Source organism: Collinsella sp. CLA-AA-H167, from assembly GCF_040095305.1.
Classification (GTDB): domain Bacteria; phylum Actinomycetota; class Coriobacteriia; order Coriobacteriales; family Coriobacteriaceae; genus Collinsella.
Genome location: NZ_JBBNGA010000003.1, coordinates 1 through 57671, shown reverse-complemented (window position 1 = coordinate 57671; position 57671 = coordinate 1). Strand labels below are relative to the sequence as shown.

At 60.1% G+C, this 57671-nt stretch carries 51 protein-coding genes and 6 tRNA genes (1 of these 57 running past the window's edge); 54 read left to right on the top strand and 3 right to left on the bottom strand.

The features are described from left to right. From cbiM to AAAT03_RS03225, 4 genes are all read left to right on the top strand, one after another. Positions 1 to 1077, top strand: partial view of a cobalt transporter CbiM gene (gene cbiM, locus AAAT03_RS03240; RefSeq protein WP_349102578.1) — the 3' portion only. It extends 6 nt beyond the left edge of the window; 1077 of the gene's 1083 nt are visible here — the last part of the coding sequence; its start codon lies beyond the left edge, outside the window; its stop codon occupies positions 1075 to 1077. Next, entirely contained in the window at positions 1055 to 1891 is an 837-nt protein-coding gene (locus AAAT03_RS03235; protein WP_349102577.1) for an energy-coupling factor transporter transmembrane component T, read from the top strand. The genes cbiM and AAAT03_RS03235 overlap by 23 nt, the downstream gene beginning before the upstream one ends. A 46-nt stretch (positions 1892 to 1937) precedes the next feature. Next, entirely contained in the window at positions 1938 to 2705 is a 768-nt protein-coding gene (locus AAAT03_RS03230) for an ABC transporter ATP-binding protein (RefSeq protein ID WP_349102576.1), read from the top strand. Positions 2706 to 2783: 78 nt separating this feature from the next. Continuing rightward, positions 2784 to 3632, top strand: a complete 849-nt coding sequence (locus AAAT03_RS03225; protein ID WP_349102575.1) for a hypothetical protein — start codon at positions 2784 to 2786, stop codon at positions 3630 to 3632. A gap of 202 nt (positions 3633 to 3834) precedes the next feature. On the opposite strand, the gene pyk is transcribed toward AAAT03_RS03225, so the two are convergent. Further along, positions 3835 to 5295 carry a pyruvate kinase gene (pyk, locus tag AAAT03_RS03220; protein WP_117637393.1) on the bottom strand — a complete coding sequence of 487 codons (1461 nt, stop codon included), beginning with the start codon at positions 5293 to 5295 and terminating at the stop codon, positions 3835 to 3837. A 442-nt stretch (positions 5296 to 5737) separates the two neighbouring features. Between pyk and AAAT03_RS03215 the strand changes: the two genes are divergently transcribed. From AAAT03_RS03215 to proC, 26 genes are all read left to right on the top strand, one after another. Beyond that, complete coding sequence (locus AAAT03_RS03215) at positions 5738 to 8419, top strand: cation-translocating P-type ATPase (RefSeq protein ID WP_117773233.1); 2682 nt, start codon at positions 5738 to 5740, stop codon at positions 8417 to 8419. A 347-nt stretch (positions 8420 to 8766) separates the two neighbouring features. Continuing rightward, the gene (gene rsgA, locus AAAT03_RS03210; RefSeq protein WP_117817014.1) at positions 8767 to 9846 is read left to right on the top strand and encodes a ribosome small subunit-dependent GTPase A; all 1080 of its coding nucleotides are present in this window, start codon (positions 8767 to 8769) and stop codon (positions 9844 to 9846) included. Between the two features lie 252 nt (positions 9847 to 10098). Then, the gene (cpaB, locus tag AAAT03_RS03205) at positions 10099 to 10758 is read left to right on the top strand and encodes a Flp pilus assembly protein CpaB (protein WP_231500753.1); all 660 of its coding nucleotides are present in this window, start codon (positions 10099 to 10101) and stop codon (positions 10756 to 10758) included. Next, positions 10758 to 12407: a P-loop NTPase gene (locus AAAT03_RS03200; protein WP_117839816.1), complete on the top strand. Its 1650-nt coding sequence runs from the start codon at positions 10758 to 10760 to the stop codon at positions 12405 to 12407. The genes cpaB and AAAT03_RS03200 overlap by 1 nt, the downstream gene beginning before the upstream one ends. Then, positions 12404 to 13732, top strand: coding sequence for a CpaF family protein (locus tag AAAT03_RS03195; protein WP_117839815.1), 1329 nt, complete (start codon positions 12404 to 12406; stop codon positions 13730 to 13732). Before AAAT03_RS03200 ends, AAAT03_RS03195 begins: the two co-directional genes overlap by 4 nt. Next, a complete protein-coding gene (locus AAAT03_RS03190) occupies positions 13705 to 14631 on the top strand; it encodes a type II secretion system F family protein (RefSeq protein ID WP_117563706.1) in 927 nt (308 codons plus the stop codon). The genes AAAT03_RS03195 and AAAT03_RS03190 overlap by 28 nt, the downstream gene beginning before the upstream one ends. Beyond that, positions 14628 to 15269 carry a type II secretion system F family protein gene (locus AAAT03_RS03185; RefSeq protein WP_117759583.1) on the top strand — a complete coding sequence of 214 codons (642 nt, stop codon included), beginning with the start codon at positions 14628 to 14630 and terminating at the stop codon, positions 15267 to 15269. The genes AAAT03_RS03190 and AAAT03_RS03185 overlap by 4 nt, the downstream gene beginning before the upstream one ends. Positions 15270 to 15279: 10 nt before the next feature. Further along, positions 15280 to 15513, top strand: a complete 234-nt coding sequence (locus AAAT03_RS03180) for a hypothetical protein (RefSeq protein ID WP_117583818.1) — start codon at positions 15280 to 15282, stop codon at positions 15511 to 15513. After that, entirely contained in the window at positions 15477 to 16040 is a 564-nt protein-coding gene (locus tag AAAT03_RS03175; protein WP_271743111.1) for a hypothetical protein, read from the top strand. Before AAAT03_RS03180 ends, AAAT03_RS03175 begins: the two co-directional genes overlap by 37 nt. A 1-nt stretch (position 16041) precedes the next feature. Then, positions 16042 to 16260, top strand: coding sequence for a hypothetical protein (locus tag AAAT03_RS03170; protein WP_117563704.1), 219 nt, complete (start codon positions 16042 to 16044; stop codon positions 16258 to 16260). Further along, positions 16196 to 16732, top strand: coding sequence for a TadE family protein (locus AAAT03_RS03165; protein WP_117839813.1), 537 nt, complete (start codon positions 16196 to 16198; stop codon positions 16730 to 16732). The genes AAAT03_RS03170 and AAAT03_RS03165 overlap by 65 nt, the downstream gene beginning before the upstream one ends. Positions 16733 to 16796: 64 nt before the next feature. Then, entirely contained in the window at positions 16797 to 18857 is a 2061-nt protein-coding gene (locus tag AAAT03_RS03160) for a hypothetical protein (protein ID WP_349102574.1), read from the top strand. Further along, positions 18857 to 19333, top strand: a complete 477-nt coding sequence (locus AAAT03_RS03155; RefSeq protein ID WP_117773223.1) for a hypothetical protein — start codon at positions 18857 to 18859, stop codon at positions 19331 to 19333. Before AAAT03_RS03160 ends, AAAT03_RS03155 begins: the two co-directional genes overlap by 1 nt. Then, positions 19330 to 19689, top strand: coding sequence for a DUF192 domain-containing protein (locus tag AAAT03_RS03150; RefSeq protein ID WP_231500755.1), 360 nt, complete (start codon positions 19330 to 19332; stop codon positions 19687 to 19689). The genes AAAT03_RS03155 and AAAT03_RS03150 overlap by 4 nt, the downstream gene beginning before the upstream one ends. A 58-nt stretch (positions 19690 to 19747) precedes the next feature. Further along, positions 19748 to 20038, top strand: coding sequence for a hypothetical protein (locus AAAT03_RS03145; RefSeq protein ID WP_117773219.1), 291 nt, complete (start codon positions 19748 to 19750; stop codon positions 20036 to 20038). Beyond that, complete coding sequence (locus tag AAAT03_RS03140; RefSeq protein WP_349102573.1) at positions 20013 to 20297, top strand: hypothetical protein; 285 nt, start codon at positions 20013 to 20015, stop codon at positions 20295 to 20297. Before AAAT03_RS03145 ends, AAAT03_RS03140 begins: the two co-directional genes overlap by 26 nt. Positions 20298 to 20420: 123 nt before the next feature. Continuing rightward, positions 20421 to 20493, top strand: a tRNA-Phe gene (locus tag AAAT03_RS03135). 482 nt (positions 20494 to 20975) lie between these two features. After that, complete coding sequence (locus tag AAAT03_RS03130; RefSeq protein WP_055309641.1) at positions 20976 to 22037, top strand: cellulase family glycosylhydrolase; 1062 nt, start codon at positions 20976 to 20978, stop codon at positions 22035 to 22037. Positions 22038 to 22043: 6 nt separating this feature from the next. Continuing rightward, positions 22044 to 22922, top strand: a complete 879-nt coding sequence (gene rsmI / locus AAAT03_RS03125) for a 16S rRNA (cytidine(1402)-2'-O)-methyltransferase (RefSeq protein ID WP_117773215.1) — start codon at positions 22044 to 22046, stop codon at positions 22920 to 22922. Positions 22923 to 22991: 69 nt separating this feature from the next. Next, positions 22992 to 24593: a methionine--tRNA ligase gene (gene metG, locus AAAT03_RS03120; RefSeq protein ID WP_089572678.1), complete on the top strand. Its 1602-nt coding sequence runs from the start codon at positions 22992 to 22994 to the stop codon at positions 24591 to 24593. Between the two features lie 110 nt (positions 24594 to 24703). Next, positions 24704 to 25564, top strand: coding sequence for a 16S rRNA (adenine(1518)-N(6)/adenine(1519)-N(6))-dimethyltransferase RsmA (rsmA, locus tag AAAT03_RS03115; protein WP_117628985.1), 861 nt, complete (start codon positions 24704 to 24706; stop codon positions 25562 to 25564). Beyond that, complete coding sequence (locus AAAT03_RS03110) at positions 25554 to 26471, top strand: TatD family hydrolase (protein ID WP_117773213.1); 918 nt, start codon at positions 25554 to 25556, stop codon at positions 26469 to 26471. The genes rsmA and AAAT03_RS03110 overlap by 11 nt, the downstream gene beginning before the upstream one ends. Positions 26472 to 26514: 43 nt before the next feature. After that, positions 26515 to 26601 (top strand) — tRNA-Leu (locus AAAT03_RS03105). Between the two features lie 288 nt (positions 26602 to 26889). Then, positions 26890 to 27828: an SPFH domain-containing protein gene (locus tag AAAT03_RS03100; protein WP_349102572.1), complete on the top strand. Its 939-nt coding sequence runs from the start codon at positions 26890 to 26892 to the stop codon at positions 27826 to 27828. Between the two features lie 6 nt (positions 27829 to 27834). Further along, complete coding sequence (rlmH, locus tag AAAT03_RS03095) at positions 27835 to 28305, top strand: 23S rRNA (pseudouridine(1915)-N(3))-methyltransferase RlmH (protein WP_349102571.1); 471 nt, start codon at positions 27835 to 27837, stop codon at positions 28303 to 28305. A 73-nt stretch (positions 28306 to 28378) separates the two neighbouring features. Then, positions 28379 to 29149, top strand: coding sequence for a pyrroline-5-carboxylate reductase (gene proC, locus AAAT03_RS03090; protein WP_349102570.1), 771 nt, complete (start codon positions 28379 to 28381; stop codon positions 29147 to 29149). A 157-nt stretch (positions 29150 to 29306) separates the two neighbouring features. Here proC and AAAT03_RS03085 read toward each other — a convergent pair whose 3' ends face one another. Beyond that, complete coding sequence (locus AAAT03_RS03085; protein ID WP_006235069.1) at positions 29307 to 29480, bottom strand: DUF6724 family protein; 174 nt, start codon at positions 29478 to 29480, stop codon at positions 29307 to 29309. A 111-nt stretch (positions 29481 to 29591) separates the two neighbouring features. On the opposite strand from AAAT03_RS03085, the gene serS reads away from it, so the two are divergent. The 7 genes from serS (at position 29592) to AAAT03_RS03050 (ending at position 35276) form a co-directional block, all read left to right on the top strand. Next, positions 29592 to 30875 (top strand): serine--tRNA ligase, encoded by a 1284-nt coding sequence (gene serS, locus AAAT03_RS03080; protein WP_117637377.1) that lies wholly within the window; start codon positions 29592 to 29594, stop codon positions 30873 to 30875. A 171-nt stretch (positions 30876 to 31046) separates the two neighbouring features. Next, a complete protein-coding gene (locus AAAT03_RS03075) occupies positions 31047 to 31424 on the top strand; it encodes a hypothetical protein (RefSeq protein ID WP_117583806.1) in 378 nt (125 codons plus the stop codon). Between the two features lie 77 nt (positions 31425 to 31501). Further along, positions 31502 to 31578, top strand: a tRNA-Arg gene (locus tag AAAT03_RS03070). Positions 31579 to 31932: 354 nt separating this feature from the next. Next, a tRNA-Arg gene (locus AAAT03_RS03065) sits at positions 31933 to 32009 on the top strand. Positions 32010 to 32197: 188 nt separating this feature from the next. Continuing rightward, positions 32198 to 32274 (top strand) — tRNA-Arg (locus AAAT03_RS03060). Between the two features lie 375 nt (positions 32275 to 32649). After that, positions 32650 to 35091, top strand: a complete 2442-nt coding sequence (locus tag AAAT03_RS03055) for a hypothetical protein (protein ID WP_349102569.1) — start codon at positions 32650 to 32652, stop codon at positions 35089 to 35091. Between the two features lie 94 nt (positions 35092 to 35185). Next, positions 35186 to 35276 (top strand) — tRNA-Ser (locus AAAT03_RS03050). Positions 35277 to 35407: 131 nt separating this feature from the next. Here the strand turns inward: AAAT03_RS03050 and AAAT03_RS03045 are convergent. After that, on the bottom strand, positions 35408 to 36748 hold the full coding sequence (locus tag AAAT03_RS03045; protein WP_349102568.1) for a D-alanyl-D-alanine carboxypeptidase family protein: 1341 nt from the start codon (positions 36746 to 36748) through the stop codon (positions 35408 to 35410). A 197-nt stretch (positions 36749 to 36945) separates the two neighbouring features. Here AAAT03_RS03045 and AAAT03_RS03040 point away from each other — a divergent pair, with 197 nt between their 5' ends. From AAAT03_RS03040 to hisS, 17 genes are all read left to right on the top strand, one after another. Continuing rightward, complete coding sequence (locus tag AAAT03_RS03040) at positions 36946 to 37641, top strand: response regulator transcription factor (RefSeq protein ID WP_117778822.1); 696 nt, start codon at positions 36946 to 36948, stop codon at positions 37639 to 37641. 25 nt (positions 37642 to 37666) lie between these two features. Further along, positions 37667 to 38905 carry an ATP-binding protein gene (locus AAAT03_RS03035; RefSeq protein WP_349102567.1) on the top strand — a complete coding sequence of 413 codons (1239 nt, stop codon included), beginning with the start codon at positions 37667 to 37669 and terminating at the stop codon, positions 38903 to 38905. Positions 38906 to 39008: 103 nt separating this feature from the next. Further along, positions 39009 to 39884, top strand: a complete 876-nt coding sequence (gene pstB / locus AAAT03_RS03030; RefSeq protein WP_349102566.1) for a phosphate ABC transporter ATP-binding protein PstB — start codon at positions 39009 to 39011, stop codon at positions 39882 to 39884. A gap of 64 nt (positions 39885 to 39948) precedes the next feature. Continuing rightward, positions 39949 to 40677, top strand: coding sequence for a response regulator transcription factor (locus tag AAAT03_RS03025; RefSeq protein ID WP_118288829.1), 729 nt, complete (start codon positions 39949 to 39951; stop codon positions 40675 to 40677). A 3-nt stretch (positions 40678 to 40680) separates the two neighbouring features. Continuing rightward, complete coding sequence (locus AAAT03_RS03020; protein WP_349102565.1) at positions 40681 to 42105, top strand: ATP-binding protein; 1425 nt, start codon at positions 40681 to 40683, stop codon at positions 42103 to 42105. Positions 42106 to 42300: 195 nt separating this feature from the next. Beyond that, positions 42301 to 42957, top strand: a complete 657-nt coding sequence (locus AAAT03_RS03015; RefSeq protein WP_349102564.1) for a Wzz/FepE/Etk N-terminal domain-containing protein — start codon at positions 42301 to 42303, stop codon at positions 42955 to 42957. A gap of 2 nt (positions 42958 to 42959) precedes the next feature. Then, the gene (locus AAAT03_RS03010; RefSeq protein ID WP_055250501.1) at positions 42960 to 43697 is read left to right on the top strand and encodes a CpsD/CapB family tyrosine-protein kinase; all 738 of its coding nucleotides are present in this window, start codon (positions 42960 to 42962) and stop codon (positions 43695 to 43697) included. A 17-nt stretch (positions 43698 to 43714) separates the two neighbouring features. Further along, positions 43715 to 44365, top strand: coding sequence for a CpsB/CapC family capsule biosynthesis tyrosine phosphatase (locus AAAT03_RS03005; protein ID WP_055250497.1), 651 nt, complete (start codon positions 43715 to 43717; stop codon positions 44363 to 44365). Between the two features lie 39 nt (positions 44366 to 44404). Further along, positions 44405 to 44905, top strand: coding sequence for a GNAT family N-acetyltransferase (locus AAAT03_RS03000; RefSeq protein ID WP_118335014.1), 501 nt, complete (start codon positions 44405 to 44407; stop codon positions 44903 to 44905). 202 nt (positions 44906 to 45107) lie between these two features. Next, positions 45108 to 47132: a molecular chaperone HtpG gene (htpG, locus tag AAAT03_RS02995; protein ID WP_349102563.1), complete on the top strand. Its 2025-nt coding sequence runs from the start codon at positions 45108 to 45110 to the stop codon at positions 47130 to 47132. Between the two features lie 516 nt (positions 47133 to 47648). Next, positions 47649 to 50423 (top strand): YhgE/Pip domain-containing protein, encoded by a 2775-nt coding sequence (locus AAAT03_RS02990; RefSeq protein WP_233543363.1) that lies wholly within the window; start codon positions 47649 to 47651, stop codon positions 50421 to 50423. Further along, complete coding sequence (locus AAAT03_RS02985; protein ID WP_349102562.1) at positions 50424 to 52613, top strand: YhgE/Pip domain-containing protein; 2190 nt, start codon at positions 50424 to 50426, stop codon at positions 52611 to 52613. Between the two features lie 339 nt (positions 52614 to 52952). Further along, on the top strand, positions 52953 to 53936 hold the full coding sequence (locus tag AAAT03_RS02980) for a DMT family transporter (protein ID WP_349102561.1): 984 nt from the start codon (positions 52953 to 52955) through the stop codon (positions 53934 to 53936). Positions 53937 to 54053: 117 nt separating this feature from the next. Next, positions 54054 to 55352 carry a M20 family metallopeptidase gene (locus AAAT03_RS02975; protein ID WP_349102560.1) on the top strand — a complete coding sequence of 433 codons (1299 nt, stop codon included), beginning with the start codon at positions 54054 to 54056 and terminating at the stop codon, positions 55350 to 55352. A 3-nt stretch (positions 55353 to 55355) separates the two neighbouring features. Next, positions 55356 to 55538: a hypothetical protein gene (locus tag AAAT03_RS02970; protein WP_349102559.1), complete on the top strand. Its 183-nt coding sequence runs from the start codon at positions 55356 to 55358 to the stop codon at positions 55536 to 55538. Positions 55539 to 55548: 10 nt separating this feature from the next. Then, entirely contained in the window at positions 55549 to 55764 is a 216-nt protein-coding gene (locus AAAT03_RS02965; RefSeq protein ID WP_349102558.1) for a hypothetical protein, read from the top strand. Between the two features lie 304 nt (positions 55765 to 56068). Then, the gene (hisS, locus tag AAAT03_RS02960) at positions 56069 to 57382 is read left to right on the top strand and encodes a histidine--tRNA ligase (protein ID WP_349102557.1); all 1314 of its coding nucleotides are present in this window, start codon (positions 56069 to 56071) and stop codon (positions 57380 to 57382) included. Positions 57383 to 57671: the final 289 nt, after the last annotated feature.

Here is a 57671-nt window from a genome sequence, read left to right as displayed (position 1 = left end):
ATTCCCGATAATTATCTGTCCCCGCAGACCGATGCCGTTATGGCGGTGGCGATGGTGCCCGTATGGGTTCACTGCATCAAGAAAGTGCGCGCCACGCTCGATCGCGAGCATATGGCCTTTCTGGGTATTTGCGCTGCGTTCTCCTTTTTGCTCATGATGTTTAACGTTCCGCTGCCCGGCGGCACCACAGGCCACGCCGTCGGCGGCGCACTCATCGCGCTGCTGCTGGGCCCCGAGGCCGCGGCTATCGCTGTCTCGGTCGCGCTGGCGCTGCAGGCGCTGCTGTTTGGCGACGGCGGCGTTCTGTCCTTTGGCGCCAACTGCTTTAACATGGCCTTTGTGCTGCCGTTTACCGCTGCTATCGTGTTCCGTGCGCTCAACAGCCGTCTGCACGACAAGAGCTGGGGCACCTCGGTTTCTGCCATCGTGAGCGGTTGGGTCGGCCTGTGCCTGGCGGCCCTGTGCGCGGCAATCGAGTTTGGTATTCAGCCGATGCTCTTCACCAACGCTTCGGGCGCCCCTCTGTACTGCCCCTTCCCGCTGTCCGTGGCTATTCCGGCCATGTTGATCCCGCATATGCTGGTTGCCGGCGTGATCGAGGGCGTGGCGACGGCCGCCATCTACGGCTTCATTAAGAAGACGGCGCCGAGCATTATCGTCGGCCCCGAAGCCGCCGATGGCCAGCTTGCCGCCGATGGTACCGCCAAGAAGACTTCCCTGATTCCCACGCTCATTCTGGTCGCCGTGCTTGTCGTGGCTACGCCGCTCGGCTTGCTCGCCACCGGTGACGCCTGGGGTGAGTGGGACGCCGAGGGCGCCGCGACCGCCGTTCAGGAGGCTGGCGACGACAGCCTGCAGGCTTCGGTCGGCCTCGACACCCCGACCTTTGCCGACGCCCTGCCCACGGGCGATTATCTGCAGGCCTATTCCGAGGAGCAGGGCCTTGGCTTTGCCGGCCAGGCTGCGATGTATATTCTTTCGGGCGTGATTGGCGTGGCGGTGCTCACCATCGCATTCCGTCTGGTCTCGCTGACGGTCAAGGAAAGCGGTGCTCATGGCAATAGCCGAGCTGCCTAGCTGGCTTGCGACCGAGGAGCGATACGAGCCCGCGGGGGCTCGGCATCGTGTGATGCAAAAGAACGTCCTGCACCTGGCGAGCCTGCTTGAGCGGGTTCGCCTGGGTGGAGGCGCGAACGAGGGCGGGTCGATGGTCGACCGCGCCCTTTCTTGCGTTTCGGCTCCGGTGCGCCTGTTAGGGATGTTCGTTTGCGTCCTGTCCGTGTGTCTGGCGCAAAGCCCGCTGTACCTGATGTTGATGGCGGCGATCGCGTTGGTGCTGGTCGCGGTGCGCCCCGTACGTGGGCTGCGCGCTACCTTTGTGCCGGCGTTGGCTGCCGCGGGGTTTGCCGTGGTTCTGGCGCTGCCTGCCCTGCTGCTGGGTGCTTCTGCCACGGGCGCCATGCTCAAGATTGCACTCAAGACGTTCATTAACGTGTCGCTGGTGCTAGGTGTTTCGTGGACGCTCACCTGGAGCCGCATGTCGGCGGCGCTCAAAATGTTGCACCTGCCCGACGAGGTCATCTTTACTTTCGATATGGCGCTCAAGCATATCGAGGTGCTGGGACGCACGGCGCACGATCTGTGCGAATCGGTCATGCTGCGCAGCGTCGGTTCCGCGCCTGCGGGTTTTTCGCGCACCGACTCGCTGGCGGGTATCATGGGCATGACGTTTATCAAGGCGATGGAATGCAGCCGCGCGATGGATGAGGCTATGCTTTGCCGCGGCTTTGCCGGCGTGTATCCGGCGCCTGCACGCGCCGGGTTTGGCTGGCGCGATGCGGTCTATGCGGCCGGCGTGGTTCTGCTCGCCGTGTTGTGCGCGGTGCTGTAGGCGCTGCTGGTTCCGGCTGGGGATGCAAATAGGGAAGGGCGACGTTTTGACGATCGATATGAATAGTGCGGCGGGCACGAACGGTGCGGGCGCCGAGGCCACGCCGCTCATCGAGCTGCGCGACGTGGTGTTCTCCTATGCGGGGCATACGGTGGTCGACGGCGTTTCGCTGCAGGTCGATCGTGGTGAACTCGTTGCCCTGCTCGGTCCCAACGGCTGCGGTAAGACGACGATCATGCGCCTTATTAACGGCCTTGAACTTGCCGACGCAGGAGCATACCTGTTTGACCGGCACGTAATCGATGCGGCATATCTCAAGGATTCCGCGGCCGCTCAGCGTTTTCATCAGCGCGTGGGCTTTGTGTTCCAGAATGCCGACGCGCAGCTCTTTTGCGCTACGGTGGGCGAGGAAGTTGCTTTTGGTCCCGCGCAGATGGGGTTGCCGGCAGACGAGCTCGAGCGCCGCGTCCGCGATGCCATGGAGCTGTTCCAGGTTGCCGACCTTGCCGACGCCTCTCCCTATCAGCTCTCGGGCGGGCAAAAGAAGCGCGTGGCGCTGGCTGCGGTTGTGTCGATGAACCCCGATATCCTAGTGCTCGATGAGCCCACCAACGGGCTCGATGAGGACTCGTGCGACATCGTAGTCAACTTTTTGCTGGCCTACGTTGCTGCCGGTAAGACGGTTTTGATGAGTACGCACCATCAAGATTTGGTGCGCCGCCTGGAGGCCCGTGCCATCTATATCGATCGATATCACCATGTGGTCGAGGCGCCCGTGCCGTCGTATGGAACCGAAAGCGGTGCTGCGGAATAGTTGCTGCGTAGGGTATGTATGGCCGCCTGTGCGACTCTGCCGTGATGGTATAGTTAACCAGGTTTTATGGGGGTGGCTATGCCAAGTTGGAACATTCATATCGCTCAAACGGAGCGCTTGCTGGCACGTGCTAGCGTGCTTGCCGATAGCGTGCGCGACCGCAATGCCTTTTTGTTTGGCTGCGTGGTTCCGGATATCTTCGTGGGCTATATGGTCCCTGGCATCGCCGATCCCATTCCGTATCGCATTACGCACTTTGCAAAGCCCGAGCCTATCTCTAAGCCGCGCGAGCACGAGTTCTGGGATACCTATGTGGCGCCGCTGCTTAAAGGCGCACCCGCGGGCGAACCTGCTGAGGCTACCTCGATTGTCGAGGAGCGCGAGCGACTGAACCGCGTGCACTATCCTCAGCGCTACAGGGATGCCGAGCCGGTTGTCGGTCCCGGCGCCTGTGAGTTCTCGCTTGCGTCCGAAGATGTGGCGCAGTCGCTGCTCGATTTAACGCTGGGCGTCTGGTCGCATCTGGTGGCCGACACGGTATGGAACACGCGTGTGAACCAGTATCTGGAAGCACACGGCGGCAAGCCGTGCGAGGAATTCCGCATTAAAAAGCAGGGCGATTTTGACTGGTTTGGCAAGACGCTGGGCATCGTTTCCATTCCGCGTGCGACCGATCGCCTCTATACCGCTGCGACGCGTTTTGGGCAGTATCCCATCCATAAAGAATATGTGCTCAAGACTATCGGCGTCATGCACGAGATTGTACGCGAAAACCCCGGCGAGCCCGATCATCCGCCGTATCGCCTGCTAACCGAGGAGTTTTTCGATGCAACGTTTACCGAGGTCATCGAGCTGACCGAGGCGGGATTTGCGGCTCGCGTTGCTGCTTCTGACGTTCCCGCAGTCCCCCTGATCGCTAGCTGCTAGCCGGCCGGCTTAACGGTGAACAGTTCATTCCAATTGACCAACGGCTCCCGTCGCAGGGCGTCTTCGGTGGTGCGCTCGGCATCGGAGAGGCTTGCGACTGAACACAAATCGATGATGCGGCATACGAAGAAGGTCTAAAAAGGGCCCGGAAGGCAAAGCCTTCCGGGCCCTTTTGCAATGCAAGCGTGCTTGCAAGTGCGATTTAGCGCACCTGAGCGACGTAAGCGACGTTGGTCGAGGAGACCTTGTCCTCGAGCTGAACACTCATGCGGGGATCGCCGGCGGTAGCGACGGTCAGATCGCCGGCCTCGACGTAGCCGAGCTCCTTAGCGGTCTCGATCGCCTTGACGATCGTGCCGTTGACGGTGCCCTGGGTAATCTCGGCCTGGTGCGGGATAACGCCCCAGTACATGATCATCTGCTGGACGGCCCACTCGTGGCGGGAGAACGCGCAGATCGGCATGTTGGGACGGAAGTGCGAGATCAGGCGTGCGGTACGACCGGTGGTCGTCGGCACGGTGATGCACTTGGCGCCAACGGTGGTGGCCATGTTCACAGCGGACATACCCACAACGTTGTTGACGACGCGGGTGCCGTGAGCGTCGGCCGGAACCTCGAGCGGAGCGTGGGCCGGGAGGTACTTCTCGGTCTCGAGAGCAATGCTGGCCTGCATCTTAACGGCCTCGACCGGGTACTTACCGGCAGCGGACTCGCCAGAGAGCATAACGGCGTCGGTGCCGTCGTAGATGGCGTTAGCAACGTCGGCAACCTCGGCGCGCGTCGGGCGCGGGTTCTGCTGCATGGAGTCGAGCATCTGCGTAGCGGTGATAACGGGCTTGTAGGCCGCGTTGCACTTGGCGATGATCTCCTTCTGGATGTGCGGAACGAGCTCGGGCTTGATCTCGATACCCAGGTCGCCACGGGCGACCATGATGCCGTCGGAAGCCTCGAGGATCTCGTCGAAGTTCTCGACGCCCAGGGCGCACTCGATCTTCGGGAAGATCGTCACGTGCTCGCCACCGTTCTCGCGGCAAAGCTTGCGGATGCCGCGGACGGACTCGCCGTCACGGATGAAGGAAGCGGCGATGTAGTCGATGTTCTCGGTCAGGCCAAAGAGGATGTCCTGACGATCGCGCTCGGTGATGGCGGGCAGCGAGATGTTGACGTTGGGCATGTTGACGCCCTTGCGCTCGCCGATCAGGCCGTCGTTCTTAACGACGCAGGTCATGTCCTGGCCGCTGACGGACTCGACCTCGAGGGCAACCAGGCCGTCATCGATCAGGATGAGGGAGCCCTTCTCGACCTCGGAAGGCAGAGCCAGGTAGTCGAGGGAGATGTGCTCAGCGGTGCCGTGGAAATCCTCGGACGTGGGCTGAGCGGTGACGACGATCTTATCGCCGGTCTTGACGGCAACCTTCTTGCCGTCGACCAGAAGGCCGGTGCGGACCTCGGGGCCCTTGGTGTCGAGCAGGATGCCGACAGGCAGACCGAGCTCCTTGGAAATACGGCGGACGCGCTCGATGCGACCGTGGTGCTCGTCGTAGGAGCCGTGCGAGAAGTTAAAACGGGCGACGTTCATGCCCGCCTTGATCATCTCGCGGATGGTCTCGTCGCTATCGCAGGCGGGACCCATGGTGCATACAATCTTAGTGCGCTTGTACATTCAGACCTCCATCTGACATCGTCTTGCGCTGATAGATAAACCATAAGAAATAAAACCGAGATGATTATAACGAAATGCCGACCGAATACCCCAAAAAATCGACCGTATGCCGAAATGGAAGTTCATTTTTTGCGGGAAAAACGGTATATGAAAAATCTTTACCAACCACTCCAACCGCTGCTATCTGGGAGATATGTCAGTTTGGCGATGTGCCGAAGAAAAAACGTTTTACCAATGTTGAGCATCACACGGTCTGCACCGTTGCGTGCGGACCATATTTCCAAACCGATTGTTTTGGCTAGACGCGTCGCTTTGGGGTACCATAGCTCCACTATCAACTGCCGCTCAGCACGGCAGCCTTGATGAGCCCTTGCCCTTCTCCTGGGAATTATGATCGGGCATCAATCTGCTGAGTGGCCCGAATCCCAGGAGGGGACTCTATATGCAAAAGGAATACCTGTCCGCCGCGGCGGAGGTGCTCAGCGACCAAGGTGTCGATGAGAACCTCGGCCTGAGCAACGACGAGGCGTCTTCGCGCCTCGCCAAGACAGGCCCTAACAAGCTCGAGGAAGCCGAGAAGACACCGCTGTGGAAGCGTTTCTTTGAGCAGATGGCCGACCCCATGGTCATCATGCTGATCGTTGCCGCCGTCATCAGTGCGCTCACGGGCATGGTCAAGGGCGAGCCCGACTTTGCCGATGTTGCCATCATCATGTTCGTCGTTATCGTCAACTCGGTGCTGGGCGTGGTCCAGGAAGCCAAGAGCGAGGAGGCTCTCGAGGCCCTGCAGGAGATGAGTGCGGCGCAGTCCAAGGTGCTGCGCGACGGCAAGCTCGTGCACCTGCCGAGCGCCGAGCTCGTGCCCGGCGACGTGATCATGCTCGAGGCGGGCGACTCCGTCCCGGCCGACTGCCGCGTGCTCGAGAGCGCCACGATGAAGATCGAAGAGGCCGCGCTCACCGGCGAGTCCGTGCCCGTAGAGAAGCACGCCAACGTGATCGAGCTCGCTGCGGGCACCGATGACGTGCCGCTCGGCGACCGTAAGAACATGTGCTATATGGGCTCCACCGTCGTGTACGGCCGTGGTCGCGCCGTCGTGGTCGGCACCGGCATGAACACCGAGATGGGCAAGATCGCCGGCGCCCTGGCCGAGGCCAAGGAAGAGCTCACGCCGTTGCAAGTGAAGCTCGCCGAGCTCAGCCGCATCCTTACCATTATGGTTATCGTCATCTGCGTCGTCATCTTTGGCGTTGATATCATCCGCCACGGCGTGGGCAACGTTCTTACCGACCCGACCGCCCTGCTCGATACCTTTATGGTCGCCGTCTCGCTCGCCGTCGCTGCCATCCCCGAGGGCCTGGTCGCCGTCGTGACCATCGTGCTATCGCTTGGCGTGACCAAGATGGCTAAGCGCCAGGCAATCATCCGCAAGCTCTCTGCCGTCGAGACTCTCGGCTGCACGCAGACCATCTGCTCCGACAAGACCGGTACCCTTACCCAAAACAAGATGACCGTCGTCAAGCACGAGCTCGCTGCGCCCAAGGAGAAGTTCCTGGCCGGCATGGCGCTGTGCTCCGATGCTCAGTGGGACGAGGAGCTGGGCGAGGCCGTGGGCGAGCCGACTGAGTGCGCGCTCGTCAACGACGCCGGCAAGGCGGGCCTCACTGGCCTGACTGCCGAGCATCCGCGCGTGGGCGAGGCCCCGTTTGACTCGGGCCGCAAGATGATGTCCGTGGTCGTCGAGACCCTGGATGGCGAGTACGAGCAGTACACCAAGGGTGCGCCCGACGTGGTGATCGGCCTGTGCACCCATATCTACGAGGGCGATAAGGTCGTCCCCCTGACCGAGGAGCGCCGCGCCGAGCTCGTGGCGGCCAACAAGGCCATGGCCGACGAGGCCCTGCGCGTACTGGCGCTGGCAAGCCGCACCTACACCGAGGTTCCCGACGACTGCAGCCCCGCTGCGCTCGAGCATGACCTGGTCTTCTGTGGCCTGTCCGGCATGATCGACCCGGTCCGTCCCGAGGTGGCCGACGCTATCCACGAGGCGCACGACGCCGGTATCCGCACCGTCATGATCACGGGCGACCACATCGACACCGCCGTGGCCATCGCCAAGCAGCTGGGCATCGTCGCCGATCGCAGCCAGGCCATCACCGGTGCCGACCTCGATCGCATGAGCGACGAGGAACTCGACGCGCACATCGAGGACTACGGCGTGTACGCCCGCGTCCAGCCCGAGCACAAGACACGCATCGTCGAGGCTTGGAAGTCGCGCGACCAGATCGTGGCCATGACGGGCGATGGCGTCAACGACGCCCCGTCCATCAAGCGCGCCGACATTGGCGTTGGTATGGGCATCACCGGTACCGACGTCACCAAGAACGTCGCCGACATGGTACTTGCCGATGACAACTTCGCTACCATCATCGGCGCCTGCGAAGAGGGTCGTCGCATCTACGACAACATCCGCAAGGTCATCCAGTTCCTGCTTTCGGCCAACCTTGCCGAGGTGTTCTCGGTGTTTATCGCCACGCTCATCGGCTTTACCATCTTCCAGCCGGTGCAGCTGCTGTGGGTGAACCTGGTCACCGACTGCTTCCCCGCGCTTGCGCTGGGCATGGAGGATGCCGAGGGCGACATCATGAAGCGCAAGCCGCGCAACGCCAAGGACGGTGTCTTTGCCGGACATATGGGTCTGGACTGCGTGGTCCAGGGCCTAATCATCACCGCGCTGGTGCTGGCGAGCTTCTTTGTGGGCGTGTACTTTGACATGGGCTACATCCACATCGCCGATATGATCGCCGGCAATGCCGACGAGGAAGGCGTGATGATGGCGTTCATCACGCTCAACATGGTCGAGATTTTCCACTGCTTCAATATGCGCAGCCGTCGTGCGTCGCTGTTCACCATGAAGAAGCAGAACAAGTGGCTGTGGGCTTCCGCCGCGCTGGCACTGGTGCTGACGGTGATCGTGACCGTGCAGCCGACGCTTGCCGAGATGTTCTTTGGCCCCGTGACGCTTGAACTCAAGGGCGTTGTCGCTGCCCTGGGCCTGGCCTTCCTGATCATCCCGCTGATGGAGATCTACAAGGCGATCATGCGCGCGGTCGAGAAGGAGTAGGTCGAAAGGCCATCCTTCCCACCGGCCCGACCGCCTGCGGGGTTTCTTCCTCGCTGGTCCTCGCGCTTCGCGCTGCGGGATCGCTCGGAAGAAACCCCTCCCGGCGGGCGGGCCTTCGGATAACCTCGCGGGACCATTGGCTGAGGGAAAGTATGTGAGTCGGTCGAGCGTTTGCTCGACCGACTCTTTTTTTGTGGGTAAAATACCTGCTCAGTTGTGTGGTTTTGTGCTGGGAGGCATCTGTGGGCAAGGCTAAGGCTAAGGCGAAGAAAAAGACGACGGGGGCGCGGGCTAAGCGCGATCGTCGTCGGAAGCTCGCGACCGAGGCTCCCGCACCTGCTGAGGAGCTGCTGGCAAGCGTGCCGGGGCTCGACGCGCTGCAGGATGTTCCGGCGTTTGATGACCTGCCGGTCGATGAAGCCCAGCAGGCTGCCTTTGATGATTTCTGCGCACATGCCGAGGAGCCCGAGCAGATGCAGCTTGGCGCCGTGGTGCGCTTGGATCGCGGGTTTCCACTGGTGGCGACTGCCGATGACACGTTTCGTGCCGAGCATGCTGTGGGGTTTGCCAAGTCACGCGGCGAGGACGAGGTCCTGCTGCCTGCCGTGGGCGATCGTGTGGCGGTGCGCCGCGCTCCCGGGCACGATATGGGCGTGATTGAGTGCGTGCTGCCGCGCCGTACGAGCTTTGAGCGTTGGCGCGGCCGTGCCCGCGGGGAGCGTCAGGTGCTCTGCTCCAACGTGGATAGCGTGCTAATCGTGCAGGCGCTCGGTGCCGGCGAGGTGCTGCTCGACCGCGTGGCGCGCTCGCTGGTGTTGGCGCTCGACTGCGATGCCGAACCGGTGGTGGTACTCACCAAAGCTGACCGCTGCGATGCCGAGGAACTCGAGCGCGATCTGGACCGCGTGCGCCGCCTGGTGGGTCCGGACGTGCGCGTGATCGTGACGTCCTCTGCCGAGGGCCGCGGCCTGGACGAGGTCCGTGCCTGCGTGCCCGCCGGGAGCTGCGCCATGATTCTGGGCGAGTCGGGTGCCGGCAAGTCGACGCTGCTCAATGCGCTGCTGGGCCACGATACGTTGGCGACCGGCGGTGTGCGCGAACGCGACGATCAGGGCCGTCACACTACCGTCGCGCGCGTGATGGTGGCACTGCCGGGCGACGCCGGCGTGATCGCCGATGCCCCGGGCCTGCGTAGCCTGCCGCTCGTGGGTCACGAGCGGGGTCTGGCGCGCGCTTTCCCCGAGATTGTCGAGGCATCGCGCGCGTGCCGGTTTGGCGATTGCACGCATGTCCATGAGCCGGGCTGCGCCGTTCGCGAGGCCGAGGACGCCGGGCAGATCGATAGCCTGCGTCTGGAAACGTTCCAAAACCTGGCGTCATCCATGCGCGTGAGTGCTCAAATGCTCGATCCCGATGTCCATCTGTAATTGATTTTTCCTATGACAGCCGTCTCCCAACTGTTCGGGAGACGGCTTTTTTGCTGTGGAAAAGCCTCGAAACATGCAGTTTGCTGACGTGCTGACCAAAACCTTGCCACGAGCTTGACGGGCTGGTCAGCTTTTGGTCAGCGATTGGTTTGACATCGAAAACCAAGATTGCGATTGCGCCGCTTTGCACTCTGACCGCCCAGACAATGGTGGTACGGGCATTCGCCCGGCACTGCCATGAGAGGAGCGGCCGTGAACAAGAGCAAGCGCATCGCCATCAGTCTGGTCGCGGGCGTGCTCGCTGCTCTGCTCTGCATGGTTTACGGCTCGTCGATCCGCTCGCAAGCCGAACAGGTCCAGGCTGAGACCTTGGCCAAGTACGGTGGCGATCGCGTCGAAGTTTGCGTCGCGGCGCGCGATATCGATGTGGGCGAGACCCTCGATGAGACCAATGTCATAACCCAGGAATGGCTGACGAGCCTGCTGCCGCGTGACGCAGCGACCGAGCTGCGCCAGGTGCGCGGCGACGTGACGACTTCGCGTATTCCCAAAAACGCCGTGATCTGCAATGTCTACACCAAGGCCGAGAGCCGCAAGCTCGAGGTGCCTAAGGGCAAGGTCGCCGTTTCGGTGGCGGTCGATGCCGAGCACTCGGTCGGCGGTGCTACGGGCGTGGGCAGCTACGTGGATGTGTATGTGCAAAAAGACGGCGTGACCGATCGGCTGTGCGGCGCGTACGTGATCGATACCAGTGAGGATTCCGGTGCCACGCGCGAGGGCAAGATCGAATGGGTGACGCTGGCGGCTGACCCCGAAGACGTCAAGGAACTGCTGGGAGCCTCGGGCAAGGGAACGGTCAGCTTGACGATTCCCGCCACGGCGCGCGGCAAAAAGAGCGGAGGCGACGAGTGATGAAGGCGATCTGGCTTGCGTGCTGCGCGTGCGGCGATTACGGGCTGTTGCAGCGGGAAGTCGAGGGCCGTGATGCGGGTGCACAGGTGCTTCGCGTGGGTGACCTGGACGGGCTGGTTTCCATGGCGCGGGCGTTTCCGTCGCGCCGCGGGGCTGCCATCATCGCGGCGTCTCTGTTTGATACCGAAGATGTGCGCAAGACTGTTGCGCGCCTGACGGCCGAAGGCCGCGTGAGTCGCGTGGTCGTGTTGATAGAAGCGCTCGATCCGTCGGATATCGAGGGGCTGTTTCGCGCGGGGGCGACCGAGGTCATCGCTGCACACAGTATATGCGGCAACGGGCGCGCGGGCGAGGGAGCGGTTGATTCCGATCGGCGCATGACGATTGAGCCCGATGCTTTTGTTGATAGGGAACCCGGGGCGCCTCGCGCTACAAGAGGCCCGCGTGTTGATGATTATGGAAAAGCGGAAGCCGAGCATGGTCGGCGCCCCCGGAACCCCCTTGTATACGATGACGCTGGAGGGCCGGCGCAGCATGCTGGCGACTCCCCGGCAGTAGATATGGGATACGTGCACGGCGTGAATCTGGCGGATGAACTCGACGAAGTTGAGGGCCTTGCCGGGTGCGGCGAGTTGTCGCTGATGCAGCATGAGCAGATTGCGCAGAACGAGCCTGCCTCGCAGACCGAACAAGCAGCCATGCCGGCTTGGACGCAGCACGTGGTTGCGGCGGGGGAGACGGGGACGCTGTCACCGACGCCCGCCCCGCCGCCTCCGATGCCGCCGGCAGACGCTACCGCTCCGCCGCATCGAGCTCCAGTCATCTGCGCTATTTCGGGTTCGGGCGGTTGCGGCAAGTCGACGATCGTTGCCGCCATGGCACACACATCGTCGCTGTTGGGCTTGCGTGCCGCCGTGCTCGACCTGGACCTGATGTTTGGAAACCTTTACGACTTGTTAGGCGTCGATGCTCCGCGCGATATGGCGGCACTTATCGAGCCATCGGCGGCGGGCGCGCTCACCGAGCCGGATATCGTAGCCACATCGATGCGCGTGGCGCCGGGCGTTACGCTCTGGGGTCCCGTCGCGGCGCCCGAGCAAGCCGAGCTCATGGCACGTCCGGTGGAGCTACTGCTTGATGTCCTGCGTCGCGAATCCGACGTGGTCTTTATCGATACCTCGGTCTTTTGGGGCGACGCCGTGGCGGCTGCGGTGGCGGCGAGCGACCGTTGCCTGGTCGTTGGCGATGCGGCGGTGTCGTCCGCGGCATCGGCGTCGCGCGTCATTGAACTGGCAAGTCGAGTAGGTGTGCCGCGCACGCGTATGAGCGCCGTGTTCAACCGGTTCGGTGCGCGCGGGGCAGACGAGGACGTCGCTATGCGCTTTGAGATTGCCTGTGCGTTGAGCTCCAAGATTCGTATCGCCGATGGCGGGCAGGATCTCGCCGCGCTCATGGCGTTTGGGCGTGCTGACGAGGCAGTGGGGCAGACCAGCGCTTTTGCGACCAGCGTGCGCGAGGCCACGCGCGAGATGCTCGTGGAACTGGGGTGCGCCGTCGGCCCTTGGAGCGATATGGTCGCCGACCGTGCAATGCGCACCGAACGCCCGCGTATCCGCCTTCCCTGGTCGCACGAGGGTGATCAGCGATGAGCCTGCAAACGAGGATTAAGGCTGCCGGCGCTGCGGCGGCGGCAGCGCCTGTAGATGCGGGGCGTCGCCGCGCCGTGAAACGACGCACCAAGCGCGCCGTGATGGACCGCATGGGTTACGACGAAGTGGCGCGTATCAGCGCCTATATCGACCCGGCACTTGCCCGCTCGGAATTGCGTCCTGCGGTGGAGGCGGCGCTCAATGTTGAGGAGCCGACCGATCTCGCGACGCCCGAGCGCGAGGCCATCATCGACGAGATTTTGGATGACGTGGTGGGCTTGGGGCCGTTGCAGCCGCTCATCGAGGACGACACCGTTACCGAGATCATGATCAACGGCTGCCGCTCGGCTTTCTTTGAACGCGGCGGCGTCTTGTACCCCATCGAGCATGCGTTTGAGGATGATGAGCAGATCCGTGTGCTTATCGACCGCATTATCTCGCCACTTGGCCGCCGTATCGACGAGCGCAGCCCCATCGTCAACGCCCGCCTTAAAACGGGCTATCGCGTCAACGCGGTGATTCCGCCTGTGGCGATTGACGGACCGATTCTCACCATCCGAAAGTTCTCGGACCGTATCTGCTCGCTGGACGAGCTCGTGGGGTTGGGATCGCTGCCGCTTTGGTATGCGCAGCTGCTGTCGTGTGCGGTGTCGCTGCGACAGGACTTGGCGGTTGCGGGAGGCACGGGATCTGGTAAGACCACCCTGCTCAACGCGTTGTCATGTGAGATTTCCACCGGCGAGCGCATCGTGACGATCGAGGACTCTGCCGAGCTCAAGTTTGCGCATCATCCGCACGTGGTGCGCCTAGAGGCGCGCGAGGCTTCAATTGAGGGCGAGGGCGCGGTGACGATCCGCGACCTGGTGACTAATGCCCTGCGCATGCGCCCCGACCGCATCGTGGTGGGCGAGGTGCGCGGTGCCGAGTGCTGCGACATGTTGCAGGCCATGAACACGGGCCACGACGGGTCGCTCACCACGCTTCATGCGGGTTCAGAACAGGAGACCGTGGTGCGTCTGACGTTGCTTGCACGTTATGGCATCGATCTGCCGAGCGAGCTCATCGAGGAGCAGATTGCCATGGCACTCGACGGTATCGTGATGTCCGAGCGCCACGCCGATGGCAGGCGCTTCGTCTCCTCGTATTCGGGGGTGCGACGCGCCGCATCGGGCGGCGTAGAGCTCGAGCGCTATGTGACGTTCGATGCCGCCGAGCGCACCTGGACGCTTGACCGCGAGCCGCCGTTTATCGCAGAAGGCCTGCGGTCGGGGACGCTCACACAAGAGGAGGTGGACGAATGGAGATCACTGTGCCCCTCGTCGTAGGGGGCTTGGCAGGGCTTTCTGTCGCGACGGCGTGCGGGGCGGAACCTCGTGTGCCGCAGGTACCGCCGGCGGAGCTGGCACGTCAGGCGCTCGAGACGGTGGCAGAGAAGCTGCCGCGTGAGCTGGTGGAAAACGATCTGCTGAAAAAGATCGCCCGTTCGTGGGCATCGCTGGCTCCGGCGCATCGCCTTGGCCTCGTGATCGAAGATGCTTCGGGACGTTTGGCGTTTCTGCTGCTATCGAGCGGTGTCTGCTGCGTTTTACTAACGATGGTGTCGTTATCGCCCCTCGGATTTGCCTTGGGACTTGTTGCTCCGTTTGCCGTTGGTGCCGCCCGGGATGGCTTTGAGAGCCGGCGCGAGCAACACGATGCAGAAGAGGCGATGCCCGAGGCGTTTACCGCACTTTCCATGTCGCTTGCCTCGGGACATTCGCTGGCCCAGGGCATGCGCTTTGTGGGCGCTCATGCGCAAGAGCCAGTGCATACCGAGTTTTTGCGGGTGGCGGCGGCGATCGATTGCGGCATCTCGGCGACCGACGCGCTCGATGACTTGCTCGTACGTATCGACGCCCCCGGTCTTTCGCTTGTGACCTTGGCGCTTAAGGTGTCTCAGCGCACCGGCGCTCCGCTTGCCGACTTACTGTCCGAGGCGTCGAGCATGGTGGGGGAGCGCATTGAGCTCAAGCGCCGCCTGGATGTTAAGACGTCGCAGGCTCGCATGTCTGCGCATATGGTCGCGGCGATGCCGGCGGGCATGTGCGCGGTGTTGGCGCTGCTTTCGGCAGATTTTCGTCGCGGTCTTGCGACGCCTGCCGGCGCGGGCGCTGTGGTGCTGGGTCTTGCCCTCAACGCCGTTGCCCTGGTGGTTATCCGGCGCATTATGCGGGTGGAGCTATGAGCGCCTCGGTTGCAGTTGCGGCTTGCCTGTGCGCCCTGAGTGTATTTGTCGCGACGGGTTTTGATCGGGCGGATGCACGCAAGATCGCAGGGGCCTGCAAGCGCGAGGCGGTGCTGGTCGCTGCCGCGGGTCGCTCGGTGGTCGATGCTCTGACCGCGCGAGTGAAGGGCGCGGTTGGAGCGGGCGGCCCGGCGCGAGTGTCGCTCGGCGAAGTGTCCGAGATGATCGATGTTGTGCGCTTGGGTCTTTCGGCCGGTCTTTCGTTTGATGCGGCGCTTGAGATTTTCTGCGCCAACCGCCGGTCAGTGCTGGCTCTTCGCCTTGAGCGCGCCTGCATGGCGTGGCAGGTGGGCGTGGGCACGCGTGAGGACGAGTTGTTGGCCGCCGCGCGCGACCTGGACGTGCGAGCGCTCGAGACCTTTGCCATCACGGTGGGGCAGGCGCTCGCCCTGGGTGCCCCACTTGCCGAGACGCTGGCCGCTCAAAGTCGCGAGATCCGTGCGGCTCATCGCGCCGCGGTCGAGCGCGAGATCGAGCGTGCGCCCGTCAAGCTGTTGATTCCCACCGGCACGCTCATCTTGCCGGCGTTGCTTCTGTCCATATTGGGCCCGCTGCTGGGAGCAGGCGGGATGATGTAGGGAGGAATACATGAACACGATGGTCGAAGTTGCTGACAAGGCTTGGAGCTGGGCTTTTTGCCGGGCGATTCACACTCGCCAGCATGCCAAGGAGCTGTTGCAGGAGGAGAGCGCGCAGGGTACCACCGAGTACGCCATTTTAGTGGGCGTACTTGTGGTGATCGCGATTATTGCCATCGTTGCATTTAAAGGCAAGGTTAAAGAGCTATGGGATGCGATCAGCGAGGGCATCAACAGCCTGTAGAGGGCGAGCGCCCCATCGGGGTGCTGCTGGTGTTTGCTTGCCTGACCGTGGCGATAGCGGCGGTGCTTTGGGGGCTTAACGCCGCGCGGCAGCAGCGTCCTGGGACCGCCTCCGATTTGGGCTCAGATTCGGCGGTGGCGTCTCAAAAAGATGAGATGCGAGATGCGGACGATTCGGATGTCGCTGTCACGGCGCAAACCTTTCTGCGGACGCTCGACAAGCGGTCTGGCACTGCGACGGATTCGCCTGAGGGCAACGCGATTGCGGTCCGGCTTGCATGGTCCGAGGACCGACCGATGACCGAAGCGGCGGCGGATATGCTGCGTGCCTATCGCGAGGTACCCACGGCGCAACTTGCTCTGAGCGGCTATCTCGACATCAAGGGAAACGTGTGGGGCGCCATCGTGCGCGACGGACGCGGCTGGGTCGATATGGTGACAATTGCCGCGGATGCTGGCGATGCTTCGTGTCGTCTGCGCGCCGTGCGCCTGAGCCCGCAGGCAACGGACTCAAAGGAGGGATCGTGAAATGCATGATGTCCTGCGTGAGGAATCTGCCCAGGCGACGGTCGAATACGCCATCGTCACGGTGGCGCTGTTATCGATCGTGCTGGCGATCGCGGGACTTTGGCGTGCCGGCACCGATGGGCGCTTGGCGGCGCTGGTTGAGCGGGCGGCATCTCATGGCGTTGCCTCGACGTCGGTTATCGACGCCGCTGCGGCCGCTAAGGACATCGCGTTGTATTGATGCCGCGCGCGAGGACCGGGCGCAGTCTACGGTCGAGGCCGCTTTTTTGCTGCCGACGTTTCTGACACTCATCCTTCTCGCGCTGCAACCGGTGTGCCTGCTCTATACGCGCGCGGTCATGGAGTCTGCCGCCGCCGAGACCGCGCGGCTCATGACCACGACGACGGCGGAGGACGACGATCTTAAGGAGTTCGCCCGCCGCCGACTTGCCGCAGTGCCCAACGTTTCGATCTTTCATGCCGGCGGGCCGTTGTCGTGGGATATCGAGCTTGGCCGGGCCGGTGCGGGTGGCGTCTCGTCCGTGTCCGTTTCCGGCGAGGTCAAGCCGTTGCCTGTGATCGGTGCGTTTGCGCAGGCTATGGGTGGTACCGCCGAGGGCGGCTACGTTGAGCTCAAGGTCGATGTCTCGTATCAATCGCGTCCCGAATGGCTGGAGGGAGATTATGATTCGTGGATTGCTGCATGGGATTAAGCGTTTCTGGTCTAGACGCGTTTTGACGCACCGTCCGAGCTGCCATCGCAAGCGAGGCGGCTTTATGGGTCGAGCCGGTGTCGATCTGTTTATCGAAGACGGCGCCTATACCACGCTTTCTTCTGCCGTGGTCATCCTAGTGGTGCTCACATTGTTGTTTTCGTCGACCGCGGCGATATGGAGCATGTCGCGTGCCGGGGATACCCAGGTGGCGGCTGATAGTGGCGCGCTGGCGGGTGCCAACGTAGTGTCGTCCTATCACACGGCTGCCACGGTGGTTGATGCGAGCATCTTGAGTCTGGGGCTGGCGGGGTTTGCCACGATCGGGACGGGCCTGGTCGCCATCCTCATCCCGGGTGCCGAGCCGGTTGCCGGCAATATGGTCGACACCGGGATCGAGATCATTAAAACGCGCAACAAGTTTGCCAAAAGCGCATCGGAAGGCTTACAGAAAATCGAGACGGCCCTGCCGTATCTGATCGCCGCGCGTGCCACGCAGGCGGTGTCGGCGCAGGATACCGATAGTGTGACCTATACCGGTACGGCGCTTGCCGTGCCCAGGACATCCGAGTCTGACTTCGCTGCGCTCAAAGGGTCAGAGATCTCGACCGATACCATTAAAGACACATCAGATGATTTAGAGGGTGCGGCCGAGGAGCTGCGGAAGGCTTCTGAGGACACGGCGAAGGCTAAAGAGCGTGCTTGGCTGGCGGATTGTGGTGGGTCTGACAAGGGCTCGGTCGGCAGCTGTTCTTGCATGTGGGAGCGTGCGAAAAGCCTAACGGATCTCTCCGGTGTTCAAAATCCGCATTACTCATCGAGCGTTACGTGGGAGCCCCAAGTTGCCCTTGATCGCGCGAAGGACTACTACCATTGGCGTCTGACAAATGAGAAGCCCCACGGCTCGAGTGTCGAGATGAAGGCAGAGTCTGCGGCGCGTAAGGCGTTTTATACCTATGCGAGCGCGGAGGTCGATCGGGCACATATAACCGAGAACGGAGACAGGGTTTCCTCCTATATTCCGCTGCTGCCGCGCAACTCTGATGAGGTTCGGGCGACGGAGCTCTATACCGATGCGGTGTGGCCGACGAGCGTGAACGATGACAAGGCGTATCTGCATTACGGGACGACCTGCCCTAACTATAAGAAAGGGACGCCGAGCGGATTTGCTTCGGTTGCCGATTACGATGGACAGGATAAATGCAGCAAATGCCATTTTGGCGTTTCGTCGCTTGGTGCTGTTGCGGCGCCTTCAACCTCTATCGAAAACGGCTTCGAGTATCACTTTGACAAGTTTAAAGACGCCCTGGAAGGCTACGTCGAATGCCGCAACAAAGAGCTCGAGCTCGAACGTCAGACCGAAGACGAGACCGACCGTGCGAGCAATGCGTTTGACCAGGCCATCAAAGCGCTTTCGGGCGAGCGTCCGCGTATCGCTCCTCCCGGTCGCAACGGCGTGGTTGCCTTTGCGGTTTCGGGTGCCATCTCGAGCCCCGATGAGCTCAACTCTTCGTTTAACACGGCAGTCAGGCTTGGCGATCGCGGTGCCATCTCTGCCGCGGTGCTGGCGCCCGATGAGGCGACGGCGCAAAACAACGTGCTTTCGCGATTTTTCTCGACATTGAAGGAACGCTCGGGTGGCGTTGCCGGCGTACTCGATGGCGTCATGGATGTCTGGGGACGGCTGCTTGTGGGATACGGAGACATCCAAGGTTCGGCCGACGAACTTATGGACGAGATGATTAAAGGCCTAGGAGGGGGCAGCGGCGCGTTGGGCTCCATCGCATCGTGGCTCGGCGATATCGTTTCGGCGTCCGTGGCGGCGTTGGATCTGGAGCCGTGCGACTTGCGCCTGCGAAAGCCGGTGCTGACTGATTCCGCCAACGTCATTAAGAGCCCGGGGTCTGACATTGCCGGTCTCTCTCAAGCGCAAGACAAGCTGCGAAGTATTCCGTTGGGCGTGACCGATCCCAAGGCGCTTTGCGAAGCGCTGGAATATCAAGTCGAGCGCACCATCAGCGGCACGACGTTCACGCTTGCGGAGATTCCGCTGCCCGGCGGCGGTTCCATCCCACTTACCGTCGATGTCACCACACTGGCGGGTGCCCTGGGCGGTGGGTCGTAATGGGCATCCGCACGCGCCTGTGCGAGGAGTGCGCCCAGGCGACGGTCGAGATGGCCGTGGTCACGCCCGTCCTGCTGGTTCTGGCGCTTATCGTGTACAACGTCATGGTCTTTGCCGGTGCGGTCGCACGCTTCGATCGCGTGGTGCCCGATATCGTGCTAGCACATGCCGTGGCGCCGAGCGGGGAGGGCGATGGCAGCTCCATCGATGCTTCCGCGACCGTTCAGGCTCAGATCCAACATGCCATGGAAGGCTATGACTTGCTGATCGAGGTCTCGAGCGAACAGGGTGCGACGACATCGGATGGCGGTTTGCTTTCGCTTTCCGGCACGTTTAGGACCTACACCTGCACCATGCACTATGAGCCGTGGCCGACTTCTCTCAGCATCGCTGGCGTTCCGCTGGGGGCGCCGACAACGTTGTCGCACGAGCGCGCGGTGACGGTCGATCCATGGCGCCCGGGGGTGGTCATGTGACCGCGGTCTCGTCCTACATCGCCTACGCGCGGGCACTCAATAGGCTGGGTTGGACGCCGGCGGAGTTTGTGGTGGCGGAGTCGTTTGTCGTGCGCCTGCGCGGCATGCTGGGACGGCATCCGGTTGCCGCCAACGGCTTGCCGCTCGTCATGGCGTTTCCACGCTGCTCTTCGGTCCATACGTGTTTTATGGCCTATCCCATCGATATCGCCTTTATCGATGCACGTGGCTATGTCCTCGTATGCTACGAAAACGTACGTCCCTGGCGTATGTGCTCCTGCCCCGGCGCCTGGGCCGTACTAGAGCGTCCTTCAATCATTGTTTCGACCCCTGCTCTCCAACGCGTGCCGGCTTAAGAATTGGCGACAGCGGACTTTCGTCATACGAAATTGGGTAAGATGGAGGAGAAGATGCATGGATGTTGAGATCCATCCCAACGCTAAAAAGCACCTGACGGAAAAGCAGGTGCTTAGCGCTTGGCTTGCGGTTACTGAGTGCATTCGTCGCGAGCCGAAGGGCGAGCCGCTGAGATGGCTTGCGATTGGATGGCTCCCAGACGGACGAAGCGTGGAGCTTGTCGCGGTCGAGCTTGTCCGTGGGGGCTTATCATTCATGCCTTGTCTCCAGTCCAGAAGAAATTTTGGCAGGAGATTGAACGGGCTCGGCAAAGGGGTCGATGATGGGCAAGACGTATACGGCCGCTAATGGTCAGGTTGTAACGGATGAAATGATTGACGCGTGGTGCGAGTCGTACGAGCGCGGAGAGTTTCCGGATGGCGAACACACCGTTGGTGAGATCGTGCATGGACGGCCCCCACTCTCAGGTGAGGGGACGGCAACGCTGTCGGTCAAGATTCCTCTGGGAATGAAGGAGGCCATTCGTCGACGGGCGGCTGCCGAGGGGATGACTCCAAGTGAGTTTGCCCGTGCGGCTCTGAGCGAAAAACTTCTTGCTGCCGGCTGATGCCTCTGACGTGCCGATTTAAAGAACCGAGGCTGTGCTCAAAAACTTTTTTAAAATTCTCGGTTGACCGGAACGCGTCCTTGGTTATACTAATCAAGCCTTGAAACAAGGCACACCTCAAATGGCTGGGTAGCTCAGTTGGTAGAGCAGAGGACTGAAAATCCTCGTGTCAGGGGTTCGATTCCCTTCCCCGCCACCTTGAATTGACTAGGACCTCTGCAAAGGGGTCCTTTTCTTTTATGCAGCTCCCACATGGAATCGAACCCCGTGAGGGCGCGGAGCTGAGTAAACGCGTAAGCGTTTGCCAGCGCAGCTCGCAAGGCGCGTAAGCGCCGCAGCGGTCCGTCCGCGCAGCGCGCGGACGCGATTCCCTTCCCCGCCACCTTGAATTGACTAGGACCTCTGCAAAGGGGTCCTTTTCTTTTATGTAGGGTTCTGCGGAAACTGCGTCCCAGAATAAGGGCTCAGAACGGGACACACTTTCCGGTGCCTGCCTCCGGCGCGCGTACACACCTCGTCGCACCATTCCGAGCCCGCCCGCCCCAGACATTCCTCCCACTTTCGCGTCACTTTACAGACCGTTCGGTCGCCTGTCCGCACACGCGGGTATACTCAAAACGATACTTATCCTATGCAATACGATGCGGGTTCGACCTGCATGATCCGAAGGGGGCAGTGATGGAGAGGATACTCGGCGTTAATCTCTCTGGCTGGTTTATTCCCGAGCCTTGGGTGACCCCGTCGCTGTACGCGGCGACCGGTGCATCCAACGCGGCCGAGCTACAGGAGGCCATGGGTACCGCCGCCTATAACGAGCGCATGCGCCGCCATTACGAGACGTTTGTGAGCGAGGACGATTTTCGTCGCATGGCGCAGATCGGTCTCAATGCCGTGCGTCTGCCGGTGCCCTGGTATGCCTTTGGCTCACAGGAGTCCGATGCCTCCTACATATCGGTTGTCGATTACATCGACCGCGCAATTGAGTGGGCTGCCAAATACGACATCCGCGTGCTGCTCGATCTGGCAACCGTGCCCGGTGGCCAGGGCGATTCCAACGATTCGCCCACCACGCCGGAGGCTGTTGCCGAGTGGCATTCGTCCACCAACGGCCGTCATGTCGCACTCGACGTGCTCGAGCGCTTGGCCGATCGCTATGGCGAGGCCGAGAGCCTGCTGGGCATTGAGCTGCTGGACACGCCGCAGATGAGCGTTCGCAAGAGCCTCTTCACCATGACGGATGGCATTCCCGCTCACTACCTGCGCAATTTCTATCGCGATGCCTACGAGCTCGTCCGTTCGTATATGCCCGAGGATAAGATCGTCGTCTTCTCGTCGTCGGGGCATCCCAGCGAGTGGAAGCATTTTATGCGCGGCGCCAAGTACAAGAACGTCTACATGGACCTTCACCTGTACCATTACCGCGACGAGTATGCGCTCGACATCACGAGCCCCCGCGGGCTGACGACGGCGATTTCGCGTAACAAGCGCGAGCTTAAAGAGGCGATTTCGACTGGGTTCCCCGTGCTGGTGGGCGAATGGTCGGGCGCGGCGATCTTTGCTAACTCGTCGGTTACGCCCGAGGGCCGCAATGCCTACGAGCGCGTGTTTATCGCCAACCAGCTGGCTTCGTTTGCGCCGGCTGCCGGTTGGTTCTTCCAAACGTGGAAGACCGAGAAGCGCATTGCAGCATGGGACGCCCGCGCGGCGCTCGGTACGCTCGAGCGCGGCATGATTGAATAGGTTGATATGACGCAAAACAGCGCCCATACGGGCAAACTCTATGTGGTCGGCACGCCCATCGGCAACCTAGGCGACCTGTCCCCGCGCGTTGGCGAGGCTTTTGCCGCCGCCGATGCCATTTGCTGCGAAGACACGCGTGTGACGTCAAAGCTGCTGATGCACCTGGGTATTTCCAAGCCGCTTGTCCGTTGCGACGAGAATGTGATCGCTAGCCGTGCTGCCGGCCTGGTCGACCGTCTGCTGGCGGGGGAGACCCTCGCCTTTGCCTCGGACGCCGGCATGCCGAGCGTGTCCGATCCCGGCCAGGCGCTGGTCGAGGCGGCGCGTGAGGCCGATGTGCCTGTCGAAGTTATTCCCGGACCCTCTGCTTGCGTCACGGCACTCGTTTCGTCCGGCATTCCCTGCGAGCATTTTTTCTTCGAGGGCTTTTTGGGCCGAAAGCACGGCGACCGTGTGCGCCGTTTGCAGCGCCTTGCCGTGGTGCCCGGCGCACTCATCTTCTACGAGTCTCCACATCGCATCGTGGCGACGCTCGAGGCCGTGGCGGAGGTCTTTCCCCAGCGTGAGCTTGCCGTCTGCCGCGAACTCACCAAGCTGCACGAGGAGGTCTTGCGCGGGCTCGCTGACCAGCTTGCCGAGGAGCTGCGTGCTCGCGGCGAGGTAAAGGGCGAGATTGCGCTGGTCATCGCGCCGCCGAGCGAGGACGAGGAGGCCGGCATCGCGCCGGTTGGCGCTGCGGTAGCGGATCCCGACGATGCCCTGCGCGAGGATATCCGCACCGCGCTCGAGGAGGGGGAGCCCGCCTCTGCGGTGGCCAAGCGCCTGTCTCAGAAGTATTCGCGCCGCAAGCGCGATGTCTATGCCATGGTGCTCGATATGCAATAGATGGAGGATATCCAGCCCTTGCGCTAGAATCATCCCCTGTATGCAACGTTTTTCTGGAGGACAAACCCCATGGATCAAAGCAAGCCTTCGTTCTTTATCACGACGCCCATCTACTACGTCAACGCCGATCCGCACCTGGGCACGGCTTATTCCACCATCATCGCCGACGTTCAGGCTCGCTATCGCCGCTCCGCCGGCTATAACGTCAAGTTCCTGACCGGCATGGACGAGCACGGCGAGAAGGTCGCCGAGGCCGCAGCCAAGCATGGCATGACGCCGCAGGAGTGGACCGACAGCCAGGCTCCGCACTTCAAGGAGCTTTGGAGCAAGCTCGAGATCTCCAACGACGACTTCATCCGCACCACCGAGCCGCGCCAGCATCATGCCGTGCAGTACCTGTGGGAGCGCATGAAGGAGTCCGGCTATCTGTATAAGGGCAGCTACGACGGTTGGTATTGCGTGCCTGACGAGACCTACTTCACCGATACGCAGGTCCAGAAGGGCGACGAGGAGTACGGCAGCGTCGGCCAGCATCTATGCCCCGACTGCCACCGTCCGCTTGAGCGCGTCCAGGAGGAGTCCTACTTCTTTAAGCTTTCCGCCTTCCAGGACAAGCTTCTCAAGCTCTATGACGAGCACCCCGACTTTGTCGAGCCTGCGTTCCGCATGAACGAGGTTCGCAGCTTTGTCGAGGGCGGCCTCAACGACCTTTCCGTGAGTCGCACGAGCTTTGACTGGGGCATCCAGGTTCCGTTTGACGAGGGCCATGTGACCTATGTATGGTTTGACGCGCTGCTCAACTATATGACGGCCGTCGGCTACGGTGTCGACACCGACGAGGCGCGTGCCGAGCTGGCCTATCGCTGGCCCGCGCAGTTCCACATCGTGGGTAAGGACATCATCCGCTTCCACTGCGTCATTTGGCCCGCCATGCTCATGGCCATCGGCGAGGCCCTGCCCGAGCACGTCTTTGCCCACGGCTTCCTGACCGTGCGCAATGCCGAGACCGGCAAGGCCGAGAAGATGTCCAAGAGCCGCGGTAACGCCATCGCTCCGCAGGATGTTATCGACATGCTGGGCGTCGAGGGCTATCGCTACTACTTTATGACCGATGTCGTTCCCGGTACCGACGGCGCCATCAGCTTCGATCGCATGGAGCAGGTCTACAACGCCGACCTGGCCAACAGCTGGGGCAACCTTATCTCGCGTTCGCTCAACATGAGCGGCAAGTACTTTGACGGTTGCGCGCCCGCCAAGCCCGCATCGTTCGATGCGTTCGACAACCCGCTGGCAAAGATCGCCGATGGCCTGGTCGACCGCTACATGGCCAAGATGGACGTGCTCGATTACGGCGGAGCCAAGGATGAGGTCATGGAGCTCATCCACGCCGCCAACCACTACATCGAGGACTCCGAGCCCTGGGCACTTGCCAAGGACGAGGCCAAGGCTGACGAGCTGGCGTTTGTGATCTACAACCTGCTCGAGGCCATCCGCATTGCCGCTCACCTGCTGATGCCGCTCATGCCTCAGACCTCTGCCGAGGCCCTGCGCCGCCTGTCCTGCGAGAACGAGGCCGCGACCGACGACCTCAAGGGCATTTGCGCTTGGGGCCTGCTTGCTGGTGGTCAGCCCGTCGAGAAGGGCGATCCGCTGTTCCCGCGTCTGGCGTAGAGACCGCGCGAGCGCCATATCGGCAATTTGCTGTTTAGATGTAAGGGCATGGCCGCAACGGTCCATGCCCTTTCGTTTCAAGACGCCGCCATCATGCTAAGGAGGCAACTATGACAACTTCGCCTTTGGCAAACCCCACGGCAACAAGGGAGCTGCTGGAGGAGTTTGGCCTTGCGACCAAGCATCGCCTGGGCCAGAACTTTCTAATCGACAATCATGTGATCGAGCGTATCTGCGAGCTTGCCGAGCTTGCAGGTGACGAGCGCGTACTCGAGGTGGGTCCGGGTTGCGGTACGTTGACACTTGCGTTGCTGCAGGAAGCGGCGTGCGTTACGTCCATTGAGGCCGATCCTGAGCTCGAACCGGTGCTCGACGCCCACGCCGCCGACTATGCCAACTTCCGCTTTATCATGGGCGACGCGCTTAAGGTGGGCCCGGAGCAGATTGAGCAGGCTGCGGGCGGTGAGCCGACGGTATTTGTCGCGAACTTGCCCTATAACGTGGCGGCGACGATCATTTTGCAATTTTTCCAGACGATGCCGGCGCTCAAGCGCGCCGTCGTCATGGTGCAAAAGGAGGTTGCCGATCGCATTGCCGCAGTGCCGGGCAACAAGACCTATGGCGGCTATACGGCAAAGCTTGGCCTGTATGCGCAGGTAACGGGTCGCTTTGAGGTGCCGCCGCGTTGCTTTATGCCGGCGCCACACGTGGACTCGGCCGTCGTGCGTATCGACCGTGTTGACGGTGTGGTGCCCGAAGGACTCGATCGCGAATTTGTGGCCCGCGTGATTGATGCTGCATTTGCTCAGCGTCGCAAGACCATCCGCAATTCCATGAGCGCCAACGGCTTTGCCAAGGACGTGCTCGATGCCGCCTTTGAGGCTTGCGGTATCGCACCCACCACGCGCGCCGAGACGCTCGATGTTGCCGACTTTGTCCGTCTGGCCCGGGAGCTTTCCCATGACGCTTAATGCCGAACGCGTGACGTTTACCAAAAAAAAGAAGACGGTTGCTTGTCCCGTGCCCTTAGCACCGCTTGCCGACACACATGCGCATCTGCTTTCGTTCTGGGGCAAGGATGTGCCCGAGACACTCGTGCGTGCCAAGGCGGCAGGCATCGACCTGTTGGTGACGGTCTTCGATCCCATTGCCGATAAGCGCAGCGTGACGGACTATAGCGACTGGCTCGTGCGCGAGATTCTGCCGATGCAGGATATCCCGCAGATCAAGTATCTTGCCGGCGTGCATCCGTATGGCGCGCCGGACTATACCGACGACGTTCACGCACAGGTTGTTGCTGCGCTTGATGACCCTTTGTGCGCCGGTATTGGCGAAATCGGTCTGGACTACCACATGGACTATGACGACGATATCGCGCCGGCGCCCCACAGCGTGCAGATTGATTGCATGGCACGTCAGCTCGAAGTCGCCATGCGCTGCAATGTGCCGGTGGAGTTGCACCTGCGGCACGAGGACTCGGATGGGGAGCGCACCTCGCATATGGATGCGTACAACGTGCTTCGTGAGGTGGGCGTGCCCCAGGTCGGTTGTGTGCTGCACTGCTTTGGCGAGGACCGCGCCACGATGGAGCGCTTTGTGGAGCTGGGCTGCTATATCGCCTATGGTGGTGCGGCCACCTTTAAGCGCAACGAAGACGTGCGCGAGGCATTTGCGGCAACCCCACTCGATCGAATTTTGTTCGAGACGGATTGCCCGTATATGGCTCCGGAGCCCATCCGCGGTCTTGAATGCGAGCCCGCAATGATCTCCATTACGGCAAACGCGCTGGTTAACGACCGTGTCGATCGCACTGGTGAGGACGCCGAAACAATCGCGCATGCCGCTTGGGAAAATGCCTGCAAACTTTTTCAAAAATAGTTCTTGCGTTCGCGGTGACGCTCCGTTATTCTAATTCCTGCACGCGGGCGTGGCGGAATTGGCAGACGCGTACGGTTCAGGTCCGTATGGGGGCAACCCCATGAAGGTTCAAGTCCTTTCGCCCGCACCATTAAATGAAAGAGCTCCCAGCAATGGGAGCTTTTTTGTTATGTGCTCATCGCAGGGACTTGAACCTGTGAAGGAGCGAGCGTAAAGAAAACGCGGAGCGTTTTTAGCGAGCTGGCGAGGACGCCGGCAGGCGGCCGAGGCCGGTGCGGATCCGCGAAGCGGATACGCGGACGTCCTTTCGCCCGCACCATGGATTGAAAGAGCTCCCAGCAATGGGAGCTTTTTTGTTATGCACGATCTCCTTGGACGGGTATCCTAATGCCAACGTGTGCCTATCAGAGGAGAGACCATGCTGTTTTCCGGTATCATCGCCGCCCTTACCAGCCTTTTGATTCCCATCATCATCCTGTTGTTGCTGCTCCCCAACGCCTGCTACGTCGTTGAGCAGCAGCACGCTGTGATCATCGAGCGCTTGGGTAAGTTCAATCGTATCGTCAACGCGGGCTTCCACGTGAAGGTGCCCGTGATCGACCGCAAGGCCGCCACGGTGAGTCTGCGCACCATGAAAAATGGTTTTGGCATCGACGTTAAGACCCAGGACAACGTGACCATTGGCCTTGAGGTCTCCGCTCAGTACCACGTGAGCTATGACATGGGCGCCGGCCCGGCAGATTCGGGCATCTACAAGAGCTACTATATGCTGCAGGAGCCCGTCGACCAGATGCGCGACTTCATCACCGACGCCCTGCGCTCCTCCATCCCCGTCTACACACTCGATGAGGTCTTTGCCAAGAAGGATGACATCGCCAAGGATGTCAACGCTACCGTTTCCGAGCAGATGGCCGCCTACGGCTTCACCCTCGTGTCGACGCTCATCACCAAAATCGCACTGCCGACCGAGGTTGAGAACTCCATGAACGACATCAACGCCGCCCAGCGCAAGCGCGCTGCGGCACAGGAGCTCGCCGAGGCCGATCGCATCAAGCGCGTCACCGAGGCGACCGCCGAGGCCGAGGCTATGGAAAAGGCGGGCGAGGGCATCGCCAACCAGCGCAAGGCCATCGCGCTGGGTATCAAAGATTCGCTCGAGATCATCCAGGAGACGGGTGTCGGCAATGACGAGGCCAACCAACTGTTCATGTTTACGCAGTGGTCCGAGATGATGACGGAGTTCGCTCGCACGGGCAAAACCTCGACGGTCGTGCTGCCGAGTGATTTCTCGCAGTCGGCCTCGATGTTCGAGCAGATGCTGACCGCCGACAAAGTTCAGAACGAGTCGAAGGAGTAGACGCGCGTGAAATATACCGTTGTTTGCGTTGGCAAGCTCAAAGAGCGCTTTTGGAAGGACGCGTGCGCTGAGTACACCAAGCGTCTAGGCGCCTATGCCAAGGTGGATATACGCGAGGTTGCCGATATCGATCCGGCCAAGGCGGGCGGCGTGGATGCCGCGCGCGACAAGGAGGGGGCGGCGATTCTTGCTGCCCTGCCGCCTCGAGCGCATGTGATCTTGCTGGCCATTGAGGGCAAAGAGCGCTCGAGCGAGGAGCTTTCGGCGCGGCTCGATGATCTTATGCTACGTGGTAACAGCGACATCGCCTTTGTGATTGGCGGATCGGACGGCGTGAGCGATGACGTGCGCGCACGAGCCGACGAGATGCTCAGCTTTGGACGCATTACCTTGCCGCATAACTTGGCGCGCGTGGTGCTGCTGGAACAAATCTACCGCGCCTGCAAGATCAGCCGTGACGAGCCGTATCACAAATAGGTCGGCAATACGAAACAATGCCGTGGGACAATAGCCTTCGTTTTGAAGAGCGTGTCTGAGAGGACTATGGGATATGAAGATTGGATTTGTCGGTTTTGGCAATATGGCGAGCGCTATGGCCGATGGCTGGATCGCCGCCGGTGTGGTTGCGAGCGATATGTGCGCCTGCGCGGGTCGCTACGACGCCTTGGTTGAGCGTTGCGAAGCGCGTGGGATGGTCGCCTGTCGCGATGCGGCAGAGGTTGTCGCCGCATCCGATATCGTGGTTGCTGCGGTCAAGCCATACATGATTGAGAAGGTCTTCGCTCCGCTCAAAGAAACCCTTGCCGATAAGGTTGTCCTTTCGGTCGCCTGGACTTGGGATAGCGCCAAGTGGGAGCAGGTCCTGCCGGGTGTCGCACATATTTCGACGGTGCCCAACACACCGGTTTCGGTGGGCGAGGGCGTTATCGCCTGCGAGAAGTCCTCTACGCTCAGCGACGAGCAACGTGCTGTTGTGCTCGACCTGCTCGGTAAGCTTGGCACCGTCGTCGAGCTCGACACGAGCCTGCTGTTTGTGGGCGGTACCGTGGGCGGTTGCGCACCGGCATTTGTCGCCATGGCGATTGAGGCCCTGGGCGACGCGGCCGTCAAGCACGGTATCCCGCGCGCCGATGCCTATCGCATTGTGAGCCAGATGGTGCTGGGCACGGCAAAGCTGCAGCTTGCAACCGGTCAGCATCCTGCGGCGATGAAGGATGCCGTATGCTCGCCCGGCGGTGCCACCATCAAGGGCGTCGTCGCGCTCGAGGGCGCCGGCATGCGCAGCGCCCTGGTCAAGGCCATCGACGCCACCCTCCAGTAAAACCTGCTTTTTAAGGACAGGTTTATTTTGGCAGGTTTTTCCTGCGGTTTTGTATCTTGAGCAAAAAGCGCCCCGCAACTGGCTCAATTCCAGTTGCGGGGCGCTTGCGTTTGACCAGATAAAACCGACCAAAATAAACTTGTCCCTAAATGGCAGGTTAGTCCCAGAAGCTGTCTTCTTCGTCCTCGGACTTGGGGCCGCGGTCGACGTACATCTTATGGGTGCGCTTCTCCATTACAAAGGCAAGAATCGCAAACAGCAGGATGCCGCCGGCGAAAAGGATGGCAAAACCGGTGCGGGTGCCAAACAAAAAGGAAAAAACTGCGTCCATTGGGTGCCTTCTTGCGTAGTTGGGTTGGGTCGTAAACGCTCATAAGTATATACTTGCCCATACATGTACAAGGTTGCAACCTAAATGGAATGTATATCGCCGGAGGATCTAATGCTTGATATCAAGTTTGTTCGCGAGAACCCCGATGCCATCGATGTCGCCATGGCTAACCGCCAGACGTCTTGGGATCGCGAGAAGTTCTTTGAGCTCGACGACGAGCGTCGTGCCGTCATCACCGAGGTCGAGGAACTTCAAGCCACGCGCAATGCCGAGTCCAAGAAGATCGGCGCCCTGATGAAGGAGGGCAAGAAGGACGAGGCCGAGGCCGCCAAAGAGGCCGTGCGCGCCGTCAACGAGAAGATTGACGGTCTGGCCGAGCGCCGCACCGCCCTCGAGCAGGAGCAGTACGACTTCATGGCTCACCTGCCCAACATTCCTTGCGAGGCCACGCCGTACGGCAAGGACGAGGACGAGAACATCGAGCGCCGTCGTTGGGGCACCCCGCGCGAGTTCGACTTCGACTTTAAGCCGCACTGGGATCTGGGCACCGACCTCGACATCCTTGACTTCGAGCGCGGCAACAAGCTCTCCGGCAGCCGCTTCACCGTTCTCGGTGGCGCCGGCGCCCGTCTTGAGCGCGCCCTCATCAACTTCTTCCTCGATACGCACACCAGCCGTGGTTTTAAGGAGTGGTGGCCGCCCATCGTCGTCAAGCGTCAGACCATGTTCGGCACGGGCCAGCTGCCCAAGTTCGAGGACGACGCCTATCACGTCTCGGGCGACAACTTCCTGATCCCCACCGCCGAGGTCGTGCTCACCAACCTGCACGCCGGTGAGGTCCTCGACGCCGATACCCTGCCGCGCCGCTACACCGCCTTCACCCCCTGCTTCCGCGAGGAGGCCGGCTCCGCTGGTCGCGATACCCGCGGCATCATTCGCCAGCACGAGTTCGACAAGGTCGAGATGGTCAAGTTTGCCAAGCCGGAGGAGTCCGACGAGGAGCTCGAGAGCATGACCGCCGAGGCCGAGTTCCTGCTGCAGCAGCTGGGTCTTCCGTATCGCGTGATTAGCCTGTGCACCGGCGACCTGGGCTTCTCTGCCCGTCAGACCTACGACGTCGAGGTCTGGCTGCCGAGCTACAACGCCTACAAGGAGATCAGCTCCTGCTCCAACTGCGGTGACTTCCAGGCCCGTCGCGCCAACATCAAGTATCGCGACCCCGAGAACTTCAAGGGTTCGCGCTATCTGCACACCCTCAACGGTTCCGGTCTGCCGGCTGGCCGTACCATGGCAGCCATTCTGGAGAACTACCAGAACGCTGACGGCACCATCACGATCCCCGAGGTTCTGCGCCCCTACATGGGCGGCCTCGAGAAGATCGAGCCGGTCGCGTAGATTGGCTGCATAAGCGATTTGCTAGGGCACTCCTTTTTGGGGTGCCCTTTTTGTGTGCGGCCATACCATGCTGTGCGGACAGCTCAATAGAAAACACACGAACAACTGTTCTGTATACAGCCATCTACCTGTTATGCTTTTGCTAAATAAGAGCGAGAGAAAGGGGACGCGATGGAGCTGTTTGATGATCGGGTGGTTTTGTTTGAGAGCGACGAGGGCGGGGAGTACCTGCTTGTGACGTGTGAGCCGTCTGGCATGGGTGGCCTGGTGGTTCGACAGACGAGCGAGGGTCCGTTGACCCAATGGTGCTACGAGGAGTCGCCGCATGTGGTTGAGACGTTTGTGGCGCACGAGGGGCTTGTGGCCCTGGAGCATTTCTATGGGGTCCGGACATCTAACCAGGTTGCTCGCATGTTGAGTATCTCGTTTGCCGATTATGATTGTGCCCAGCGGGTGAGATCGCTCCTGAGGGAACTTGATGCTAAGTTTGACGTGATCGAAAAGCCAATCGATCGTACGGGGAACGACGGTATATGCGGAGCAGCATGACAAAACTGCGTTCCACAAAAAAGTTTGAGATTGCGCTTGACTCCAATAAGCTAAAGTGGTTTTATATGTTTTGCGCTGCGGCGTTACCTCAGCTGGATAGAGGGTCTGACTACGAATCAGAACGTCATAGGTTCGAATCCTATACGCCGCACCAATTGAAATTGAAAGCCTCCGGCAACGGGGGCTTTTCTTTTATGCTGCCACCGCATGGATTCGAACCTCGGTCGAGGCGCGGGCGTCAAGAAAACGCGGAGCGTTTTAGCCCGCGGGCGAGCGCGCCGGCAGGCGGGCGAAGCCGGTGCGGATCCGCGCAGCGGATGCGCGGAATCCTATACGCCGCACCAATTGAAATTGAAAGCCTCCGGCAACGGGGGCTTTTCTTTTATGGCAACACCGCATGGATTCGAACCTCGATCGAGGCACGAACAACTTAATTATCACTCCGTAAAATTTTTTCTAATTGTCGCTTGACCCATCGGGGGCTCGCGTGCATAATAATCCGTGCGTTGCGGCGTTACCTCAGCTGGATAGAGGGTCTGACTACGAATCAGAACGTCATAGGTTCGAATCCTATACGCCGCACCAACTGAACTTTAAAGCCTCCGGTAACGGAGGCTTTTCTTATATATCGACATACTTGAGGAGTTGCTTTCGCCGTGTTTGAAAGTATCGAGTCGATCGACTGCATCAAATGATTAAAAATCAAATTCGATAACTTTTTTTGAAAAACGCTTGACGATTATTCAGTCCATGTGCATAATAATCAACAAGTCGCGGCGTTACCTCAGCTGGATAGAGGGTCTGACTACGAATCAGAACGTCATAGGTTCGAATCCTATACGCCGCACCAATTGAACTTGAAGCCTCCGGCAACGGAGGCTTTTCTTTTACGCCGGCATCCCATGGATTCGAACCTCGGTCGAGGCGCGAGCGTAAAGCGGACGCGGAGCGTCCGTAGCGAGCGGGCGAGCACGCCGGCAGGCGGGCGAAGCCGGCGCGGATCCGCGAAGCGGATGCGCGGAATCCTATACGCCGCACCATTTGAGATTAAAGCTCCCGGCAACGGGGGCTTTTCTTTTACGTAAACACCGCATGGATTCGAACCTCGGTCGAGGCGCGGGCGTAAAGCGGACGATTTCCTGTCGACTCGTGTAAGATTCCGAGTAGATGTCGCGACTTATTCGCGACCACTCCTTCTCTCAACGACCGATCAGGGTGATACTTCGTGGCAGAGCGTCCGACATACAAGCTCAGGTTTCTCGATCCCAAGAAGCGCTTTCCGGCGATGCCCGAGCAGCCTGCGGGACGCTCATATGGCGTGGTCTGGAAACTCTTTGGCGAGGATCAGCATGAATCTTGCTATGTCGTCGAATTCGTTGGCAAAAGTCATGTGTCGCTTTTGGGTTACGTAAGCGTTTCGGGCGAGGTGTACAAGGTGGACCGCCCCGTTAGCGAGACTCCGCTGCCCAACGATCCCGACATGGAACTGGTCCTTGACGAGTCGGACTCCGGTATTGGTGAGATTGTGGTACGGGGAGCCAACGGCACAATGCGCGCGTGCGCGCGAACCGTCGGCTCTCCCGAAGGCCCCATGCGCGAGCAGTCCGACCACGAGACATGGAATTCGACCCGCTCCCTTCCTTACGGCGAGTTCATGGCATCGATGTTCCTGCGCTACGTGATATTCGCTGACTCCGAAAATACCATTGCGAGCACGGCGGACGCCGACGGACTCGACGAGGGTATGCAAAACGTTGTCGACAAGATCAAGCTCGTAAAGTTGCCCGAGCCGGTCGAGGTGTTTTTGGGCTTTAACACGACACCGCTCCCTGATGCTATCGAGATGCTGCTCTACCGCGTTGACCATGCCGAGAATCCGAGCGGTATCGAGCGCTATGCCGCCGCCCTTATGAGTGAAATTGACTTGCCCCGCTTGCGCACCATCGCCGCTAAGTCCGAGATGAGCCTGGCTCGCATCGATCGCTCAAAGCTTTTCTATCTCAATTTTGATCGCAGCCTGCTGGACCAGGACGAGATTGACATGCTGCTTGCCATCGAGTGCCGTCTTAACCGTCTCTCCGGCATCCTTGAGCACATCGGGGCCGGATTGGTCCCTGCGGCATCCTCGCCGAGCCTTGAGGGCTGCGCGCTCTTTGATGCGTGGCATATCGCCAAGACGACCAACGATGTTCCCCGACTGCTCGATACGGCCTCGAGCGATAACCCGTGGGGCAAACCGGGTACGGTGGCTTGCCAGCCGGGCGGTGAGTGGGATGTGCGTACCCGCTTCGCGCGTATTGTCGAGGCACTTAACGTGGTCACGCGGCTCGACTATACCTATCGGGCAAACGTTGCCGAGGGGATCATGCTCGTTCGGTTTGGGCAGTCTGTCGTTGATGCTATGCCACAACGTGAATACGACGCTCAAGATGACGCCTGGCGCGAGTTGGACGAGGACACGCGCGCGATCTGGGCCGCGGAGCACGATGCGCGCGTGGCGCTCACGCTTGCGGCAGCGTGTTTTGCCGCGGGCACCTGCATCACGCGCTGCTATGTGCAGATTGCTGCTCCCGACAGTGAGCAGGGCGAGTGCGTTGTCGCAACGTATTTCTTTGGGCGCGCGGTCTATCTGGCCGATTGCGTGCCTGTCGCCAAGGATCTTGAGAGCATGGACATGGACGATATGCCGTGCAAGCGTGTGCTTGAGGCATATGAGTCAACCGCTCCGGAGACGATTGAACCTGCGGAGGTTCATGCTCGTCCGCGTGATGACCATCGCATGCTGCCGCCGGCGCTGCACGATCTGCTGCTTGCCGATACGGCTGACGAGCTGGAGGTCATGGAAGAGGACGACGACCCATACGTGGCCCGTGTTGTTGAATTGCGCGAGCAGGCAAAAGTCGACCGTACAGGTGCTTTTGAAGGCTTTTCCCGTCTTGTTGAGGAGTTGGAGGCTAAGTGCGCCGTCGCCGAGCTTTTGGCGACAGGTCCGGTTCAAACGCAGTTTTGCGATAACCAGCTGGTGCGCATGGTGCTACCGGTGTTGGAAGAAGACCGCTCTGTGCGAATCCTTCGTGCGCCCGATGCGCTGTACTTTGCCCAGCACGAGATCTGCAGCTTTTACGCCGAGCAAGAGGACTTTGAACGAGCACTGCCCGAGGTGCGCCATCTTTACGATCTGGCGCGCTCGTCCATGCAGTCGCACTTTGCGCTCATCAACGTGCTTGCGCGTCTGGAGCGCTTTGACGAGATTATCGAGGTGGCGCGCCACGGCCTACGTATTGCCAGCGATCGTTCTGCAATCGGCTACCTGTTCTATCGCTTGGCGTTTGCCTATTGGAATTGCGATCAGCTCGACCTGGCGCTGGCTTGTTACCGTCTGGTGCCGCGCGGCGAGGAGTCGGGCAGCAGCGCGCTGGAAGAAATGCAGGGCCTTATGAACGAGATGGGTGTCAGCGAGCCTCCGACGTTCGAGGAAGCGGTCGAGACCATCCGCAGGGCTGGACTCGAATTGCCGCCCGTGCCCGCGGTGGCCAACCAGCTTGCGGATGCCGCCGTGCAGCTGGTCGATAACGGCTTCTTTTTCCTGGCGCGCGGTTGCATCTTCCAAATGTGGCGCACCATGGGCAACGACGAGCTCGGCTCCCTCAACCGCTCGCTGGGGTAGGGGCGAAAACTGCAAGGAGGAAAGGCCGCTGGGCAATTAGAAAATTCCCTCTTGCCCAACTTCGACTGTTTGGTTACTATAGAACGGCTGTTACGGAGAGCTGACCGAGAGGCCGAAGGTGCTCGCCTGCTAAGCGAGTATGCCCCAAAAGGGCATCTGGGGTTCGAATCCCCAGCTCTCCGCCAGTAAGACTTTAAAGAAGGGTTCCGAAAGGGGCCCTTTTTTAGTTGAACCACGTTAGCTGGGGATTCGAACCCTCAAAAAAGGAGGCATCCTTTCGGACGCCTCCTTTCAGTGGACTTATTATTCTTGCGCACTACACCTCGGGCGCCTTGGCGACGGTCTCGCTTTCTGCCGTGAGCGGGCGGTTGTCGATGCGGCGGCCCAAGCGATCGAGCTTCACGAGTAGCCACTCAATGGGATTCGGCCCTGCGCCTTCCTCGTCGGCAACCAGGTCCATGACGGCGATCTTGGTGCCATCCTGCTTGAGCGTAACGCTGCCCACCTTGTCGCCCACATGCACCGTGCCCGAAAGATCGTCGTAGCTAACCTTTTCGGTCACCTCGCCGGCAAGGGAAAACACGGTCGCTTGCGCCGTAGGATCGGCGAGCGTGGCGTCGATCGTCTTATCCGTCCAGTCGGTTTGGCCAATGCGCGCCATAAGCGGGTTGCCGTTGGCGGTCTTTTCCTGCGTGTTGGCGATTGCGACCGTCACCTTGTGACCGTAGTACCAATTGGCAAGGGTTGCGGTATCGGTAAAGCGCTGGTCGGTGGTGGTGGAGTTCAAAACGACGGTGTAGATCTCGTCGCCATCGCGGTTGTAGGCACCCGTAAAGCAATAGCCTGCATCATCGGTGGTGCCGGTCTTGCCACCGATGTTGCCATCTTGGCCTAGCAAATAGTTATGCGTGTCCATGGAATGCGAATGGTCGGTGCCGTCGGCGCCCGTGACCTCGATCCAGGAATCCTCGCTCGCTACGACCTCGCGGATCGTGTCGTTTTTCATGGCCTCCTGCATCATCAGCGCTACGTCGTGTGCGGTTGAGTGCATATCGCCAGCCCACTCATCAAAGTCCAGACCATGCGGGTTTTCAAAAAGCGTGCCGGTGCAACCGAGCTTCTTAGCGCGCTCGTTCATGGCTTTCACAAATGTTGCCTCGGCGTCTTTGGTCTTAGGGTCGATCTTCTTGCCCACATATTCGGCGAGCACGATGGCGGCGTCGTTGCCCGAGGGAATCATCAGGCCGCGCAGTGCCTGCTCCACGGTGAGCTCGTCGCCTTCGAGTAGGCCGGCTGTTGAATTGCCCACGGTGGCTGCGGCGTTGCTCACCGTGACCTTCTCGTCCATCTTGCAATTCTCGACGGTTAGGATTGCGGTCATGACCTTGGTGATCGAGGCAATCTTGACCTGCTCATCGGCGCCGCGGGCATAGTAGACGGTGCCGTCTTTGCCCATGACGAGGGCATTGGTCGCATCGATATCGGGCAGGTTTTCGGCCGTGATGCCGCGCGCATCGGCGGTTTTGCCGCAAACATTGTCGGTCGTGAGCACTTGGGCGCCGGCGACGGTGGGCACGCCAGCGGCAAGGGCGATAGCGCAGACAAAGCCGGCGGCAAGCCGGGCTGAGCGCTTTGCAAAAGAGGTGAGGGACTTCACAGATTTCGCTTTCGACGGGATGGTCTCTTCTGAAACTAGAGTATATCGTTTGCCGGCGTCGGCGATCATCGCGTGCGTGCGTGGCTCACATCCGCGCCCGAACGGGCACAAGGGTGCTTAAGGCCGACTTAATCACCCACGCTTGTTGTGTGTGGTGTGCGCCCCCTCGGGCATAATGGAGCGCGAGAGGAGCACGCATGAACGAGCGCATTTTGGTAGTTGATGACGAGAAGGCCATCGCCGACTTGGTTGGTATCTACCTTACAAAAGAAGGCTTTGACGTACAGGTCGCCTATAGCGGGGCCGATGCTGCCAAGGCAATCTTGGGGCAGGAGTTCGATCTGGCGCTGCTGGATGTCATGCTGCCCGATATCGATGGCTTTGAGCTGCTGCGTACAATCCGTTCCAGCCATACCTATCCCGTGATCATGCTGACGGCGCGCGATGCCCAGCAAGACAAGATCGAGGGCCTTTCGCTTGGCGCGGACGATTACGTGGTTAAGCCGTTCCGTCCGCTGGAGCTCATCGCGCGCGTGCACGCTCAGCTTCGCCGCTACACCAGCTACGGTAGCCGCTCGCAGGCGGCCGAGTCGCCGACCATCCAGCTCGACGGACTGGAGATCAACCGCGATGCTCGTTCCGTAACGGTGGACGGTGCACCGGTGCGCCTCACGCCCATCGAGTATTCCATCTTGCTGTATCTGGTCGAGCATCGCGGCAGCGTGGTAGCCGTGGAGGACCTGTTCCGCGCGGTGTGGAACGAGGATTTTATGCCCGGCTCCAACAATACGGTGATGGTGCACATTCGCCACCTGCGCGAAAAGATTGGCGACGACGCTCAAAAGCCGCGCTTTATCAAAAACGTCTGGGGCGTCGGCTACATAATTGAATAGCGCCTTTGATGGTGGGGAAGTGGATATGACAAAAGACGATAGGCAGGCATTCGAGGTGCCCGATCGACTCTTTGAATACGTACGGGCAGTCGTCGACAACCGTGCACTTGCGACGGTGCTGCTCTTTTTGCTGAGCCTGCTGCTGATTGGCATCGACAACATCGCCGGAATCTTAGCGGTGCTGCTTGTCGGCTTTTTGCTAATCGATCGATTTGAAATCGTGCGCCGTTGCGTGGTGATTGGCGGTGCCGCGTGGGCCATGACGTTGGCGATTGGCGCCATGGCGCTCGGCGGCATCGAAGGGCCGGTGCTGTTCGATGCCGGCTTTGTATTCAACATGCTTGGCTTTGTGCTGGCGCTTGCCGTGTGCGTGCTGTTCTTTTGCGGCCGCGCCCTGTACTACCAGGGCTACGAGCAGGGCGAGCAGCATGCCGATTGTGTGCTGGCCGCTCGTATTCAAGATCGCCTGATCGATTACCCCGACACCTGGGATAACATCGACGGCGACTTCTTGGAGGTCGAGGGCGCCCTTAACCGCGTGCGTGACCGTGAGCGCAAGGTGCAGCAAGCTCTGCGTGACGAGTCTCATCGCAAGGACGATCTGGTCACGTACTTGGCACATGACCTACGCACCCCGCTTGCCAGTGTGGTGGGCTATCTTTCGCTGCTGCAAGAGGCTCCTGAGTTGCCGGTTGAGCAACGCGCGCACTTTACGGGCGTGGCGCTCGACAAGGCGCACCGGCTCGATGCGCTCATCGAAGAGTTTTTCGATATCACGCGCTTTGACTTCCACGATATCGTGCTCACGCGCGGCTATGTTGATCTGGGGTTGCTGCTGGCTCAGGTGGCTGACGAGTTCTATCCCATCCTCAACGAGCAGCATAAGGAAGCCCAGGTTGATATTCGCGAGGACCTGACGGTGCTCGTGGATGGCGATAAGATGGCCCGCGTGTTTAACAACATCATGAAAAACGCCGTCGCCTATAGCTATGAGGGCTCGACTATCACGATTGAGGCCAGGCGCCAAGACGATGGCGGCGTGCGCGTGCGCTTTATCAATCAGGGCGATCCTATCCCTGCGGCTAAGCTCAAGGTGATCTTTGAGAAGTTCTATCGCCTGGATGCGGCGCGTGCGACCAATCGCGGTGGTGCCGGTTTGGGCCTTGCTATTGCCAAGGAGATCATCGCGGCACACGGCGGTACCGTTGCAAGTGAATCGACGCCCGAACACACGATATTCACCATCGAGCTGCCCGCCGCATAGCTAGCGTGCCCTTACAAACACTTGACAATGTGCTCACGTACGTATGAGCCGCGATTCCTACTATCGATACTGCTGAATTGATATCGATATGGAGGTATGCGGTATGACGGCTGCTGCGGCTGTGGAGCCCACGGAGCTTGAAGAACTCATGGAAGCGCAGGCCGAGGCCGCGCATGAGCGCGAGGTTGGGGATGCGACTCGCCCCACGGCAGAGGATCTTGCCGCCTCGCCGACGCGCATCGATGTCGAGGGCCTCGACCTGTTCTATGGCGACCACCATGCGCTCAAGGACGTGAATATCAAGATTCACGACAAGCAGATCACCTCGTTCATCGGGCCTTCGGGCTGCGGAAAGTCCACGTTGCTGCGCTGCTTTAACCGCATGAACGACGGCATCAAGGATTGCCGCATCGAGGGCAAAATCGCGCTCGATGGTCAAGATATCCTGGGCGATTACGACATCTGCCGTTTGCGCCAGCGCGTGGGCATGGTGTTCCAGCGCCCCAACCCGTTTCCCATGAGCATCTACGACAACGTCGCCTACGGTCCTCGCGGTATGGGTGTGCGCGACCGCGCCGTGCTCGATGAGCTGGTCGAGGACTCCCTTCGTCGCGCTGCGCTATGGGATGAGGTCAAGGACAAGCTCAAGGAGTCGGGCCTGGGTCTTTCGGGCGGTCAGCAGCAACGCCTGTGCATCGCCCGCGCACTTGCCGTGCAGCCCGACATTCTGCTGATGGACGAGCCGACCTCGGCGCTCGACCCTGTGTCGACGCTCGTGGTGGAGCAGCTTGCCTGCGCGCTCAAGGAGACTTGCACGCTGGTGGTTGTGACGCACAACATGCAGCAGGCCGCGCGTATTTCCGATTCGGTCGCATTCTTTTTGCTGGGTGAGCTGGTGGAGCACGCGCCTGCCGCGCAACTCTTCAAGAATCCGTCCGATCCGCGTACGGCGGATTATTTGACGGGGCGTTTTGGCTGATACCATCTAGTAAAGGTGCCTTTAGGGTTAAGATGCGGTCATATCGGCCGCAAAGGGGTTCAACATGATCTATTACGTCGAGGACGATGACAACATCAGGGATTTGACAGTCTACGCGCTGCGCAAGCAGGGAATCGAGGCCGAGGGCTTTTCGTGCGATGGCGAGTTTAAAGCTGCCGTGGCGCGACGGGTGCCCGATGCTGTGCTGCTCGATATCATGCTGCCCGACACCGATGGCTTGGCGATTATGCGTCGCCTGCGTGCCGATCGCCTGACGGCGACGGTGCCCATCATGATGCTTACCGCCAAGGACACCGAACTCGACAAGGTGATGGCGCTCGATGGCGGTGCCGACGATTACCTGACTAAGCCGTTTTCGCTCATGGAGCTTGCGAGCCGCTGCCGCGCACTGCTGCGTCGCGGCGGCATGGTCAAGCAGGCGAGCGATGTGCTCAGCGTGGGCGACATCGTGCTTTCGCCCAGCCATCGCGAGGTGACCGTTGCCGGCGAGCCGCTTAAGCTCACCCTGCGCGAGTTCGACCTGCTCGAGTACCTCATGCGCAAGCCCGGCGTGGTCTTTACCCGCGAGTCGTTGCTGCAGAGCGTGTGGGGCTGGGACTTCGACGGCGGTTCGCGCACCGTTGACGTGCACGTGCAGACGCTTCGCCAAAAACTGGGCGAGCATGCCAGCGCCATCGAGACCGTGCGCGGCGTGGGTTATCGCCTGGCCGAGCCTTCTGCCGGTGATGGTGCCGAAGGCGACGACACCGCGGCCACCGCATCGGAGGGGTAACCCGTGGTCTTCGCCCCCCAGGGAAAACATACGCTGTCGCACCGCGTTTTTGTGACGATCTTTGTCTGCGCCATGGCGGTTATCGTGGCGTTTACGGTGCTGGGTGCGTTCTTTGTGCAAAACACTTTGGCGGATGCCACGAGTGCCAATCTGGCGCAGGAAACTGAGCTCATTGCTGCCGCCCTCGACGAGCAGCAGGAGCCCATCCCGTTCTTGCGTAGCCTCGATCGCGAGGACTTGCGCATCACGCTGATTAACAAGGATGGATCGGTCGCCTACGACAACGAGGCGTCGCCTTCCACACTGCCCAACCATGGCGATCGCCCCGAGGTCATCGAGGCCTTTGAGAGTGGTTCGGGTTCCGCGGAGCGCGCAAGCTCTACACTCGACGAGATTATGCTGTATCGCGCCGTCACCCTTGATAACGGCCAGGTCGTCCGCTTGGCGCAGGCCCAGCCTGGCGTTGCGGCGATTTTGCTGTCGATGCTGGCGCCGATGCTGCTTATCGCAGCAGCGGGTGCGGTACTCTCGTTTTTTATGGCGCGCCGTGAGTCCCGTGCCATCATCGCGCCGTTGCAAGAGGTGGATTTGGACCACCCACGCCGTAGCTATGAGCACGCCTATGCCGAGATGGTCCCCATGCTTGAGCGTATCGAGTCGCAGCGCCAGGAACTCAAGCGCCAAATGGCGGTGCTAGCGGACAGCGACCGTATGCGCCGCGAGTTCACGGCGAATATCACCCATGAGCTCAAGACGCCGCTTACGGCGATTTCGGGCTATGCCGAGCTCATCGCAAATGGCATGGTCGAGGGCGAGGACGACCTGCGCAACTTTGGCGGTCGCATCTATCGTGAGGCGGGCCGCTTGGCAGCGCTTGTCAACGACATCCTTACGCTGTCTAACTTGGACGAGGCCGAACGTGCAACTGAGGGCGAGGCGGTGCCCATTGGGTCCACGGAGCCTATTGAGCTCTCTCGTGCCATCTATGCGGTTGAGCAGCGTCTTGAACAGGTTGCCCGTCAGGCGAATGTGACGATAAGTCATGAGACCAAGCCTGTGGTCATCGAAGGCGTGTCGCGCTTGATCGACGAGCTCATCTATAATCTGGCAAGCAACGCCATCCGCTACAATCGACCCGGCGGTACGGTTACGTTGCAGTGCGGCACCAACGACGAAGGCCATCCGTTCCTCGCTGTCGCCGACACGGGAATCGGTATCGCGCCTGAAGAACAGGGCAAGGTATTTGAGCGGTTCTATCGCGTGGACAAGAGTAGGTCCAAGGCACGCGGCGGAACCGGCCTGGGGCTTGCCATTGTCAAGCATGCGGCCCTGTATCATCACGCCACGCTCGATCTGTCGAGCGAGTTGGGCGTGGGAACCACCATTACGGTGACGTTTCCCATACAGCAGGACGAGCCATTCGCATAGCGATACAACATAGATATTGATGTAGACGCCGCATTTGACTTTCGGGTGCGGCGTTGTTGTGCAATTTTACGATTGCTTCCGACATTTTTACAGGAGAGCCTGTTTCTTATGTATAGAGTTTGGTCTCGGTAAAAAGATGCGATAACATACGGACAGTTTTGTCAATCCGAACTGGGGAAATGAAAGGCAAGCTGCATGACCCTTCTCGAACTGTTCCAGCTGCTGAAGAAGCACCTCAAGCTGGTCATCACCCTTCCGGTGGTCTGCGCGATCGCCATGGGCATCGTGTCCTTCGTTGCGATGGACAACACCTATACCGCGACGACGAGCATGTACATTCTCGCCAAGACCGACGATAGCGGTCAGATGAGCTACAACGATCTCTCGGCGAGCCAGATGCTTTCCAACGATATCGCCACGCTGCTGGATAGCGATAGCGTTAAGAGCGGCGCCGCCAAAGAACTGGGCCTCACCGATCTGGATGACTACAAGGTGTCTGTTTCCTCCGAGACCACCACGCGTGTCATTACGCTTTCGGTTACCGGCACCGATGCCAAGGAGACGGCTGAGGTCGCAAAGGCCATTGCCAGCTCGGTGAGTACGGTCGCTCAGAACGTCGGTGCTGCCCAGAGCATCAACGTTATCGACGAGGCTAAGACCCCCGAAGCCCCCAGCGGCCCCAAGCGCACGCTGTATATTGCCGTCGCGTTCCTCGCCGGTATCTTTATCGCAGTTGCCTATGTCGTTTTGGCAGACATGCTCAATAACCGCATCCGCGGTGCCGAAGAGGCAGAAGAGCTCCTGGGTATTCCCGTTGTTGGCCGAATTCCGGCTATGAAAGGTGGTAAATAGGCATGGCTAAGGCAAAGAACACCGATAAGCTCGTTGTGCAGAATGCCGCCAAGACCCTTCTGGCCAACATCCGCTTTGCGAGCGTGGACGACCCCATTCGCACCATCACCGTTACCTCCTCGATTCCCAACGAGGGCAAGTCTACGGTTTCCATTAACCTTGCTCAGGCAATCGCCACGAGCGGCAAGTCCGTGCTCCTGGTCGAGGCCGATATGCGCCGCAGGTCCCTTTCCGATATGCTCGGCGTTCGTTCGCGCGGCGGACTCTATGCGGTCCTTTCCGAGCAGATCTCCATTGACCAGGCAATTGTCGAGACGGGTCAGAAGAACTTCTACTTCCTCGATGCCGAGCCGCACATTCCCAATCCTGCCGACATCATCGTCTCCCATCGCTTTGCCAAGCTGGTAAAGGCACTGTCCGCCAAGTTCCAGTACGTCATCTTCGATGCTCCTCCGGTCGGCACCTTCATCGATGCTGCTGAGATTGCCAGCTTGACCGACGGCGCGCTGTTCGTGGTGCGCGAGGACTTTACCAAGCGCGAAGAGGCGCTCAACGCTATCGCCCAGCTTAAGAAGTCCGAGAAGGTCAAGCTCATCGGTACCGTCATGAATTACTGTGAGACCGAGACCAGCGAGTACTACTATTCTTACTACACCAAGGACGGTAAGAAGGTTAAGAAGGGCTCCGACGATCAGGGCACTTCCAAAAAGGGCATCTTCACCAACCGAGCAAACGTTTAGTTGATTAAGGCTGACCTATGCGTGACATTCATTGCCATATCTTGCCGGGTGTAGACGACGGCGCCGCCGATCTCGAAGAGAGCTTGGCGATGCTCGAGGCTGCCAAGCGGGCCGGTGTAACCAGAATCGTTTGCACTCCTCACTGCCGTGATCCCTATTTTGATTACGACAAGATGTGGGATGCCTTTGAGCTGCTGCGCGATAACGCTGACGGTTTTCCGCTCCAGATGGGCTTCGAGGTCAATCATCGAAAGCTCGTTGAGCTTGGTATCGATGCCGCGGATCACTTGCATTTCGATGGGACCAACGAGTTTCTGCTCGAGCTTTCGACGCATGCCGATGCGTATGCGTTTAGAGAGTACGAGAACACGATTTACGATTTGCAGTGCCGTGGCTACCAGGTGATCATCGCTCATCCTGAGCGCTATCGTGCGGTTCAAAAGGATGTAAGCGTGGCGGAGCGCCTGGTCGATATGGGCTGCAAGCTGCAGGCTTCGGCGGACTTTATTGCCGGCGGTCGCTTTGGTCGCGAGAAAAAGCCGGCACAGCGCCTGTTCGATCAGAACCTGTACAGCTTCATCGCGAGCGATGCCCATAACGTGGGTCATTACGACTGCCTGGCGAAGGCTCGCGCGAAGTTTAGCGTGCGCGGAGCTCATTTTCGCTAAAATCTGTCCCTAACGTTCGCATTGAATGAAAGGGCAGCCATGGATATCCAACTTAAGACGGGATGCTTTGATGACGCGGCGTTGGTGCGCCGCGTCGTTTTTATGGACGAGCAGGGCTACGAGAACGAGTTTGACGCTATCGACGAGGATCCGAACTGCATTCATGTGACGCTCTATGTAGACGGCGAGCTTGCCGGTTGCTCGCGCGTGTTTCCCGAAGAGCTTGAGCGCGCAGCTGACGCAGAGGCTCCGATGTCGCCGGCGTGCGACTTGGACGAAGGCGTCGCGGCGGGGGAGACCTACATTATGGGGCGCGTGGCCGTGCTGCCGAGCATGCGCCGTCGCGGTTTGGCGAGCAAGATTGTCGAGGCCAGTGATACGTGCGCGCGTGATGCCGGCGCCAAGCTCATTAAGCTGCACGCGCAGGAATACGTGCTACCACTCTATGCCAAGGCGGGTTACACGCAGATTGCCCCGGTGGACTACGAAGACGAGGGCCAGCCCCATGTTTGGATGGCCAAGCGCGTAGATGGCAGATAGGGACGTTCCTTTCCTGCCGGCAGTCGGGGACACTCCTTGGCAATTGGCGCATCAGAGCGTTTGGACATACAGTTTTTCGATTCCGTATGTATATATGCGCGCTAATGGGTTATAAAATCTAAGTCTGAACATAGCAGGTCTGCAATGCGGCTCGGGCAACCGGGCCGTTTTTGCGGACGGGGGTAGCGCGAAAGGACTGCACATGCGTCAATTTAAGACCGAGAGCAAAAAACTGCTCGACCTCATGATCAACTCCATCTACACCAATAAGGAAATCTTCCTGCGCGAGCTTATCTCCAACGCGAGCGATGCCGTCGACAAGCTCAACTTTAAGAGCCTGCAGGATCCGAGTGTCAAGCTCGACCAGGGCGACCTGGCTATTCGCGTCTCTTTTGATAAAGACGCCCGCACCATTACCATCTCGGATAACGGCATTGGCATGACCGCCGAGGAGCTCGAGCGCAATCTGGGCACCATCGCCCATTCCGGCTCCGAGGAGTTTAAGACCGAGAACGCCGAGCAACAGGGCTCCGATGTCGACATCATCGGTCAGTTTGGCGTGGGCTTCTACTCTGCCTTTATGGTTGCCAGCCACGTAAAGGTTGTCAGCCGCGCCTATGGCGAGGACACCGCTCACGTGTGGGAGTCTGATGGTCTTGAGGGTTACACCATCGAAGACGGCGAGCGCGCCGAGCACGGCACCGATGTCATCCTGACGCTGCGCGAGAACGAGAAGCTCGACGCCGACGGCGAGGCCGAGACCTACGATCGCTTCCTGACCGAGTGGGGCCTCAAGAGCCTGATTCAGCAGTACAGCAACTATGTGCGCTACCCGATTCAGATGATGGTGAGCAAGAGCCGCCAGAAACCCAAGCCCGAGGACGCCGGCGACGACTACAAGCCCGAGTACGAGGACTACCAGGAGCTCGAGACCATCAACTCCATGACGCCGATCTGGAAAAAGCGCAGCTCCGACGTTGAGCAGAAGGATTACAACGAGTTCTACAAGTCCACGTTCCACGACTTTGACGATCCCGCGCGCACTATCAGCTTCCATGCCGAGGGTACGCTTGAGTACGATGCGCTGCTGTTTGTGCCGGGTCGCGCCCCGTTCGATCTGTACAGCAAGGACTACGAGAAGGGCCTGGCGCTCTACAGCTCCAACGTTCTGATTATGGAGAAGTGCGACGACCTGCTGCCCGACTACTACAACTTTGTGCGCGGTGTCGTGGACTCTGCCGACGTGACGCTCAACATCTCGCGTGAGACGCTGCAACAGAACCGTCAGCTCAAGGCCATTGCCAAGCGTGTCGAGAAGAAGATCACTGCCGATCTTGAGGACATGCGCGACAACGACCGCGAGGCATACGAGAAGTTCTTTGAGAACTTTGGTCGCGGTCTGAAGTACGGCATCTACTCGAGCTACGGCATGAAGGCCGACGAGCTCGCCGACCTGCTGCTGTTCTGGTCTGCCAAGGAGCAGAAGATGATCACCCTGGCCGAGTATGCCAAGGGCATGCCCGAGGATCAGAAGGCCATCTACTACGCCGCCGGCGACTCGCGTGAGCGCTTGGCCAAGATGCCCGTGGTAAAGGGCGTGCTCGAGCGCGGCTATGACGTGCTGTTGCTGACGCAGGATGTGGATGAGTTCACGTTCCAGGCTATGCGTGAGTACGTGGCCGCCGATATGCCCAAGATCTACGAGGACGACGCCGCCCGCGAGGCTGCCGAAAAGGCCGTTGCCGACGGTGCCGAGCCCGAGGTCGAGGATCGTCACCTGGAGCTCAAGAACGTTGCGACTGGCGATCTTGATCTGGCGACCGAGGACGAGAAGAAGGAGGCCGAGGACGCCACCAAGGAAAACGAGGACCTCTTTAGCGCTATGAAGGAGGCGCTCGGTGACAAGGTCGAGAAAGTTGCCGTCTCCGCGCGCCTGACCGATGCCCCCGCTTGCATCACCACCGAGGGTCCGCTTTCGCTCGAGATGGAGAAGGTGCTCCAGAAGGGGCCCGAGGGCGCGCCCGACGGCATGCCCAAGAGCCAGCGCGTGCTCGAGCTCAACGCCAAGCACCCGGTCTTTGACAAGCTTGTCGCTGCCCAGAAGGCAGGCGACGCCGATAAGATCAAGCAGTACTCCGGCTTGCTCTACGATCAGGCCCTGCTGGTCGAGGGCATCCTCCCCGAGGACCCCGTTGCCTTCGCAGCAGCTGTCTGCGAGCTTATGTAATTGGGTAGTTACGCGGTTCTACGAACCGCGTAACTACTCGACGCTGCCCTTCGTTCCGCCGTTCTAACGAACCTATTGGTTCCGCCGTTCTAACGAACGACGGACCGGTCGACGCTGCAAACGCCCCTAAGCGGCAATCTGACGTTCAATCGTCGGTCGCGTACCAAAGTACGCTTCCCTCCTCTTTCACGTCACCTTGCTCGCTCAGGGGCGTTTTCGCTGACTTATGCTCAACCTGCGACGCTTTCGTGGCCCTAAGTAGTCATCGGGGACGTTCTTGTTTGACTAGTCATTTAAGAACGTTCCCAATGACTATTCGGATTGCTAATTTGTGCGGGTTGTGGTTTTGCGACCTGCTGAAATTTGAGATACTGTACAACTGTACGTTAACTAATCTTCGTAGTATATTGCTACCCGCAAAACTCAATACCATTGTGCTTCGAGACGCTAAAGCGCCTACGTACAATGGTTGTTGATAGTACGATTTGATTCAACGACAGGATGGATGGTCCAAGCGTGAGTCTCGGCAGCAAACTATCCAACGCAAAGGTCTCCTTTGCGATATTTAAGCGCGACATTAAGCGACTGCTTATGAACCCCGTCGCCCTGGTGGTTACCTTGGGCGTGTGCGTCATTCCCTCGCTGTATGCCTGGTACAACATCGTTGCCAACTGGGATCCGTACGGAAATACCCAGGGCATTAAAATCGCCATCGCCAACAACGATCAGGGCACCCAGAACGACCTAGTGGGCGAGCTCAATGCGGGCGATAAGGTGGTCGACCAGCTCAAGGAAAACGATCGGCTGGGCTGGACCTTCGTCGACTCGGCTGCCGATGCCAAAGAGGGCGTCGAGAGCGGGGAATACTACGCGGCGATTGTAATCCCCAAGAACTTCTCCGACAATCTCGTCTCGATGCTCGATGGCAATTACCATCAGCCTAAGCTGACCTATTACGTCAACGAGAAAAAGAGCGCCATTGCGCCCAAGGTTACCGATACCGGTGCCAACACCATCGAGGAGCAGATCAACTCGGAGTTTGTCTCCACGGTGGGCGAGACCGTAGCGGGCATCGCCAAGGATGCCGGCATCGATTTAAAGGACAAGGCAACCCAGACTCAGGACTCGCTGACAAGTTCGGTGTCCGAGGCATCCGACACCTTGGGTGAGGTGCGCGATTCGATTGGCGATATGAATGCCGCCATCGATAAGACGAGTGGCGCTATCGCCTCGGCTGATGCGGCGCTTGCCGGCTTGCAAGGTCAGGCACCGTCGCTGACGCAGGCAATCTCCCAGGGCAACGACCTGCTGGGCGAGGCTCGCGCCACGGCGGGCAACTCTATCACCTCGCTCTCCAAGGCACTCTCGGAAGGTAGCCTTGCACTCACCAAGACGTCAGCCTCCGCGAACGCTGCGATTGGCAAGCTAACGGGTACGGTCACATCTACGACCACCCGCATCGACAACTCGCTCGAGTCTCTCCAGGCGACGATCGATCACAATAAGGCCGTTATCGGGCACTTGGAGATTCTCGTTAATGACACGTCGACAGGTTCCGAGGAAATTGACGCGCGCATTGTATCGACCATCGATTCGCTTCGCGAGCAAAACCAGAAGCTGCAGAGCATCAAGGATGGCCTTTCTGCACAGTCGAGCGCCATGGCAAACGACGCTACGGCAATCTCGAACGCGAGCAACGCACTCAACGCGGCAATTCAGACCGGTACGGCTAGCCTCGGTCAGGCTCAGACCGATCTGGGTCAGAACGCACTTCCGAAGGCTTCGAGCGCGCTTGACTCCTTTGCCGCCGTTTCGGGCGATTTGACCGGCATTGTGTCGGGTATGACCCCCACGATAGCGAGCGCGCGCGGCACGCTGGCGCAGCTCGACGCCACGCTCAAGCAGGCAAAGACCACGCTGTCCCAAACCGACGCCTCCCTTGCCAAGGTTCAGGACAAGCTCGCGACCGCCGCCAATGACATTGCGGCGCTGCAGACCTCTGAGTCTATGGGCGAGTTAGCCGACCTCATGGACGTCGACGTCAATGACGTGGCAGATTTCATGGCATCTCCGGTTGAGCTGACGTCCAAGTCAATCTATCCGGTCAAGAGCTTTGGCTCGGGCATCGCGCCCTTCTACACCAATCTGGCGCTGTGGGTAGGCGGCTATGTGCTCATCGCTATCTATAAACTCGAGGTCGACCGCGAGGGCATCGGTAGCTTTACGGCGCGTCAGGGCTACTTTGGCCGCTGGCTGCTGCTGGTGATCCTGGGCGCGTTCCAGGCCATTATCGTTACGGTGGGCGACCTGGTCATTGGCGTTCAGTGCGTCAATCCGCTGCTCTTTGTACTGGGCGGCATCGCTATTTCGTTCACCTACGTCAACATCATCTATGCGCTGTCCACCACGTTTAAGCATATCGGTAAAGCCATTGGCGTCATCCTCGTCATTGTGCAGATCCCCGGCTCGTCGGGCATGTATCCCATCGAGATGATGCCCGGCTTCTTCCAATGGCTGCATCCGCTGCTGCCCTTCACTTATGGCATCAACCTGCTGCGCGAGACCGTCGGTGGCATGTATTCGTTCAACTACCTGTTCAACCTGTGCATCCTGGGCGTGTTCCTTGCCATCGCGCTCTTTATCGGTCTGCAGCTGCGCCCGTTGCTGCTCAACCTCAATCTGCTCTTTGATAAGCAGCTTTCCACGACGGGCCTAATGATCTGCGAGTCCAACGACCTACCGCGCCAGCGCTATTCGCTGCGCACGGCCATGCGCGTCATGCTCGATTCGGATTCGTACCGTCGCGAGCTGCTCGATCATGCCGTGGCGTTTGAGCATCGCTACCCGTACTACATCAAGGGCGGTTTTGCCGCCGTGGTAGGCGTGCAGGTTCTGCTCTTTGTGCTTTCGACGGTGCTCGATATCGACAATAACGGCAAGATCATCCTGCTCGTTATCTGGATCATTTCGGTTATCGCCATCTGCGGCTGGCTCATCAACATCGAATACATCCGTGCGAGCCTCAATACCCAGATGCGTATCTCGGCGCTTTCGGACGAGGACCTTCGCCGCGAGATGCGCGAGCACACGGCTGCCATCCCTGCCGCCCGTCGCATGTTTGGTCTCAACGCCAGCGAGCGTGGCGCCAAGGGAGGCGAACAGCCTACGAGCCGTCTGTCGCATATCGGTGCGCATCGTAAGGCTCAAGATGCCGACGGCGCTGACAACGTAAACGGAAACGACGGGGACACCACCTCGCTTGGCAAGCACTCTAAAGGAGGTGAGGCATAAATGAAAAACATCCTGCACCTGTTTAAGCGCGATGTCCAAAACGTGTCTCGCTCCGTGATCGGCATAGTCGTCGTGATGGGCCTGATCATCGTGCCATGTCTCTATGCATGGTTTAACATCGCCGGAAGCTGGGATCCCTACGGCAATACCGGCAACCTTAAGATTGCAGTGGTCAACACCGATGAGGGTTACGAGAGCGATCTGATTCCCGTCGAGGTCAACGTGGGCGAAAACGTAACCGCCACCCTGCGCGGCAACGAGAACTTCGACTGGGTCGTCCTCAACGACCGCGATAAGGCGATTGAGGGCGTTAAGTCGGGCGCGTACTACGCTGCCGTCGTTATCCCTAAAACGTTTAGCGCCGACATGATGACGCTTTTCTCGACCGAGGTGAAGCACGCCGATATCGAGTTCTATGAGAACCAGAAGGCCAACGCCATCGCACAGATCGTGACTGAAAAGGGTTCGAGCGCCGTCCAGAGTCAGGTCAACGAGACCTTTACCAAGACCATCACGACCATCGGCCTTAAGACCGTGTCCAGCCTGCTCGACTATATGAGTACCGACCAGGTGAGCAACTTTATCGCCAATCTGTCCTCGACGCTGGGCGATTCGGTCGAGGACCTGCAGGACGTTCAGGCGAGTGCGACGTCGCTCGCGGGCATTTTGAGCTCCACGTCCGATTCACTGACATCGGCGGGCGGCATGCTCAAGCAGACGGGCACCGTTGATGAGTCGACGAAGCAGCTGATGGAGCACGCCAAGAGCGGCATCAATGATTCCAAGGAAGCGCTCAAGGCCGCCAACGATGCCGTTGACGCGGCGATTGACGGAAGCGCGGGCTCGTTCGACAACGTGTCCGCCGAGCTTGCGAAGGCATTCGATGCCGCGAATCAGCATGTTTACCTTACGGTGTCTCAGCTCAACGAAGCCGCAGCGGCGCTCAATACGCGTGCTGACGATATCGATGCGATGGCCGATCAGCTCCGCAACCTTGCCGACCAGGTGAGTGACGACAAGTTCAAAGACGATCTCAAGTCCGTTGCTACGTCGCTGGGCAGAATTGCCGTGGAGTACCGCAACAATGCGAAGGACCTGACGGCGACCGCAAAGTCCCTTTCGGACGGCATGGCGGAGGTCAACAACTCGCGTGCCGAGGTCGACCAGGCCATCGCCGATGCCAAGGCGGGTATCTCGGGAGCCAAGTCCGACTACGATTCCACGTTCTCGGTTAAGGCCAAGGAGCTTAAGAAGACCATCTCGGGCGTTCTGGATTCCCTGAACGGTATCTCGGGTGACTTGGATAGCGCCGTGAGCGGTCTGACCGACGCCTCTGGCTCGCTCGCAAAGGGTCTGTCCAAAGCCGCAAAGCTCGTCAACAAGGCTTCTGACCAACTGGGTGAGGCGTCGGACAAGATCAGCGCGTTTAAGGACGAGCTCGACGGTGCCCTGATGTCGGACGACCTCGCTACGATCAAGACGATGATCGGCAATGATCCCGAGGCTCTGGCCGTGTCGCTTTCCGGCCCTGTCGCACTCGACCGCAAGCCGGTCTATCCAATCCGCAACTACGGTTCGGCCATGGCGCCGTTCTACACGATTCTGTCGCTTTGGGTCGGCTCGATCGTGCTGGCGGCCATGATGAAGGTCTCGGTTGACGATGAGCTCATCAACGAGCTCATCCCCGTGCGCCTGCACGAGATCTATCTGGGTCGCTACCTGTTCTTTGGCGGTTTGGCTCTGCTGCAGGCGACGCTCGTGTGCGCGGGCGATATCCTGTTCTTTGGCATTCAGTGCGACAACCCGCTGCAGTTTGTGCTGGCTGGCTGGGTCGCGAGTCTCGTGTTCTCCAATATCGTCTACACGCTTACGGTTTCGTTTGGCGATATCGGCAAGGCGCTCGCAGTCGTGCTGTTGGTCATGCAGGTCGGCGGTTCGGGCGGCACGTTCCCCATCGAGATGACCGGCCCCGTGTTCCAGGCGATCTATCCGTTCCTGCCGTTTACTCACGGCATCAATGCCATGCATGCCGCCATGGCTGGCGCCTACCATATGGAGTACTGGGTTGAGCTGGGCATTCTGGCGAGCTATCTGATTCCGTCGCTGGCCCTGGGCGTCGTCTTCCGCCGTCCGGTCATCAAAGCCAACGACTGGATTATCGAAAAGCTGGAGAGTACTAAATTAATCTAGCGCAACAATGTAAACGCTGATGCTGCGGCAATGCCAGCGAGCGAGCCGCATTTGCGCCAAGGTGACGTGAAATGAAAGGGCGCTGACCTTCTGGTCGCGCCCTTGAAATTGAACGTCAGATTGGCGTGAATGCGGCTCGCGCAGCGTCGGCCGGTCCGCCGTTCGGTAGAACGGCGGAACAAGGCGCTTTAGCGGGGTGAATTGCATGAGCTGCTTGGTTGTTGCTACAGTAGCGGGGCGTGCCGGGGGTCCGGTGCGCCCCGTTTTTATTTGACCATGAGGCGGCACGCAGCCATACGCGTGCGGACACCACGCCCAGATTGAGTGTGAGGATGTTCCATGGCCCAATACGCTGCCAATGAAATCGAAAACTTGCCCGATGGCCCTGTAGCCCGCGAAGACCTGGGTGCCGGCGGTGTCTCTCGCGGTGCCGGCGCACGCTCGCCGCTGTTCTGGAAGGTTCTGCTACTTTCGGTGGCGGTCGTTTGGGGTTACTCCTTTACCACTATGAAGGGCGCGCTCGACACCATTCCGGCGTTCGAGCTGGTCTATGTTCGCTTTCTCCCGGCATCACTGGTTATGTTTGCCATTTTCCATAAGCGCATCATCGCTCATTTCAATGCCCGCAATCTGATCGTCGGGCTTGGCATGGGCGCGCTCATGTGGGGTGCCTACGGTTTGCAGACGATTGGCCTGGCGCAGACCACGGCAGGCAAGAATGCTTTTTTGACGGGCACGTACTGCATCCTCGTGCCGTTCGCGAGCTATTTTCTGAGCGGCGAAAAACTCACCCGCTATAACCTGGGCGCGGCACTGCTGTGCTTGGCGGGCATTGGCTTGGTGGCGCTCGATAGCGTTGAATTCAACATCGGTGACGTCATTACGCTGGCAGGTGCGGTCTTCTTCGCCATCCAGATGGCGGTGACCGCCAAGTACGGTCGCAAAATGGACATCAACGTCATCACGTTTTGGATGTTTGTGGGCAACGGCGTGCTGAGCCTGGTCTCGTCGCTGCTATTCGAGACCCAAGCGCCTCTGTCCGTGTGGACGCCGAGCTTTATCGGTGCGATGGCGTTTCTCTCGGTGGGCTGTACGTGCGTGGCCCTGCTCATCCAAAACGTCGGCCTGGCGCATGTCCCGGCCTCGACGGGCTCGTTGCTCCTTTCGATGGAGTCGCCTTCGGGTGCGCTGTTCTCGGTGCTGCTGATGGGGGAGGCGCTCACCTCGCGCCTGCTCGCCGGCTTCGCTCTCATCTTCCTATCGATTATTTTGAGCGAGACGCATTTCGACTTTTTGCGCAAAAAGCCGCGAGCGCGATTGTAAACAACTTGTTGCGCCGCCCTTCTGGGGTGGCGTTTTTTTATGCCTCGCCTTTAAAGTTATGCATTGCACTTTAGAACATGAAAGTGCTTACTGCTAAAACTTCACTGGAGGGCATCTATGGCACCAGCTCTGTCCGATTTTCAACCGCAATCAGCGCCCAAGGCCACTGCGGCAGCACAGGCCGCTATCGGTGACGGTCTTGTTGCAGAAGCTCAGGCTTTTGCAGACGAGCTCGCTGCGTGGCGACACGATTTACACCAGATGCCCGAGCTGGGTAATAGCCTCCCGCAGACCTCTGCGTATATCCAAGCGCGCCTGACCGAGATGGACATTCCATTTGCCACGCTCGTCGATGGTTCCTGTGTTGTGGGCCTTGTCGGTGCCGGTGCCACCGCGGCCCATGGCAATGGCGTCTGCACGGACGAACAGGCCGGAACGGTCGTTATGTTGCGTGGCGACATGGACGCCCTGCCCGTTGTCGAGGAATCCGGCGAGCCCTTTGCATCCACCAATGGCTGCATGCATGCTTGCGGTCATGATATGCACGCGACGGCGCTGCTTGGTGCGGCGCGCCTGCTCAAGGCCCGCGAGGCCGAGCTCGTCGACGCCAATGCCACCGTCAAACTGCTGTTCCAGCCGGGTGAGGAGACCTTTGAGGGAGCGCGCGCTGCCATCGCCGACGGCTTGCTCGAGAACCCGCGTCCCCAGGCTGCCTTTGCCATGCACGTTAACAGCCAATCGCCGCTTGGCCTGGTGCTCTATGGGAGTCCGGCGCTATCGGGCGTGTACGGTTTCCGCATCACGCTGCAGGGCAAGGGTGGCCACGGTTCCAGCCCCGAGATCTGCATCGACCCCATAACGGCCGGTGTGCATGTGCACCTGGCACTTCAGGGGCTCATCGCTCGCGAAGTGCCGGCCGCCAAGGAGGTCGCACTCACCGTGGGCAAGTTTGCCGGCGGACAGGCGGCAAACGTCATTCCCGACACCTGCGTGCTCGAAGGTACGCTGCGCGGCTTCGACGTTGAGCTCATGGAGCACCTCAAGACCCGCATCGCGGAGGTCGTCAAAGGTGTTGCCACGACCTATCGTACGCCGGCGACCATCGAGACGCTCTCGGATGTTCCCCCGCTCGTCCTCGATGACGACATGACCCAGGCTTCGCTTGGCTATGTGGGTGCGACGCTGCCCAAGGCCGCCTTCCTGCCGCTGTTCCACGCCATGGCGAGCGAGGACTTTGCGCTTATCTCGAGCGAGATCCCGAGCGCCTACTTTACCGTGGGCGCTGCCGTGACTGATACGGACGAACACTTTGCCCAGCATCATCCCAAGGCACGTTTTAGCGATGCCGAGTTGCCGCTCGGCGCCGCGGCCTATACCGCCGTCGCCTTGGGCTATATCGCCGACCACAGGGAGTAACCAATGCCCCTGCAACGTAAGTTCTTCCCCGGCTGGCTCGTGGTGGCCTCTGGCTTCGTGATCATGGCCACGTGCTACACGATTTTCGTCAACTGCATGAGCCTGTTCCAGCCGCTCATCGTCAGCGACCTGGGCATTTCCCTTGCGCAGTACACCATCTCCAACGCCCACGATCGTTGCGTCTAAGCAGTTTGGCATGGCCGACCTGGGCAAGGTCACGGGCACCATTACCTCGCTCGAGATGGTCGGTGGCACCGTGGGCGCCATCGTCTCGGGTGTGCTGTTCGACGCTACGGGCTCCTTTGTGAGCACCTGGATCGTGTGCCTGGTGTGCTCCGCGATTATGCTCGTGTTCCTGCTGGCGTCCGAGCCCATCGCTGCCAAGCTGCGCGCGAGCGTGGCGGGGGAGTAGGGACGACGTCGCTCGTAGCTCTTTGCCCCGTTTTGTCCGTGGCTGCTTTGGAAGCCGAATGGATGCTCGTACCGTTATTCGGTTTCCCATGCAGCCACGGGCTCAAGAGATGACCCGAAGTCTTTCCGTCCAACGGATTTTGTGATCCGAAGAGGCGGAAGGATTGCAGATTGCACACCGCGGCGGCGCATCTGGCCGAACGAGTCCCCATACCCTCGTTCGGTCAGACGCGCCGCCGCGTTGCTGCTTTGTGCCGTATAATGTCCACTATCTATGACGCGATACAAAAGAAAGGTGTTTGCCCATGCAGGCACAGAAGGCGGAGGGAACCCGCGACCTTATCGGCGCCGAGATGCGCGCTTGGCAAAAGATGCAGCAGATTGCGGCCGGCGTATTCGAGCCGTTTGGCTTTAAGCCCATCGAGACGCCCGCGATCGAGCAGGTGGACGTCTTTGTCCACGGCATCGGCCAGTCGACCGACGTCGTGCGCAAGGAGATGTTCCGCGTCTTTAGCGGCGCCAACCTGGAGCGCGTCTTTGCTGAGGGCACCGATAGCAAGCTCAAGCCCAAGCAGCGCCTGGCGCTTCGTCCCGAGGGCACGGCCGGTGTGGTGCGCGCCGTCGTGGAGAACAACCTGGTGCCCCAGGGCTCCACGCCGTTTAAGGCTTATTATGCCGAGGCCATGTTCCGTGGCGAGCGTCCCCAGAAGGGTCGCCTGCGCCAGTTCCACCAGGTGGGCATCGAGTGGCTCGGCGCTCCCGATCCGGCAGCAGACGCCGAGTGCATCATCATGCTCATGGAGTTCTACAAGCGCCTTGGTTTCGATCTTTCCAAGCTCCGTCTGCTCATTAACTCGATGGGCGATGCCCAATGCCGTCCGGCCTATCGCGAGCAGGTCAAGCAGTTTATCCTCGATCACGCCGACGAGATGTGCGACGAGTGCCGCGAGCGCGCCGAGCTCAATCCGCTGCGTGCCTTCGACTGCAAGAACGACCACTGCCGCGAGATCATGGCCAAAGCCCCGCAGATGGGCGACAACTTGTGCGATGAGTGCCGCGAGCACTACGAGCAGGTCAAGCGCTATTTGGATGCGGCGGGTATCGAGTATGTCGAGGATCCTACTCTGGTGCGCGGCCTGGACTACTACACCCGTACCGTCTTTGAGGTCGAGGCTCCCGGCGCCGGCGTCGGCTCCATCGGTGGCGGCGGTCGCTATGACGGCTTGGTCGAGCTCGAGGGTGGCAAGCCCACGGCAGGCGTCGGCTTTGCCGTCGGTTTTGAGCGTGCGCTGCTGGCCCTGCAGGCCTTTGGCAGCGACCTGGGTGCCGAGGAGGCCCCGTGCGTCTATGTCGCCAATGCCGGCAAGGAGCTGCGCCAGAACGTCTTTGCCATCACGCAGGAGCTTCGCGCCGCTGGCATCGTGACCGAGGCCGACTACCAGGGTCGTTCGCTCAAAGCTCAGTTTAAGCAGGCCGACAAGGTTGGCGCCAAGCTCATTTTGGTCCTGGGTGGCGACGAGCTTGCCGCCGGCAAGGTCAAGGTGCGCGACATGGAGAGCCATGACGAGGCTCTCGTCGATCTGGCCAACGTGGTCGAGGCGGTTCGCGAGCGCCTGTAGCGCATGATTTTTAAGCTGTAGTGCCGCTGAGGTGCCCAGCTCATTGCGAGCGATTGTTACGGGGGTGTTTCGCTTTTATGCGGAATGCCCCCATTTACGTATGCCGCCCACCGAGAAATACGACCATTTAGGGCAAAAACCCTTGCAATGCAGAAAATACTTGGTTGATTTTCAATCTCAACGCAACAGTCTGAACGGACCCCGCGTTTCCGCAGCTAGCGCAACGCGGAAATAGCCCCCGGCACCTGGCTATCGCCTCGTTTCCGCAGGTGGAGAGGCTATGGAGGCC

Excerpts from the sequence above, each read along its gene's own strand:
- AAAT03_RS02970 (WP_349102559.1), top strand. The coding sequence starts at position 55,356 with ATGCCCCTGCAACGTAAGTTCTTCCCCGGCTGGCTCGTGGTGGCCTCT.
- AAAT03_RS03010 (WP_055250501.1), top strand. The coding sequence starts at position 42,960 with ATGGCTAAGGCAAAGAACACCGATAAGCTCGTTGTGCAGAATGCCGCC.
- AAAT03_RS03110 (WP_117773213.1), top strand. The coding sequence starts at position 25,554 with ATGACGCTTAATGCCGAACGCGTGACGTTTACCAAAAAAAAGAAGACG.
- AAAT03_RS03155 (WP_117773223.1), top strand. The coding sequence starts at position 18,857 with ATGGGCATCCGCACGCGCCTGTGCGAGGAGTGCGCCCAGGCGACGGTC.
- AAAT03_RS03035 (WP_349102567.1), top strand. The coding sequence starts at position 37,667 with ATGACAAAAGACGATAGGCAGGCATTCGAGGTGCCCGATCGACTCTTT.
- AAAT03_RS03100 (WP_349102572.1), top strand. The coding sequence starts at position 26,890 with ATGCTGTTTTCCGGTATCATCGCCGCCCTTACCAGCCTTTTGATTCCC.
- AAAT03_RS02975 (WP_349102560.1), top strand. The coding sequence starts at position 54,054 with ATGGCACCAGCTCTGTCCGATTTTCAACCGCAATCAGCGCCCAAGGCC.
- pyk (WP_117637393.1), bottom strand. The coding sequence starts at position 5,295 with ATGTACAAGCGCACTAAGATTGTATGCACCATGGGTCCCGCCTGCGAT.
- hisS (WP_349102557.1), top strand. The coding sequence starts at position 56,069 with ATGCAGGCACAGAAGGCGGAGGGAACCCGCGACCTTATCGGCGCCGAG.
- AAAT03_RS03040 (WP_117778822.1), top strand. The coding sequence starts at position 36,946 with ATGAACGAGCGCATTTTGGTAGTTGATGACGAGAAGGCCATCGCCGAC.
- serS (WP_117637377.1), top strand. The coding sequence starts at position 29,592 with ATGCTTGATATCAAGTTTGTTCGCGAGAACCCCGATGCCATCGATGTC.
- AAAT03_RS03235 (WP_349102577.1), top strand. The coding sequence starts at position 1,055 with ATGGCAATAGCCGAGCTGCCTAGCTGGCTTGCGACCGAGGAGCGATAC.
- AAAT03_RS03215 (WP_117773233.1), top strand. The coding sequence starts at position 5,738 with ATGCAAAAGGAATACCTGTCCGCCGCGGCGGAGGTGCTCAGCGACCAA.
- AAAT03_RS03195 (WP_117839815.1), top strand. The coding sequence starts at position 12,404 with ATGAGCCTGCAAACGAGGATTAAGGCTGCCGGCGCTGCGGCGGCGGCA.
- AAAT03_RS03015 (WP_349102564.1), top strand. The coding sequence starts at position 42,301 with ATGACCCTTCTCGAACTGTTCCAGCTGCTGAAGAAGCACCTCAAGCTG.
- htpG (WP_349102563.1), top strand. The coding sequence starts at position 45,108 with ATGCGTCAATTTAAGACCGAGAGCAAAAAACTGCTCGACCTCATGATC.
- AAAT03_RS03075 (WP_117583806.1), top strand. The coding sequence starts at position 31,047 with ATGGAGCTGTTTGATGATCGGGTGGTTTTGTTTGAGAGCGACGAGGGC.
- AAAT03_RS02965 (WP_349102558.1), top strand. The coding sequence starts at position 55,549 with ATGGCCGACCTGGGCAAGGTCACGGGCACCATTACCTCGCTCGAGATG.
- AAAT03_RS03170 (WP_117563704.1), top strand. The coding sequence starts at position 16,042 with ATGCATGATGTCCTGCGTGAGGAATCTGCCCAGGCGACGGTCGAATAC.
- proC (WP_349102570.1), top strand. The coding sequence starts at position 28,379 with ATGAAGATTGGATTTGTCGGTTTTGGCAATATGGCGAGCGCTATGGCC.
- AAAT03_RS03175 (WP_271743111.1), top strand. The coding sequence starts at position 15,477 with ATGGGATGCGATCAGCGAGGGCATCAACAGCCTGTAGAGGGCGAGCGC.
- AAAT03_RS03005 (WP_055250497.1), top strand. The coding sequence starts at position 43,715 with ATGCGTGACATTCATTGCCATATCTTGCCGGGTGTAGACGACGGCGCC.
- AAAT03_RS03085 (WP_006235069.1), bottom strand. The coding sequence starts at position 29,480 with ATGGACGCAGTTTTTTCCTTTTTGTTTGGCACCCGCACCGGTTTTGCC.
- AAAT03_RS02985 (WP_349102562.1), top strand. The coding sequence starts at position 50,424 with ATGAAAAACATCCTGCACCTGTTTAAGCGCGATGTCCAAAACGTGTCT.
- AAAT03_RS03185 (WP_117759583.1), top strand. The coding sequence starts at position 14,628 with ATGAGCGCCTCGGTTGCAGTTGCGGCTTGCCTGTGCGCCCTGAGTGTA.
- AAAT03_RS03200 (WP_117839816.1), top strand. The coding sequence starts at position 10,758 with ATGAAGGCGATCTGGCTTGCGTGCTGCGCGTGCGGCGATTACGGGCTG.
- AAAT03_RS03130 (WP_055309641.1), top strand. The coding sequence starts at position 20,976 with ATGGAGAGGATACTCGGCGTTAATCTCTCTGGCTGGTTTATTCCCGAG.
- rsmA (WP_117628985.1), top strand. The coding sequence starts at position 24,704 with ATGACAACTTCGCCTTTGGCAAACCCCACGGCAACAAGGGAGCTGCTG.
- AAAT03_RS03140 (WP_349102573.1), top strand. The coding sequence starts at position 20,013 with ATGGGCAAGACGTATACGGCCGCTAATGGTCAGGTTGTAACGGATGAA.
- AAAT03_RS03165 (WP_117839813.1), top strand. The coding sequence starts at position 16,196 with ATGGCGTTGCCTCGACGTCGGTTATCGACGCCGCTGCGGCCGCTAAGG.
- AAAT03_RS03225 (WP_349102575.1), top strand. The coding sequence starts at position 2,784 with ATGCCAAGTTGGAACATTCATATCGCTCAAACGGAGCGCTTGCTGGCA.
- AAAT03_RS03025 (WP_118288829.1), top strand. The coding sequence starts at position 39,949 with ATGATCTATTACGTCGAGGACGATGACAACATCAGGGATTTGACAGTC.
- pstB (WP_349102566.1), top strand. The coding sequence starts at position 39,009 with ATGACGGCTGCTGCGGCTGTGGAGCCCACGGAGCTTGAAGAACTCATG.
- metG (WP_089572678.1), top strand. The coding sequence starts at position 22,992 with ATGGATCAAAGCAAGCCTTCGTTCTTTATCACGACGCCCATCTACTAC.
- AAAT03_RS03190 (WP_117563706.1), top strand. The coding sequence starts at position 13,705 with ATGGAGATCACTGTGCCCCTCGTCGTAGGGGGCTTGGCAGGGCTTTCT.
- AAAT03_RS03145 (WP_117773219.1), top strand. The coding sequence starts at position 19,748 with ATGGATGTTGAGATCCATCCCAACGCTAAAAAGCACCTGACGGAAAAG.
- rsmI (WP_117773215.1), top strand. The coding sequence starts at position 22,044 with ATGACGCAAAACAGCGCCCATACGGGCAAACTCTATGTGGTCGGCACG.
- AAAT03_RS03180 (WP_117583818.1), top strand. The coding sequence starts at position 15,280 with ATGAACACGATGGTCGAAGTTGCTGACAAGGCTTGGAGCTGGGCTTTT.
- AAAT03_RS02980 (WP_349102561.1), top strand. The coding sequence starts at position 52,953 with ATGGCCCAATACGCTGCCAATGAAATCGAAAACTTGCCCGATGGCCCT.
- AAAT03_RS03000 (WP_118335014.1), top strand. The coding sequence starts at position 44,405 with ATGGATATCCAACTTAAGACGGGATGCTTTGATGACGCGGCGTTGGTG.
- AAAT03_RS03160 (WP_349102574.1), top strand. The coding sequence starts at position 16,797 with ATGGGTCGAGCCGGTGTCGATCTGTTTATCGAAGACGGCGCCTATACC.